Source organism: Pseudomonas sp. Q11, assembly GCF_024494355.1.
Taxonomy (GTDB): Bacteria; Pseudomonadota; Gammaproteobacteria; order Pseudomonadales; family Pseudomonadaceae; genus Aquipseudomonas; species Aquipseudomonas hefeiensis.
The window spans coordinates 115,344-171,299 of the sequence record NZ_JAKNQY010000010.1 but is presented as its reverse complement, the minus strand read 5'-3'; the positions used below and the strand labels follow the sequence as shown (position 1 = coordinate 171,299).

Sequence of the window (55,956 nt, the reverse complement as noted above, 5' to 3'; positions counted from 1 at the left end):
TCGAGGTTGAAGAGCGTCGGGTGACGAGGGTGCTGTTGCGTAAAAGCTAACGTGGAAGAGATGGGGCCGCATTCGCGGCCTCGTTTGTTTGAAACGTATGGCGACCCTCTATCACCGGTGAAAATCCCAAGACGAAAAAAATCCCCGTATCAGCAATGATTACGGGGATTTTTTCGTCTAGGGACGTCCGTGTGACTCCACTGGCTCCATTAAACGTTGAAGCGGAAGTGCATCACGTCGCCATCTTTGACGATGTATTCCTTGCCTTCCAGGCGCCATTTACCGGCTTCCTTGGCGCCGGCTTCACCTTTGTACTGGATGAAGTCTGCGTAGGCGATGACTTCGGCGCGGATGAAGCCTTTTTCGAAGTCGGTGTGGATCACGCCGGCGGCTTGCGGGGCGGTGGCGCCGACGCGTACGGTCCAGGCGCGGACCTCTTCGACACCGGCAGTGAAGTAGGTCTGCAGGTGGAGCATTTCATAACCGGCGCGGATCACGCGGTTCAGGCCGGGCTCTTCCAGGCCCAGGGCCTCGAGGAACATGTCTTTCTCTTCACCATCGTCCAGCTCGGCGATTTCCGCTTCGATCTTGTTGCAGACCGGAACGACCATGGCGCCTTCTTCTTCGGCAATGGCCTTGACCACGTCCAGCAGCGGGTTGTTCTCGAAACCGTCTTCAGCGACGTTGGCGATGTACATGACCGGCTTGGTGGTCAACAGGTGGAAGCCACGAATCACCGCTTTTTCGTCGGCATTCATGCTCTTCATCAGGGTGCGCGCAGGCTTGCCGAGGGTGAAGTGAGCAATCAATTGCTCCAGCATGGCTTTCTGGACCACTGCGTCCTTGTCACCGCCCTTGGCGTTGCGGGTGACTTTCTGCAGTTGCTTCTCGCAGCTGTCGAGGTCGGCGAAGATCAGCTCAAGGTCGATGATCTCGATGTCACGCTTGGGGTCTACGCTGTTGGAGACGTGAATCACGTTCTCGTCTTCAAAGCAGCGCACCACGTGAGCGATGGCATCGGTCTCGCGGATGTTGGCCAAAAATTTGTTACCCAGGCCTTCACCTTTCGAGGCGCCAGCCACCAGGCCTGCGATGTCGACGAATTCCATTGTGGTCGGCAGGATACGCTTGGGATTGACGATGGCCGCCAGGGCTTCCAGGCGCGCATCCGGCATTGGCACGATACCGGTGTTCGGCTCGATGGTGCAGAAGGGGAAGTTCTCGGCCGCGATACCGGATTTGGTCAGGGCGTTGAACAGGGTGGACTTGCCGACGTTAGGCAGGCCGACGATGCCGCAATTGAATCCCATGGTGTTTCCCCTCGGAGTAGAGTCAGGCCTTCTGGCTGTGCAGGTTTTTCATCGCGCGGTTCCATTCACCGGCGAGGATATCCGGCAGCACGCCGAGGGCAAAGTCGATGCTGGCATCGAGTTTTTCCTGTTCGGCGCGAGGCGCACGACCCAGGACAAAATTTGAAACCATACTGGCAACGCCCGGGTGGCCGATGCCGAGCCGCAGGCGGTGAAAGGTATTCTGATTACCCAGTTGCGCGATGATGTCGCGTAACCCGTTGTGACCGCCATGGCCGCCGCCCTGCTTGAGCTTGGCGACGCCCGGAGGCAGGTCGAGTTCGTCGTGGGCCACCAGGATTTCTTCAGGCTTGATGCGAAAGAAACCGGCCAATGCCGCCACGGCCTGGCCGCTGCGGTTCATGTAGGTGGTGGGAATCAACAGACGAACATCCTGACCCTGATGCGAGAAGCGCCCGGTCAGGCCGAAATATTTGCGATCGGCCGCCAGGCTGACGCCTTGTGCGTGCGCGATGCGCTCAACAAAAAGGGCCCCTGCGTTATGCCGGGTCTGTTCGTATTCGGCGCCTGGATTTCCCAGGCCAACGATCAGTTTAATGGCAGTCACGATAGGGGCCCTTCCTGGAGTGTGGATAACAACGTCGCGCTCAAACGGTATTGCGACAGTGGGACGAAAATGGCAGATCTACCGTTAAGTAAACTTCGCATTCTCGCCCGCTGTCTCGCTACGTTCCAGTCCGCGATGTTTCCGGTCACTCCGGCGACAGAGTGAAATTACTCTGCAGCTTCTTCTTCAGTCGCTTCTGGAGCAACACGTGGAGCGTGGACGTTGGCAACAGCCTTGTCATCGCCGTGCGCCAGGGCAACAAACTCAACGCCTTTAGGAGCCTTGAGGTCGGACAGGTGAATGATCGTGCCGATTTCGGCGTCAGCCAGGTCGACTTCGATGAATTCAGGCAGGTCTTTTGGCAGGCAGGAAACTTCCAGCTCGGAGGTCACGTGCGAGATTTCGCCGCCTTTCTTGACCGGAGCAGCTTCGTTGATGAAGTGCACTGGAACAACAGCAGTCAGCTTCTGACCGGCAATAACGCGTACGAAGTCAGCGTGCATCACGTGGCCTTTGGCCGGGTGACGCTGCAGGGCTTTGATCACGACGTTTTGCTTGGTGCCGCCAACGTTCAGTTCGATGATGTGGCTGTAGGCCGCTTCGTTTTCGAGCAGTTTGGCAACTTCTTTGGCCAGCATGCTGATGGACTCAGGGGCTTTGTCGCCACCGTAGACTACAGCTGGTACCAGGCTTGCGAGACGACGCAGGCGGCGGCTCGCACCTTTCCCCAGGTCGGAACGCACTTCAGCATTCAGGGTAAAATCGTTCATGTTGTATCTCCAAAATAACCACATTCGCCCCAGCGTTTGCGACCAGCGCTAAAGGCGATATGGGCAAAAAAGCCCCGCCCCGGCAGTTAATGTCGGGGCGGGGCGCTTTTCGTCAACGAGATGTTATGGAAAGGGCAGGGCCCTTAACGGAACATCGCACTGATCGATTCTTCATTGCTGATGCGGCGAACCGCCTCGGCAACAACCGGTGCGATATCCAGTTGACGGATACGCGCACAGGCTTGTGCTGCAGCGGACAGCGGGATGGTGTTAGTGACCACCAGCTCGTCCAGCACGGAATTTTCAATGTTTTCGATCGCTCGACCCGACAGCACAGGGTGTGTGCAGTAGGCAAAGACCTTGGCAGCGCCATGCTCTTTCAGGGCCTTGGCCGCGTGGCACAGGGTGCCGGCGGTATCGACCATGTCGTCAACCAGAATACAGGTACGCCCTTCAACGTCGCCGATGATATGCATCACTTCGGAGTGATTGGCTTTCTCACGGCGTTTGTCGATGATACCCAGATCAACGCCCAGGGATTTGGCAACGGCCCGTGCACGCACGACGCCGCCAATGTCCGGGGAAACGATCATCAGGTTTTCGAAGCGCTGATCTTCAATGTCATCCACCAGAACCGGGGAGCCGTAGATGTTATCCACGGGAATATCGAAGAAGCCCTGGATCTGGTCAGCATGCAGATCGACCGTGAGCACACGATCGATGCCGACTACGGTAAGCATGTCAGCCACGACTTTCGCGCTGATTGCCACACGTGCGGAACGCGGACGGCGATCCTGACGGGCATAACCAAAGTAAGGAATAACAGCAGTAATACGAGTAGCCGAGGAGCGGCGGAAGGCATCAGCCATCACGACGAGTTCCATCAGGTTATCGTTGGTCGGAGCGCAAGTCGGCTGAATAATGAAGACGTCTTTACCGCGAACGTTTTCATTGATCTCGGCAGTGATTTCGCCGTCGGAGAATTTACCGACAGAGATGTCACCGAGAGGGATATGCAGCTGACGTACAACACGCCGAGCCAGATCGGGGTTAGCGTTCCCCGTAAAGACCATCATCTTGGACACGCGCAGTACCTGAAGGCTGAGGGTATACCTGGATGAGTATAGGAAAATGGCAGGGGCGGCTGGATTCGAACCAACGCATGGCAGGATCAAAACCTGCTGCCTTACCGCTTGGCGACGCCCCTGTATCTGTTGCTGCGAGTGCCCAGCACTCGATTCCTTTAGAGCAGACTTTGCAGCTTGCGATGCAACATCGAAACGTTGCTTCCTTTTGCTACAAACCCTGTAAGGGTCTCTGTCAGAAGGGCCGAGACTTTATCAGCTTCAGCTTTGCTTGGGAAGCCCCCAAACACACAACTTCCAGTTCCGGTGAGTTTTGCTTCGGTAAATTTACCTAACAAATTCAAAGCGTTACGAACATCTGGATAACGCCTTGCTACCACCGGTAAGCAGTCATTTCGACTGTTTCCCTTGGGAACGGGGCGCACTTTAATGGGCGGAGAGTTACGTGTCAACAGTGGATCTGAAAAAATTTCTGCTGTACTTACAGATACTTGCGGCACCAGCACCAAGTACCAGGGTTCCTCGGGCTCTACCGGTGTGAGTTTTTCCCCGACGCCCTCGGCAAAAGCGGCGTGGCCCCGTACGAAAACCGGCACGTCGGCGCCCAGCGTCAGGCCCAATGCGGCCAGGCGATCGGCGTCCCAACCCAGCTGCCACAGGTGGTTGAGCCCCAGCAAAGTCGTCGCCGCGTTTGAGCTGCCGCCGCCGATGCCGCCGCCCATGGGCAGGATTTTTTCGATCCAGATATCAATGCCCAGCGAGCAACCGGATTGCTCCTGAAGTTTTCTCGCGGCTTTGACGATCAGGTTGCTGTCGTGAGGAACGCCTTGGAATTCGGTGTGCAGGTGAATCACGCCGTCGTCACGCACGGCAAAGGTGATTTCATCGCCGTAGTCGAGAAACTGAAAGATCGTCTGCAACTCGTGATAGCCGTCCGGGCGACGGCCCAGGATGTGCAGCATCAGGTTGAGCTTGGCCGGGGAGGGCAGGGTCAGGCGTGCAGCGGTCATGTCATTGCCCCAGCTTGCGCGGCTGCCATCGCTTGATCACCAGCGTGACGTCCAGGTTACTGCCATGCAGTTTGATGCGTTCGGGCAACCAGTAGCCGTTTTGCTCGGCGTAGCTTAAGTATTCGATTTGCCAGTCATCCTGTTCAAGATTGGACAGGCGGCTGTCGGCGTCGAGGGTCAGGCGGCTTTTGCTGTCCGGTGCCGGCAGGCCGCGAACCCACCAGGTCAGGTGGGATACGGGCAGCTTCCAGCCCAGTTGCTCTTCCAGCAAGGCTTCCGGGGAGGGGGACTCGTAGCGACCCTGATTGGCCACTTCCAGCGAAACCTGGCCGGGCCGGCCGGTCAGGCGCGCCGCGCCGCGCCCCAGCGGGCCGGACAGGCGAATGTCGTAGTAGTCCTGGCGTTGCAGCCAGAACAGCGTGCCGCTGCCCGAGTCTTTCGGTGCGCGTATGCCGATCTTGCCGTCGATCTGCCAGCCGTCGAGACCGCTCAGTTGTTGTTTGTGTTCACGCCATTGGGTCGTGTTGCCGTGGCCCTGGACGGATTCTCGGGCGCCGAAGCCGGCGCAACCGGCGAGCAGGGCGATAAAGCTGAAAACGATGAAGTGGCGCAAAAACATAATTTTAAAGGGTCTCTGATCCGGTCAGGCGTTTGATGGTGCTGCGCAAGATCGGGCTGTCGGGCTGTTCCTTGAGGAACTTGCTCCAGATCTGCCGGGCTTCGCGCTGTTTGCCGTTGGCCCACAGGACTTCGCCCAGGTGAGCGGCGACTTCCTGGTCGGGAAAACGCTCCAGGGCCTGGCGCAGCAGGCGTTCGGCCTCGTCGAGGTTACCCAGGCGGAAATGCACCCAGCCAAGACTGTCGAGCACGGCGGGGTCTTCCGGGTTGAGCTGGTGGGCCTGTTCGATCAGCACCTTGGCTTCGGCGTATCGGGTGGTGCGATCAGACAAGGTGTAACCCAGGGCATTGAGGGCCATGGCATTGTTGGGGTCGCGCTGGATGATCAGGCGCAGGTCTGTCTCCATCTGGGCCAGGTCATTGCGTTTTTCCGCCAGCATGGCGCGGGTGTACAACAGGTTCAGGTCGTCCGGGTACTGCTTCAGCGCCTGATCGAGCACGGTCCAGGCTTTGTCGCCCTGATTATTGGCCGACAGGGTTTCGGCCTCGATCAAGTACAACTGGATGCCATAGTCCGGCTGGGTGTCTCGTTGCACGGCGAGGCGGCTCTGGGCCTCGGCCGTTTTGCCGTTGCTCATCAGGATGTCGGCCTGGCGCAACTGGGCCGGCAGGTAGTCGTTGCCTGGGCCGACCTGGGCGTACTCGAGCAGCGCACTCTCGGGGTCGTTGCGTTCTTCAGCGATGCGACCCAGGTTCAGGTGGGCCGAGTCGACATGGGTTCCCCGTGCAATCAGGTCTTGCAGGTGAACCTTGGCTTCCTCCCAGGCCTTGGCTTCCAGGCAAACCAATGCCAGGGAATAGCGCAATTCATCGTCTTCAGGGTACTGCTGAACCAGGCTGGAAAACTCTACCTTGGCGTCGTCCATGCGGTTGTTTTCCACCAGCATGCGCGCGTAAGTGAGGCGCAGGCGCTTGTCGTCCGGGTATTGCCGGATGCTTTTTTCCAGCAGCGGCAGGGCTTCGTCGCCGCGGTTCGAGCCTTGCAGCAAGCGTGCGCGAAGCAGGATCGGCGCCACTTCACCTGCTTGCGGCGGATTGTCTTCCAGCAGGGTAAGGGCACCTTGGGTGTCGCCATCCTGTTGCAGCAGCAGGGCCTTGCCGAAAATCAGTTGGCCGTTGTTGGGGTGACGCTGCAGCAACCGATCGAAGCTTTTGGTCAGGCCGTCGCGGGTTTCCTGGTCGGTATCGGCCGCTGACAGCGCAAGAAAATCGAAATGGGTGTCGCCCTTGCCCAGCAGGACTTTTTCCATATACACCATGGAGTCGTCGTAGCGTCCGGCCCGCGCCAGTTGCACGGCGGCGGCGCGTTGCGCTTCGAGGTCTTGCGGTGCGTTTTTGGCCCAGATCAGCGCGGTGTCCAGGGCGGGCTGATCGGCACCCAGGTATTCGGCAATGCGAAACGCCCGCTCGGAGATGCCCGGGTCCTGTGTATTGATGGCCTGGGTGACGTAGTTGTCCAGCGCAATATCGAAACGATTGCGCTGGCCGGCCAGTTCTGCGCTCAACAGGCTGAAAATGGTTTCTTCGCTGAACGAGCCATAGACCTTGGGCTTTTCAGGGGCCTGGGTGCTGTCTTCGACCGGCGACGTACCGTCTGTCGACACGGGGGCCATGGACTGGCAGCCGCTGAGCAAGGCAAAAGCGAGGAGCAACGCGGAAGATCTATTCATATAGGAAAAGGACGACTAACCTGCGGTCGGATCATCATGACACAAGCCTTCGGTCAAACATAACCGGCCCGTCGATTTACGGCGCGCAGCAGGGCGATAGATATCGAGTGGTTGTTCTGAATCTGGCGAAGTAGGACAATTGCCGGCTTCACGTCACTATCAGCGACCTTGAATGGCCTTCCTTGCACTTGGTATTAACCACAAGACTGCTTCCGTAGACGTCCGCGAGCGCGTGGCCTTTACGCCTGAGCAACTGGTTGAGGCCCTGCAGCAGCTTTGCCGACTCACCGAGAGCCGCGAGGCTGCCATCCTCTCCACCTGCAATCGCAGCGAGCTTTATATAGAGCAGGATCACATTTCGGCCGATACCGTGCTGCGCTGGCTGGCTGAATATCACGATCTGAGTCTTGAAGAGCTGCGCGCCAGTGCCTATGTATATGAGGACGATGCGGCCGTTCGTCACATGATGCGCGTCGCCTCCGGGCTCGATTCGCTGGTGCTGGGCGAACCGCAGATTCTCGGCCAGATGAAGTCGGCCTACGCCGTGGCCCGCGAGGCGGGCACGGTCGGGCCTCTGCTGGGGCGCCTGTTCCAGGCCACGTTCAATGCGGCCAAACAGGTGCGCACCGACACGGCCATCGGTGAAAACCCGGTGTCCGTGGCGTTTGCCGCGGTCAGCCTGGCGAAACAGATTTTCAGCGATTTGCAACGCAGCCAGGCACTGCTGATCGGTGCAGGGGAGACCATCACCCTGGTCGCCCGCCATCTGCACGACCTGGGGGTCAAGCGTATCGTCGTCGCCAACCGCACACTGGAGCGCGCCAGTACCCTGGCCGAGCAGTTCGGCGCCCACGCCGTGCTGCTCTCGGACATCCCGGCCGAACTGGTGCACAGCGACATCGTCATCAGCTCCACCGCCAGCCAGTTGCCGATCCTGGGCAAAGGCGCGGTGGAAAGCGCCTTGAAGCTGCGCAAGCACAAGCCGATTTTCATGGTGGACATTGCCGTTCCCCGGGACATCGAGCCGGAAGTCGGCGAGCTGGACGACGTTTATCTCTACAGTGTCGACGACCTGCACGAAGTGGTCGCCGAGAATCTCAAGAGCCGGCAAGGCGCGGCTCAGGCGGCCGAAGAAATGATCACCGTCGGCGCCGAGGATTTCATGGTGCGCCTGCGCGAGCTTGCGGCGGTGGATGTGCTCAAGGCTTATCGTCAGCAGAGCGAACGCCTGCGCGACGAAGAACTGCAGAAGGCCCAGCGCCTGCTGGCAAATGGTGGCAGCGCTGAAGAGGTGCTGGTACAGCTGGCTCGCGGCCTGACCAATAAATTGCTCCACGCGCCCAGTGTCCAACTCAAGAAGCTGACTGCCGAAGGCCGCCTCGATGCGTTGGCCATGGCCCAGGAACTCTTTGCCCTCGGTGAGGGTTCACCGGATAGCTTTTCGGATAAAAAATCGCAATGAAAGCGTCACTGCTCAATAAGCTGGACATCCTCCAGGACCGTTTCGAAGAACTGACCGCCTTGCTGGGCGATGGCGAAGTCATTTCCGACCAGAACAAATTCCGCACGTACTCCAAGGAATACGCCGAAGTCGAGCCGATTGTCGCCACCTATAAACAGTTGCTCAAAGTCCAGGGCGACCTTGAAGGCGCCCAGGCGTTGCTCAAGGACAGCGATCCGGATATGCGCGAAATGGCGGTCGAGGAAGTTCGTGAGGCCAAGGAGCAGTTGGTCGAACTGGAAAGCAATCTGCAACGCATGCTGTTGCCCAAGGACCCTAATGACGGTCGCAATGTGTTTCTCGAGATCCGTGCCGGGACCGGCGGCGACGAGGCGGCGATATTCTCCGGTGACCTGTTCCGCATGTATTCGCGTTACGCCGAGCGTCGCGGCTGGCGGGTGGAAATCCTCTCGGAGAACGAAGGCGAACACGGTGGCTATAAAGAAGTCATCGCCCGGGTCGAGGGTGACAACGTCTACGGCAAGCTGAAATTCGAATCCGGTGCCCACCGCGTCCAGCGTGTACCGGCCACTGAATCTCAGGGACGCATTCACACTTCGGCCTGCACCGTGGCGGTTTTGCCCGAGCCGGACGAGCAGGAAGCCATCGAGATCAACCCGGCGGACCTGCGGGTCGACACCTACCGCTCCTCGGGCGCGGGTGGCCAGCACGTCAACAAGACCGATTCGGCGATCCGCATCACTCACCTGCCTTCGGGCATCGTGGTCGAGTGCCAGGAAGAACGTTCCCAGCACAAGAACCGTGCGCGTGCGATGTCCTGGCTGTCGGCCAAGCTCAACGACCAGCAGACCAGCGCCGCGGCCAACGCCATCGCCAGCGAACGCAAGCTGCTGGTGGGCTCGGGGGATCGTTCGGAGCGGATCCGTACCTACAACTTCGCCCAGGGCCGGGTCACCGACCATCGAGTCAACCTGACGTTGTATTCGCTCGACGAAATTCTCGCCGGCGGCGTCGATGCGGTGATCGAACCGTTGCTGGCTGAATACCAGGCCGACCAGTTGGCTGCGATTGGCGAGTAAGCACAGGTGAATATATGACCATCATCGCCAGTTTGTTACGCGCCGCCGAGCTGCCGGATTCGCCCACGCCCCGGCTGGATGCCGAATTGTTGCTGGCCGCTGCATTGGGCAAGTCTCGCAGCTTCCTGCACACCTGGCCCGAGCGAATCGTGCCAAGCGAAGCGGCGTTGCTGTTCTCTGAATACCTGCGCCGCCGCCGTGGCGGTGAGCCAGTGGCTTATATCCTCGGACAGCAAGGCTTCTGGAAGCTCGACCTGGAAGTGGCGCCCCACACATTGATTCCGCGTCCCGACACCGAACTGCTGGTGGAAACCGCGTTGGCCTTGCTGCCGGCCACACCGGCCAGGGTTCTGGATTTGGGCACCGGCAGCGGCGCGATTGCCCTGGCCTTGGCCAGCGAGCGCCCGGCCTGGAACGTTACCGCGCTCGACCGTGTGCTGGAAGCCGTGGCCTTGGCCGAACGCAATCGCCAGCGCCTGGACCTGCGCAACGTCACCGTGCTGAGCAGCCACTGGTTCAGCGCTTTGGGCGGCGAGCGTTTTGAGCTGATCATCAGCAACCCGCCTTATATAGCCGCCACTGATCCTCACCTGGCTGAGGGCGACGTACGTTTCGAGCCGGCCAGTGCCCTGGTAGCAGGCCACGACGGGCTTGACGATTTGCGCACAATCATCGCCCAGGCCCCCGAACATCTTGAAGCGGGCGGTTGGCTGATGCTCGAGCACGGTTACGATCAGGCCGACGCGGTGCGTGATCTGCTGCAAACCCAAGGGTTTGCTGAAGTCCACAGCCGCAAGGACCTGGGCGGGCATGAGCGTATCAGCCTGGGGCGCCTGCCGTGCTGAACGATCAGGAGCTGTTGCGTTATAGCCGGCAGATTCTGTTGCAGCACGTCGACATCGACGGGCAACTGCGACTCAAGCATAGCCGCGTATTGATCATCGGCCTCGGCGGCCTCGGTGCTCCGGTGGCGCTGTACCTGGCCGCTGCCGGCGTCGGTGAATTGCACCTGGCGGATTTCGACACGGTCGACCTGACCAACCTGCAACGCCAGATCATCCACGACACCGACAGTGTGGGCCTGAGCAAGGTCGATTCGGCGATGCGCCGCCTGACGGCGCTCAACCCCGAAGTCAGGCTGGTGCCTCACCCGCAGGCGATGGACGAAGACAGCCTGTCTGCTGCCGTCGCCGCGGTGGATGTGGTGCTGGACTGTTCCGACAATTTCTCCACCCGCGAAGCGGTGAACGCCGCGTGTGTCACGGCGGGCAAACCGCTGGTCAGCGGTGCGGCGATTCGCCTGGAAGGGCAGTTGTCGGTGTTTGATCCGCGCCGTCCCGAAAGCCCCTGCTATCACTGCCTCTACGGCCATGGCAGTGAGGCCGAGTTGACCTGCAGCGAAGCCGGGGTGCTCGGGCCGCTGGTGGGGCTGGTGGGCAGCCTGCAAGCGCTTGAAGCCTTGAAGCTGTTGGCCGGCTTTGGCGAGCCATTGGTCGGACGCCTGCTGTTGATCGACGCCCTGGGTTGCCGTTTTCGTGAACTGAGGGTCAAGCGTGATCCGGGGTGCAGCGTCTGTGGTGGCAGCCAGCATGAGTGAAGCGCCGGTCGGTGTGTTCGACTCGGGTGTCGGCGGGCTGTCGGTGCTGGGGGAGATCCGTCGGTTGTTACCCAATGAGTCACTGCTCTACGTTGCAGACTGTGGGCACATTCCCTACGGCGAGAAAACCCCGGAATTCATCCGGCAGCGGTGCGCGATCATCGCCGACTTTCTCCATCAGCAGGGCGCCAAGGCGCTGGTAGTGGCTTGCAATACCGCAACGGTCGCCGGGGTCGCCGATTTGCGTCGCGATTATCCCCACTGGCCCATCGTCGGCATGGAGCCAGCGGTCAAACCGGCGGCGGCGGCCACCCGAAGTGGCATCGTCGGCGTGTTGGCCACCACCGGCACATTGCAGAGCGCCAAATTTGCCGCATTGCTCGATCGTTTCGCCATCGATGTACGGGTGGTCACCCAGCCGTGCCCGGGGCTGGTCGAGCTGATTGAGGCGGGCGATCTTCACAGCCCGGCCCTGCGTCAATTGCTGCAGGGCTACGTCGAACCGTTGCTGGCCGCCGGCTGCGACACGTTGATCCTGGGTTGTACGCACTATCCGTTCCTCAAACCGTTGCTCAAACAAATGGTCCCCGAGTGCATCAGCCTGATCGACACCGGGGCCGCCGTGGCACGGCAACTGCAGCGCCTGCTGGCCGAGCGCGGGCTCCTGGCCGCCGGTCCCGTCAGCGAAACTCAATTCTGGAGTAGCGCTGATCCGATACATTTAAGAAAAATCCTACCGGCACTATGGAATTCGTCTGGCATTGTGCGAAGCTTCGGTCTGTAAAAAAATATGAAAAATACGTGAATCGGGCTGAACTTCTGTTTTAACGGGGATTTCTATAGCTTTGTCTGTTTGTAACAAAACTAACTAAGTCTGTTCGGAAAAGGATGTTTCTAATGAAGCGTTTATTCTGCTTGGCTGCACTTGCAGCTGCATTGTTGGGGCACACTTACACCGCACAAGCGGCCGGTGTGGAGTTTGGGGTGGGCCAGACCGGCGAATCGACCATGACCTATCGCTTGGGCATGCAGTTCGACTGGGACAAGAGTTGGCTACAGAGTGATGTCGGTCGCCTGACCGGCTACTGGAGCGGCGCCTACACGTACTGGGAGGGGGATGAGGCTTCCAGCAATCATAGCCTGTCGTTCTCGCCGGTATTTGTGTATGAATTTGCCGGTCAGAACGTAAAACCCTACATCGAAGCAGGTATCGGTGTGGCGTTATTCGAGAACACCCAAGTGGAAAACAATCAACTGGGTACGGCTTTCCAGTTCGAGGACCGCATAGGTCTGGGGCTGCGCTTCAATGGCGGACATGAAGTGGGTATTCGCGCCACTCATTACTCCAATGCCGGCATCAAGTCGACCAACGACGGTGTCGAAAGTTACGCGCTGCACTACACGATGCCGCTGTAACACTCAAACCCTGTGGGAGCGAGCCTGCTCGCGATAGCGAAGTATCAGACAACCTCACATTGACTGATCTACCGCTATCGCGAGCAGGCTCGCTCCCACAGGCTACCGATACGCCGTCGCAATCCCTTTGCGTTCTTCAATGCATTCCGGTGCGCCCATCTCGAACTCGCGGCAGATCAACGGGCGTTTTTCGTAGATCGTGCACATCATGCTGTCGCGATCCAGCGCCGCGCACCAGCCATCGTCGAGCCGCAACATCACTTCCCCACCCCATTCGTCCGTGTCGATAAAGCGTTCAGGCACACCAGTGTCAGTGATCAACATCACTTCCAACTGGCAACAGCACGCTGCGCACGTCGAACAAGTGACGGCAGGCTGGGGGATTTGATGCACAGGGATGGTTTTCATGGCGCGCAGTGTAAGGCAACCGGGCCCCTCAGGGTTGGCCCTTGATCGGGCACCCGTTACCCGCTTTATTAGAGTTGACGTCAGTGAGCATCGACTCGGTCGATGAGGGTAGCGGCCAGAGTGCGGTCATGGACGAAACGGGGAGCGCCACTTCAGGGGGGCGTTCGGCCAGTTGTGTCAGCACGTGATGTGCCGCCGATTCGGCCGTCCAGCGGACCGGGGCTGGAAAACAATCGTCGAGGCTGCGCGAAGGATTGTCGGAGCCTGGATGAACCAGTGTCACGGCGATGCCCTCGGCCGCCAAGTCGAGGCGAGCAGACTCGAACAGATGACGCATCCCGTTGCCACCGGCCTCGTTATGCGACGGCGGCAGGTAAGTCGCCGGGCTGGCGATACCCACCAGATGGGACATGTTGCCGGTGCGCAACAGCGGCAGGGCGGCGCGAATGCAGAAGCTGGCCGCCATTAGATTGCTGCGCACGATGTGTTCGATGATTGTGTGGTCCAAGGGTTGGCCGTCGACGTATTCGGCTGTACCGGCGTTGAGAATAACGATGTCCAGCGAGCCCCACTGCCGGGCAATTTGTTCGCCGATCTCGCGTACGGTCTGGCTGTCGGCCAAGTTGCCCGGCACCGCCAGTACTTGTCCCGGATAACGCGCCGCAAGGTCTTCACACGAGCGCGACGAACGCGAACTGACGGCCAGGTGCGCACCCGTTTTGAGGATCGCTTCGGCCAGCGACGCGCCGACACCGTTGCCGGCACCGGTCAACCAATAACGTTTTCGAGTTTCCAAGCCCATTCCACACTCCTTCCGACCGGCAACGCGCAAGTCTGATTCAGACTGTATGGCTGCATGGTTGAAATTGCATCCTACGGCCAGCAATTTTCTGTTCGCTGACCGCCCACCTGTTCAACTTCACGCTTGTCGCATTGGCAGGTTTCTGAACGCTTGCAGTGCGCGCGCCCTGGACTCACTCAAATTGACAATCGCAGGAGGGTAATCCGTTACGCCAAACAATTCGCCCTGCATGTTTGGGTTATGGACCTGTTGCTTGTCGAGATCGTTCAGTTCAGGTAACCAGCGTTTTATGAACAATCCTTCGCGGTCGAATTTTTCCGATTGACTCAAGGGGTTGAAGATCCGGAACCAGGGTGCCGCATCCGTCCCGGTCGAGGCGCTCCACTGCCAGCCGCCGTTGTTGGCGGCCAGGTCGCCGTCGATCAGGTGTTGCATGAAAAAGCGCTCACCCTCGCGCCAGTCGATCAGCAGGTTCTTGGTCAGAAACATCGCCACCACCATGCGCAAACGGTTGTGCATCCAGCCGGTTTCCAGCAGTTGGCGCATGGCCGCGTCGATGATTGGCAGGCCAGTGCGTGCCTGCTTCCAGGCCGCCAGTTCTTCGGGGGCATTGCGCCAAGCCAGTGCTTCGGTTTCCGGGCGGAAAGCGCGATGACGGGAGACGCGTGGATAGCCCACCAAAATGTGTTTATAGAACTCGCGCCAGAGCAATTCATTGATCCATGTCACAGCTCCGACGCTTCCGCTCTCGAATTCACCCTGGTTGGCCTGCAGCGCCGCGTGCAGGCATTGGCGCGGCGAGATCACGCCGGCCACCAGGTAGGCCGAGAGCTGACTGGTGCCTGGCCTGGCAGGAAAGTCCCGCTCGCTCTGGTAATAATCGAGGTGTTGCTCAGCAAAGGTGTCCAGGCGCCGTCGGGCTTCGTTTTCCCCGGCTGGCCAGAGGGCTCGCAGCGTTTCGCTCGCAGGCGAGAAGCCTTCGACTTGGGTGGGCACCGGGTCGCTGACAATACCGGTGGGCGCCTGCCGGGGAGGCGTGGCGACCAGGCTCGGCAGCGAAAAGTGCAGGCGGCTGTAACAGACCTTGCGAAACTGACTGAACACTTGAAAATAGGTGCCGGTTTTGGTCAGCACACTGCCGGGTTTGAACAGCAACTGGTCGAGGTGGCTGTGAAATTCGATGCCCTGGCCCTGCAACGTCCGGGCAACTTCGGCATCGCGGCGGGTTTCGTTCAAGCCGTATTCTTCATTGACATGGACGGCGTCAATTTCCAGCTCGTGGCACAGCGAGAGCAGAATCTGCGGTGCCTGATCCCAGCGTGGCGCGTGGCGGATCAGCAGTGGGATGTTCAACTCCCCCAAGGCAGTGCTCAACGAGGCGAGGTTACGCAGCCAAAAGTCGATTTTGCACGGCGCATCGTCATGCGCGCGCCATTGTTCCGGGCTCGGCAGGTACACCGCCACGCAAGGTCCCCGGGCAGCTGCGGTGGCGAGGGCGGTATTGTCGTGCAGGCGCAGGTCGCTGCGCAGCCAGATCAGTTGCGTGCGGTTTCTCATTTGAAAAGTTCTCTGCGGCTCAGTTCGCGGTAAGCCGATAGCGGATCTTCGGCCCAGGTAACGTTGTCGGCCGATAACCCTGTGGATAACCGAGCGTGATGGATCGACGCGGCCGGGCCGGCGATGATGATCGGGCAATCAACCCCACTGAGCAGTTTCGGCAGTTGGGACAGGTTCAGTGCGTTACTGGAATACAGCAGCACCCCGCGGGCCTCGAGGCGTTCGACCGCCAGGCCCAGTTCACCCGCGGGTATCGGCCCATCGAACACTTCCACCGGGCAATCGGCGCTGCTGGCCAGCCAGGCGCTCAGCCACAAGTGGGGTTCCAGGGGCAGGTCCGAATGGTTGACCAGCAGCAACGGCGCACCGCGCAATTGGCGATTGTTGTGGTAGATCCGGCTGCCGAATTTGCTGCGCAACCAGGAGTACAGGAACACCCGCTCCAACTGCGCACCGAACTGGCCTTGCCAGCGCAATTGCAGCTCGGCCAGCAAAGGTAGCAACAACTGTTCGCACACGGTCCAGGGCGGATAAAGCGCCATAGCCTGATTGACCAAGTCATCGACCTGACGCTCGGCCAGTTGCGTGACCGCCAGCACCAGGGCGTGGCGCTGGCGCTGCCAATCATTTTCCAGCGGTTCGCTGGGCGGCTGCGGCGTGTCGAGCAGCGGTTTTATCTTGCTTACCGCCACCCCGCGATCAATCCAGGTGAGGATGCTCAAAATACGTTGCACATGTTCGGCATTGAACAGTCGGTGACCCTTGGGGGTGCGGTGCGGCACGATCAGGCCGTAACGGCGCTCCCAGGCTCTTAGCGTGACGGCATTGACGCCGGTTTGCCGGGCGACTTCGCGTATGGGCAGCCAGCCCTGCGCCAGGGCTTTGGCGAAGTCGGCCCCCAGGTCTTCGCTGGCGCTGGAGTCAGGTGCGCTTTTCATCAAATGGCGTTTCGCAGACTGAGGTTTTCCGGATGCGGTTGCAGGTAGACCTGCTGCGCCAAATAAGGATCGGGATGCAGGCGCAAGTGATGCTTGAGCAAGGTCAGTGGAACCACCAACGGTACGATGCCGAGGCGGTATTGCCCGATGAGGTGTTGCACTTCCTGCTTGTCCTCGGCGTTGATGGCGCGTTTGAGGTAACCACTCAGGTGTTGCAGCACATTAGTGTGAGTGCGGCGGGTGGCGCATTTTTTCAAGGCAGCCATCAAGGCGCTGAAATAGCGTGCGCCCAGCTCGTCAGGGTCGGCCTTGCCCATGTTCCCCAGCAGATTGCCCAAGACTTTGTATTGCACCGGGTTATGGGCCATCAACAGATACTTGTAGCGCGAGTGGAAGTGGATCAGGTCATGGCGTGTCAGGCCTTGGCGGCGCAACGGTTGCCAGGCCGCGTAGGCAAATACCCGGGTCAGGAAATTTTCCCGCAGCACCGGGTCGTTCAGGCGACCGTCTTCTTCTACCGGCAAGTCGGGGTGGCGCTCGCAAAACGCCCGGGCATAGATACCGCGACCGCCGCCGTCCTGTGGCACGCTGTTGTGATCGTAGACCTTGACCCGCTCCAGTCCGCAGGACGGCGATTTCTGCATGAAGATGTAGCCGCAGATATCATCCAGCTCCTCTGCCATCTGCTGTCCATAATCGGCCAATGGCCGGGTCACAGTGAGGTCATGCCGGACCGTGCCAACCGCGTCGGGTCGTTCGGGGTTGCCCACCAGCCGGATCGGCTCGCGAGGGATGCCCAGGCCAATGGCGACTTCAGGGCAGACCGGCACGAAGTCGAAGTAATCAACCAAAGTGCGGCTGCATAGCTGCGATTGCTTGTGTCCGCCGTTGAAGCGAACTTCAGCGCCCATCAGGCAGGCGCTGATGGCGATTTTCGGTTTGATGAGCGCTTCGTGGGGCATGGCGACCTCTGAGTGCTAAAACTTGTACATAAAACTATTCGTGTACAATATTTTTATAATAGGTCCGAACGAGCGCAAGTCAACCGGTTTTGTGTGGGGGCTATGTCGTTTTATCGCAGGTGGGCTGCTGTCTGTTTCGACAGCAGCGGATAGCGCAGGATGAAGCGGTTTTATTGCAGGCTGGCGTGCAGACGGCGGGCGGCTTCTTGGCCACTGAGCCACGCGCCTTCGACGCGGCCGGACAGGCACCAGTCGCCGCAGACATACATACCCAGGTCGGCATCTGCGAGGGCGGCCCACTCGTGGTTGCCAGCGGGACGGGCGTAAAGCCAGCGATGGGCCACGCTGAAGCTGGGAGCAGGCATTGCACTGTGCAGCAGCTCTGCGAACGCGCCGTGCAGGTGTTCGATCACCGCCTCCTTGGCCATGTCGATGTGTTGCCGGCTCCAGTCGCTGGTGGCGTGCAGCACCCAAGTGTCGAGTGCGCTGTCGCGTCCCGGTTTGCTGCGGTTGCGAGCCAGCCAATCGAGTGCGCTGTCTTGGACGAAGCAACCTTCCATGGACGTATCCAGCGGTGTTTCGAAGGCCAGGGCTACGGCCCAGGTCGGGTCCATCTTCACACCCGCCGCCACTGCGGCCAGCTTGGGCACGGCTGCCAGCAGTGCAGTGGCCTGGGGCGCGGGCGTAGCGATCACCACCTGACCGAAGGGGCCGTGGGTGAAGCCTTCCGCGTCCTGCAAGTGCCAATGTTCCTGGCCACGGTACACCTCGGTAATACGGCAAGAGAACTGGACCTGCAACTCGCCAAGCAGGGCACGGGTGATGGCGCTCATGCGCGGAGTGCCGACCCAGCGGGTCTGTTCGTCCGGCGATGGGCTCAGTTGCCCATCCTTGAAGTGATAAAGCTGAGGGGTCCATTCCGCTGCCCAGCCCTTGGCTTGCCAACGCTGGACCTCCATGACGAAGCGGCGATCGCGAGCGGTGAAGTACTGCGCGCCCATGTCCAGTGCGCCGGCATCACTGCGTTTGCTGGACATGCGTCCGCCACTGCCATGGCTTTTATCGAAGAGTTGAACGACATGCCCGGCCTCCGTCAGGGCCTGAGCGGCTGAAAGTCCGGCGACGCCGGTGCCGATGATTGCGATAGGTACAGTCATGAGGGCCTCGTTTACCTTTCTGTACAGACTACGCCTTCGTTTTAAACCTGTACAATTTGGGTTTTTGGTATAAGTTTTACCGTTCGCGTTTTGACAGGTTGTCCTATTGTTAAACACAGACCCTGCCTGATACGAAAAATCCCTGCTTATAAAAATAGACTAATGGGCCGGGTAAAACGCGATGCGAGGAACACCTCATGCACATATTGCTGACCGGCGGTACTGGTTTGATCGGACGTCAGCTCTGCCACCACTGGTTGGAGCAGGGCCATCGCTTGACGGTGTGGAGTCGTCGACCCGAAGAAGTGGCAAAAATCTGCGGCGCGCAGGTACGGGGCGTCGCCAGGCTCGACGAAATTACCGAGCCGGTGGACGCGGTGGTCAACCTCGCGGGGGCGCCGATTGCGGATCGACCCTGGAGCCACAAACGCAAGATGTTGTTGTGGAGCAGTCGCATCACCCTGACAGAAGTATTACTGGCATGGCTGGAGCGTTGCGAACAAAAACCTGGGCTGTTGATTTCCGGTTCCGCGGTGGGGTGGTACGGCGACGGTGGCGAGCGTGAGCTGACCGAGGACTTGGGACCGGTGAGCGAGGACTTCGCCAGCCAATTGTGCATCGCCTGGGAGGAAACCGCGCAGCGGGCCGAGGCCTTGGGCATACGTGTGGTACTGGTTCGCACCGGCCTGGTCCTGTCGGCCGAGGGCGGCTTTTTGTCGCGCCTGCTGCTGCCGTTCAAACTGGGGCTGGGCGGGCGTATTGGCAATGGTCGGCAGTGGATGCCGTGGATTCACATTGCCGATCAAATCGCTCTGATTGATTTTCTTCTGCACCGCGATGAGGCCAGCGGTCCTTATAATGCCTGCGCGCCGAACCCGGTGCGCAACCGCGATTTTGCCAAGGTACTGGGGCGCGTGTTGCATCGGCCGGCCGTGGTGCCGATGCCGGAGCTGGTGCTGAAGGTTGCACTGGGAGAATTGTCATTGCTGTTGCTGGGCGGCCAGCGCGCAACGCCGGCCCGATTGCAGGCGGCGGGTTTCACTTTCCGGTTCACTGATTTGCATGCGGCTCTCGACGACTTGTCGGACCGCCTTTGAAATAGGACGTTGCATGACCGATCACGCGTTGCTTCTGGTGAATTTGGGTTCGCCTGCCTCCACTTCGGTGGCCGATGTGCGCCGCTACCTCAATCAATTTCTGATGGACCCTTACGTCATCGACCTGCCATGGCCGGTGCGGCGCCTGCTGGTGTCGCTGATCCTGATCAAGCGCCCCGAGCAATCGGCCCACGCCTATGCGTCGATCTGGTGGGAGGAAGGCTCGCCGCTGGTGGTGCTCAGCCGTCGTTTGCAGCAAGCCATGACTGCGCAATGGACCCAGGGGCCGGTTGAGTTGGCGATGCGTTATGGCGAGCCGTCCATTGAATCGACGCTGGTGCGCCTGGCTAGCCAGGGCCACAAGAAGATCACGTTGGCGCCTTTGTATCCGCAATTTGCCGACAGCACGGTCACCACGGTGATCGAAGAAGCCAAGCGGGTGGTGCGCGAGAAGAAGCTCAATGTGCAGTTTTCGATTCTCCAGCCGTTTTACGATCAGCCGGAATACCTCGACGCCCTGGTGGCCAGTGCCAAGCCGTATCTGATGCAGGATTACGACCATCTGCTGTTGAGCTTCCATGGTTTGCCGGAGCGGCACCTGACCAAGCTCGATCCCACGGGTTTTCATTGCTTCAAGGACGCCGATTGCTGCAAAAACGCGCCGCCTGAAGTCATGGCTACGTGTTACCGCGCGCAATGCATTCGCACCGCCGACCTGTTCGCCCAGCGTATGGGGCTCAAGGATGGCCAATGGTCAGTGTCATTCCAGTCGCGACTGGGGCGCGCCAAGTGGATCGAGCCCTACACCGAAGCGCGCCTGGATGAGCTGGCCAAAAGCGGCGTGAAAAAAGTGCTGGTGATGTGTCCGGCGTTCGTGGCCGACTGCATCGAAACCCTGGAAGAAATCGGTGATCGCGGACGCGAGCAGTTCCGTGAGGCGGGAGGGGAGGAGTTAGTGCTGGTGCCGTGTCTCAATGATGATCCGCAATGGGTGCAGGCGTTGAGCACCCTGTGCGAGCGGGCGCCCATCGCGCTGTAATACAAACCTGTGGCGAGGGAGCTTGCTCCCGCTGGGTTGCGCAGCGACCCCAAACTTTGCGAGCGCTTCGCACTCGAGCGGGAGCAAGCTCCCTCGCCACAGGTACAGGCTTATTTACAGCAGCGGTTCCTCCGCCTTCTTGTGCTTCCAGCTGTCATTGCCCGGCAGGATCAGGTTCAGGGCGATTGCCACCACCGCGCACAGCGCGATGCCTTTGAGGCCGAAATCGTCCGGGCCGGTGCCGGTGCCTACCAGCACACCGCCGATACCAAACACCAGCGTCACCGAAACGATCACCAGGTTGCGCGCTTCGCCCAAGTCGATCTTGTGGCGGATCAGCGTGTTCATGCCCACCGCCGCGATCGAACCGAACAACAGGCACAGGATCCCGCCCATCACGGGCACTGGGATGCTTTGCAGCAGCGCGCCGAATTTGCCGATGAACGCCAGGCTGATGGCGAAGATCGCCGCCCAGGTCATGATTTTCGGGTTGTAGTTTTTGGTCAGCATCACCGCGCCAGTGACCTCGGCGTAGGTGGTGTTGGGCGGGCCGCCGAACAGGCCGGCGGCGGTGGTGGCGATGCCATCGCCGAGCAGAGTGCGGTGCAGGCCGGGTTTTTTCAGGTAGTCGCGACCGGTCACGCTACCCACGGCGATGACCCCGCCGATGTGCTCGATGGCCGGCGCCAGAGCCACCGGCAAGATGAACAGGATTGCCTGCCAGTTGAACTCCGGCGCGGTGAAGTTCGGCAAGGCGAACCATGGCGCGGCGGCGATTTTGGCGGTGTCCACCACGCCAAAATAAAACGCCATGGCAAAGCCCACCAGCACGCCGGAAATGATCGGTACCAGGCGGAAAATGCCTTTACCGAACACCGCGACGATCAGGGTGGTGAGCAGCGCCGGCATCGAGATCAGCATCGCCGTCTGGTAGGCAATCAGTTCGGTGCCGTCGCCGGCCTTGCCCATGGCCATGTTGGCGGCAATCGGTGCCATGGCCAGGCCAATGGAAATGATCACCGGTCCAATCACCACCGGTGGCAGCAAGCGGTCGATAAATCCAGTGCCCTTGACCTTCACCGCCAGGCCCAGAAAGGTGTACACGAAACCGGCCGCCATCACACCGCCCATGGTCGCCGCCAGGCCGAACTGGCCCTTGGCGAGAATGATCGGCGTGATAAAGGCAAAGCTCGATGCCAGGAACACCGGCACCTGACGCCCGGTGACGATCTGGAACAGAATCGTCCCCAGGCCCGCCGTGAACAGCGCTACGTTCGGGTCCAGCCCGGTGATCAATGGCATCAGTACCAGCGCGCCGAAGGCGACGAACAGCATCTGCGCGCCGGATAACACCTGGCGCCAGAGCGGATCGTTGAACTCATCCTGCATGCTCAAGCGTCCTTCTGCTTGGTGCCGAAGATCTTGTCGCCGGCATCGCCCAGGCCCGGGATGATATAGCCGTGCTCGTTGAGTTTCTGGTCGATCGAAGCGGTGTAGATGGTGACGTCGGGGTGGGCGTCTTCCACCGCCTTGATGCCTTCGGGGGCGGCGACCAGCACCATGGCGCGGATGTCCCGGCAACCGGCTTTTTTCAGCAGGTCGATGGTGGCGACCATGGAACTGCCGGTGGCGAGCATCGGATCGATGATCATTGCCAGGCGCTCGTCGATTTCCGGCACCAGTTTTTCCAGGTAGGTGTGAGCCTGCAGGGTCTGCTCGTTGCGGGCCACGCCCACGGCGCTGACCTTGGCGCCCGGGATCAGGCTCAGCACGCCTTCGAGCATGCCGATGCCAGCACGCAGGATCGGCACCACGGTGATTTTCTTGCCGGCGATTTTTTCCACCTGGACCGTGCCAGCCCAGCCGTCGATTTCATAGGACTCCAGCGGCAGGTCCTTGGTGGCTTCGTAGGTGAGCAGTGCACCGACTTCCTGGGCAAGTTCGCGGAAGTTCTTCGTGCTAATGTCGGCGCGGCGCATCAGGCCGAGTTTATGTCTGATCAGCGGGTGGCGGATCTCGAGGATGGGCATGGGGAAGGCTCCGGCGGCGGGCAAAAAAACCGGCCTAGATTAATCTATCCGAGGGTGTTGTCCTATAGACAATACAGAACGTTAGTCCACAAACGCTTGATCTGGCCGGGCGGGATGCGTACCTTTGCCCGCTTTTCCGAACCCGTCCCTGCCCCCACCCCCCTGGAGAGCGCCATGTCCGCTGATCTCGAGCATATCCGTCAAATCATGCGAGAGGCTGACTGCCTGTACACCGAAGCCGAAGTCGAAGCGGCCATCGCCCGTGTCGGTGCGCAAATCAACGATCAATTGGCCGACTCCAATCCGGTGGTGTTCTGCGTCATGAACGGCGGGCTGATTTTCTCCGGCAAGTTGCTGACCTACCTGAACTTCCCGCTGGAAGCGTCCTACCTGCACGCCACCCGTTATCGCAACGAAACCAGCGGCGGCGACCTGTTCTGGAAAGCCAAGCCGGAAGTTTCGTTCATCGACCGTGATGTGCTGATCATCGACGACATCCTCGACGAAGGTCACACCCTGGGCGCCATCATCGACTTCTGCAAACACGCTGGTGCCCGCGCCGTGCACACCGCCGTGCTGATCGACAAGGACCACGACCGCAAAGCCCGTCCGGACCTGAAAGCCGATTTCGTTGGCCTGCCGTGCATTGACCGTTACATCTTTGGCTACGGCATGGATTACAAAGGTTACTGGCGCAACGCCAACGGTATTTTCGCCGTCAAAGGAATGTAATCGATGAACCGACCGGGCTTTCTGGACCAAGCGCTGTTCAACGAATTGGCCGAGAAAGCCACGGCCAGTCCTCGCGGGCGGCAACACCATAATTTTCATCAGATGGACGAGCCTTGCCATCGCATGGCGGTGGGCTTGCAACCATCGACCTACATCCCGCCTCATCGCCATCTGAGTGCCGACAAGGCTGAAACCTTGTTGGTACTCAAGGGTCGACTCGGTGTGTTGATCTTTGATGAAGCCGGGACGGTGGTGGACAAGCGCATCCTGCAGGCCGGTGGCGATTGTCTGGGTGTCGACCTGCCGGCCGGCGTGTACCACGGTTTAGTGGTACTGGACGCCGACAGCATGATGTTCGAGTGCAAGGCCGGGCCTTACCGCCCGGTAGGCGACGGTGAATTGGCCCACTGGGCGCCGCGCGAAGGCGAGAGCGGCGTGGCGCAGTACCAGGCCTGGATGCGCGCTCAGTTCGACTGACGTTGCGTTAACGAGGTTTCTGTGGCGAGGGAGCTTGCTCCCGCTGGGTTGCGCAGCAGCCCCAGTTGCAGGTGGATGCTACGCACCCAAGCGGGAGCAAGCTCCCTCGCCACAAAAGCTCCGTGGCCACAGATCAATCAGGCCAGCCTCGAGTGAGCCGCGTTACCGGCCAGCCACTGCGCGCTTTTGATCCGTGCCTGCTCCAGGGTCCGCACATATGCCAGTTGGCGCTGCTCGCGATGGATGCCGGCGCGGCGCAACTTCAGGCGTACCCGTGGCGCGGTTGCCACCAGAATCAGGCCGATGCCCTGTTTGCGGTAGTCCTTGAGGATACTTTCAAAAGCCGCCAGCGCAGTCATGTCCAGCATCGGCACGGCGCTCATTTCCACCACCACCACTCGAACGCCCGGATCGAATTTGCGCAGCACATCCAGGGCTTTTTCTGCCGCACCGAAGAACAGCGGTCCGCGGATTGCGTAGCAGCGAACGTGCTCGGGCATTTCCAGCAAGGCCTGATGGAAATGGCGTGGCAGTTCGGCGGTGTCCGTCAGTTCGCTCATGCGTTTGATGAACAGCCCGGCCGCCAGCAGCAGGCCGACGGCGACGGCCAGGACCATGTCGAACAGTACGGTCAGGCTCAGACAGGTGATTAGCACCAGCACGTCACTGCGGGGGGCGATACGTAAGGTGTGTAGCACGTGTCCGGCTTCGCTCATGTTCCAGGCCACCATCACCAGCAACGCCGCCAGCGCTGCCATGGGCAGATAGCTGAACAACGGCGCCAACAGCACAATCGCCACCAGCACCACGAGGCTGTGAATGATCGCCGCCAGGGGTGAAGACGCACCGCTGCGCACATTAGTGGCGCTGCGGGCAATCGCCGCCGTGGCGGTAATGCCGCCGAACAGGGGCGCCACCAGATTGCCCAGGCCTTGGCCGATCAGTTCGGCGTTGGGGTCGTGTTTGCTGCCGGTCATGCCGTCGGCCACCACCGCGCACAACAGCGACTCAATGGCACCGAGCATGGCGATGGCGAAGGCAGGCGCCAGCAATTGGCGGATCAGCTCGTAGGACAGTCCCAAGGGCCGGCCCTGACTGTCCGCCAGATTCCAAGGCCAGTCGAAACTCGGCAAAAATGGCGGGATGCCGGGGTAACTGATGCCGTCGACCACGTAGCTGAAACGTTCGCCCAGTGTCGCGATCTGCCATCCACCGCTTTCCAGCGCCAGCCCCAGCAGGGCACCCACCAACAGAGCTACCAGATGTCCCGGAATGCGGGGCACCCAGCGCGGCCAGACAATCAATACTGCCAGGCAGATGAGGCCGATAAGACCGTCGCCGAGCCGAGCGCTGGGCAACGCCGTGATCAAGGCGCCCAGTTGCCCGATGTAATGCTCGGCGTTGCCGACAGTGGTCAGGCCCAGCAGGTCTTTGAGCTGCAAAGTGGCAATGACCACGCCGATTCCCGCGGTAAAGCCGAGAATGACCGGATAAGGAATGTACTGGATCAGCCGTCCGGCCCGCATCAGGCCGAGCGCGACCAGAATCATGCCCGCCAGCATCGTACACAGCAGCAGGCCGCCCAGGCCGTATTGCTGGGTGATGGGCAGCAGGATCACCACGAACGCCGCTGTCGGCCCGCTCACGTTGAAACGCGAGCCGCCGGTGAGGGCGATCAGGGGGGCTGCCACCAGTACCGTGTACAAGCCGTGTTGCGGCGGGACACCGACGGCGATTGCCAGGGCCATGGCCAAGGGGATGGCAATAATGCCAACGGTCAGGCCGGCCACAAGGTCGCCACGCAGGCGCTCAAGGGTGTAACCGGCGCGCCAGGTCTGGCGCCAAGCGGCGAATATGGGTGGGGCGGAGAAGGACATGGGTACTCCACGCACGAAAGAAAGGGATACATCCTGAACGTTGCCAAACACAAAACCCGTGGCGAGGGAGCTTGCTCCCGCTCGAGTGCGTAGCGCTCGCAAAATCTTGGGGCCGCTGCGCAACCCAGCGGGAGCAAGCTCCCTCGCCACAAAGGCATACACCGGCATGCCGGGGCTGATGGCTCCTTGAGTATGCCGTGCTCGTCGCGCGGATGTATTGACCTGGATCGTTATTTTTACCGCCTGGGCTCATGCTAGAGTGCCCGGCCAAGATCCTGGAGCCTGTCATGAGTGTCCTGACCCGCCGCTGCGCCGCTCTGCTGTTGATGTCCAGCCTGTCGTGGGCGGCCGTTGGCGCGCCGATGCACAGTCAATTTCTGCCTCCCGATGATCTGGCGGTGCGTCAGGAGCAACCCGAACACCAGCAATTACTCCAAGTCACCGAGTATTCGGTGGTGCTGGGCAATCAGCGTCAGTCCAACCAGCAGCCGATACCGGTCACATCGCCGTTGCTGGTACGCCTCAAAGGCAAGCCTTTGAATAAAGACGCTACCCTCAACCAGGTGATCCTGAACTTCGACGGCGAAAGCAAAAGCCTGAAGAAGCCTGCCTTCGACGAGGCGAGCAAGACCCTGACCCTGTCTTATCCACAGGCCCAGTATCAGGTGGTGATCGATCTGCTGCGCAGCGATACGGTGTACGTGCAGTTCCTCAGCTACGCCAACGGCCATATCTGGGCCGACCTGCACACTGGGGCTGTACGCCCGCGTTGAGCCCCGAGGCCTGCCGGGGGTAAACTGCCCGCCCCGTGAACTGTGCGAGCTGGAGCCCGGCAATGCGTAAAGACAAGAAACAAGTGATTGGTGACGAGATTGGCGATGAGCAGATCAAGCTGTTCCTCAATTTCGATCCGGTCGATGCCACTTCGCCGTCACTGCACAAACTGATCAAGGCCTACCGTGGCCTGCGGATCGACGACTTCGAGCGGTTCCTGGCGTTTTTCGTCGAGGCTGGCTATGACCTCAATGGCAAGGATGAGCACGGCAACGATTTCGTGGCGCTGATCCAGGATCAGCGCCACGCTGAGGAGTATGTCGAGTTGATCAACAAGGCTCGTGGCTGATTTTTTTGGGGCCTGCTTCGCAGGCCAGCGGGAGCAAGCTCCCTCGCCACGAAAGCTCCCATAAAAAACGCCCCGCTCTCAGAGAGAACGGGGCGTTTTTTATGCGGGACAATCAAGCGAAGCTTGGCGTCTCGCTGCTTTCTTCAACCAGTTCCAGCGCGATGTTGTTCTGCGCATTGACCTTGCGATACAGCGCCGCATCGGTTTCCAGCACTTTTTCCCGGGCCGGGAAGATCTCCGCGAGCTTGCTCGCCCACTCTCCCTTGGTTTTGTCCGGGAAGCAGCGCTCGATCAGGTCAAGCATGATCGAGACGGTCACCGAAGCACCTGGCGATGCGCCGAGCAGGGCGGCGAGGGTGCCGTCCTTGGCCGCCACCAGTTCGGTGCCGAACTGCAGGACGCCGCCTTTCTTCGGGTCTTTCTTGATGATCTGGACCCGTTGGCCGGCCACTTCCAGGCGCCAGTCCTCGGCTTTCGCCTCGGGGTAGAAGCGGCGCAGGGATTCCAGGCGCTGCTCCATGGACTGCATCACTTCGCTGATCAGGTACTTGGTCAAGTCCATGTTGTCCCGGGCCACGGCCAGCATCGGGCCGATGTTGCCGGCGCGTACCGACAGCGGCAGGTCCATGATCGAACCGTGCTTGAGGAACTTGGTGGTAAAACCGGCGTATGGCCCGAACAGCAGCGATTTCTTGCCATCGACCACGCGGGTGTCCAGGTGTGGCACGGACATCGGTGGCGAGCCCACGGCGGCCTGGCTGTAGACCTTGGCCTGGTGGTGCTTGACCACTTCCGGGTTGTCGCAACGCAGCCACTGGCCGCTGACCGGGAAGCCGCCGAAGCCCTTGCTTTCTTCGATGCCCGAGGCTTGCAGCAGCGGCAATGCCGCGCCACCGGCGCCCAGGAAGACGAATTTGGCGTCGACTTCGCGGCTGCTGCCGGAATTGACGTCCTTGATGCTGACGGTCCAGCCAGTGCCATTGCGCTTGAGGTCGGTGACGCGCTTGCAATACTTGACCTGGGTGTCCGGTGCGCTGGTCAGGTGCTTGAGCAACTGATTGGTCAGGGCGCCGAAGTTGACGTCGGTGCCATTCATGACACGGGTGGCGGCGATGACTTCGTCAGTTGGCCGGCCCGGCATCATCAGCGGCATCCACTCGGCCATCAGGGCCTTGTCCTCGGTGTATTCCATGTCAGCGAAGGCATGATGCCGATGCATCAGTTCAAAGCGCTTTTTCAGGAACGACACGCCTTTTTCACCCTGCACGAAGCTCAGGTGCGGGACGGGGGCAATGAAGGATTTGGATGAGCCGAACGTGCCTTTTTTGGTCAGGTACGTCCAGAACTGCTTCGACACCTCGAACTGGGTGTTGATGTGCACGGCTTTCTTGATGTCGACACTGCCATCGTCTGCCTGGGGCGTGTAGTTCAGCTCACACAGCCCGGCGTGGCCGGTGCCGGCGTTGTTCCACGGGTTGGAACTCTCCGCGGCACCGGAATCCATCAACTCGACGACTTCCAGCGAGATCGCGGGGTCGAGTTCCTTGAGCAGCACGGCCAGGGTGGCACTCATGATGCCGGCCCCTACCAGAACTACGTCGACTGCTTCGTTATGCGCCATTTAACGCGTCTCCAAAATCTGCAGCACCAAATTGTCGGCATGGCGGCCAGGAGTGGCGGGGCAGGTCAGTTGCGCCCCAGGTACCCATGGCCAGGATCGCCATGTCCGAATCTTCGCAATTTTTCGCAACTACTGCGGATGCATGCAGCCTGGCCTCAGAGTCCCATGAACTCATTTAAGCGCCGGGCAGGCAATTCGACTTATGGCCGAGACATCCGTTCGTGCAACCAAATCCGTAGCGGACAGGCTTCAGGCGCCGGTTCTTGAACGATAGGCGGTCCTGTGTCGTTGGGCTGTTTCAGACGCTAATGGTGCTTGTTCAGACGCAAAACTATTCATTTGCTCGCCACACTCTCGTGAAGTTGTGAAAACCCGTTTTTTCACGCTCTTTTGAAGACGTGAACCTCAAAAAAGGGCTGTCCCAGCCTGGCACCGCGCCCGGTTTGGTTTGCCCCCATGTAATACATGACAGGCAAAACGGGCAGACAGCTCAGTGACCGAGCGTAATGACAGCTCTGCAGATTCGCGAAAAGCGGTGGTTTGCTTGAAGAACAGCAAGCGCGCCAGCTTCACTCGATCTGTGTGGGCGGCTCTCTGTGGGCGGTGCGAGGTGCCAATACAAGCGCATTAGCGGTGTTGCGAGGCCCGATCAGGAGACGTCCTTATAATCGGGGGCAGATTGTATCGAAGAAACGCAGGGAAATGGTCGTGTTTAATGACTTTTATTAGCCTTCCGGTCAGACGGCCAACAGTTGACGGTTGCGTGGGCGAGGGCCAAGGGTTTGCACGCGGGCGCTGGCGGGCAATGGCTGGTGCAGCCAGTTCAGACGGATCTCTTCGATTTCCACCCAACCTTCGCCCATGGGCTGCAGGCTGCATTGCTTGAATGCCTGGCAACGACCGTCGCGGTCCAGCAAGGCGAAGCAGCGGTGCTGTGGGCGCGGGGTGAACAGGGAAATGAGAAAACGCATGGTCGGACACCGTGTCGGAGAGCTTGTGACAAGGCTGACAGGGGGCCATGACACGCCGGTGTAAGGATCATGACAATGCCATGACAAGAGCCGGTTTTCCCACGCCGTGTCAGACATTTGAGTATTCATCGTGCAGCGCTAGTTCAGCGCCATGGCGCACCGCTATACTGCGGGCCTGTTTGTGCCCGATTCTGGAGAGAAGAGCATGTTGCAACGCCTGTTGTTCGGTTTGATCGCTGTGACCAGTCTGGCCCTCGTCGGCTGCGCCCACAGCCCGCAACAACTTAACCCGGAGCCCAAGCTCAACGCCCAGCTGGCGCCTGTAGGACGCGGTCAGCCGGTGGTGGTGCGGGTGGTGGACGGTCGCCCGTCGCCGACCCTCGGCACTCGCGGCGGGCTGTACCCGGAAACCAGCGTGATCACGGTGCAGGGTGAGCAGATCCTGCCCAAGCTGCAGGCCCAGGCCGAAGCGGCGGTGCGTTTGCTGGGCTTCACCCCCACTGCCAACGCGATGAATGCACCGCAACTGACCGTTACCCTGGCCGAGCTCAAGTACCAGTCGCCCAAGGAAGGCATGTATGTGACCGAAGCCACCATCGGCGCGACCTTCCGTTCCGAGGTGCAGAACGCCAATCGTCGCTACAGCGGTCGTTATGGTGCTTCGCTGGACCAGCGTTTCGGTATGGCGCCTAACCAGGACACCAACACCAAGCTGGTCAGCGACGTGTTGAGCGACGCCCTGACACGCCTGTTCAAGGACCCGAGCATCGGTCAGGTGCTGGCTGAGTAAGTAATACGTCCCGTGCCCCCTGTGGGAGCGAGCCTGCTCGCGATGGCGGATCAGTCAATATTGAGGTGACTGACACTCCGCTATCGCGAGCAGGCTCGCTCCCACAGGTTTTTTTGCAAGCAAGAAACCTTCATGCAGCCTCTGAATACAACTCCAGCACACTGATTCCGGTCAACAGGTCTGCCTCGGGCAGGTCGGCGTGTTGGTGGCCGCCGAGGGCGCAATACACCAGCCAATGCCGGTCCTGCACGTTGAAAGACAGGCTGCCGACGAGGTTCTGTTGCTCGTCGCTCGGGTTGATGAGATAGAGACGATCCTGGTTTTCGGCGTGGAGCATGGTGGGTTCCGGGCAGGTTTGAAGGGCGACAGGGTGGCCTATCCAGATGACGGAACCGTGACGTGAAAAATTAACCCGAGGCTTGCTGGCGGATCCTGTGGCGAGGGAGCTTGCTCCCGCTGGGCTGCACAGCAGCCCCAAACGTGTCGCTGCGGTGTCTCAGGTTGATTGCCTCAGCTTCATTGGGGGCGCTTCGCACCCCAGCGGGAGCAAGCTCCCTCGCCACAAAGGAACATGGCATTGCAGGGCAAGTGCATCGTTATTGGTCGGAAAAAGTGCAGTAGGCGAGGGAGCTTTCGGTAGAATTCGCACCGTTCGTAGGTTTCGGGCGCGTCCTGTCCGTCTATTGCTTGAGGTTTGTGATGTCGCTGCATTTGTTTTCGTTATTCGCTGCTCACCCCGCCAAACTGATCAACCTGCTCGCCTTGTTGTTTGCCTGCCCCGGCGGCTGGGTGCTGCATGCCACGCGCCGCCGTGAACAACGGGCGCGGGCCTGTCTTGAGGCGCGTAAAGGTGACGGTGAGGAGCGATTCGAAGCCTTGCTCGACCTGGCGACCCAGCGCATGAACCGGTTTTTCTACCGTTTCGGTTTTGCCTGCCTGGGACTGGCACTGCTGGTGTCGTGGGTCAGCACACAGTTCTGATGGATAAAAAAGATCGCAGCCTTCGGCAGCTCCAAGATGAACATCGATCCATGGAACCGCCGAAGGCTTCGATCTTTTTGACTGGTGGCGCTTAAAGCGCCAACCCTGCCTTGACCCGATACTGATTGCGCACCGGCGTCGCATATTGCAGCACCAGGAACGGCCGGTGCTCAGGCGGGCAAGCGTCCAGCCGGCGTTGCCATTCTTCCTGGGCCTTGGCCAGTTCGTCGGCGCCGAATACCTGGGCCGCTGTCGGCACCTGCAACTGCGGGTCGGCGTCGGCCCATTGGGCGTAAGCCAGGTAATGCACCGGGAACAGGCGGTAGCCGCCGAGAATCTGCCGGTCCATTTCCTGGGCCAGTTGCTTGGTGTCCTCGAACAGCTCGGTGATCGGCGCGGCGAAGTTCACGTGGACCCGGCCCTTGTAGCCGGTTATGCCCTTGGCGATGCTCACGTCGTCCTCGCCCGGTACCTTGGTGTAGGTGCCGGTGGTGGCGCGGATGTACAGCTCGCGGGCCTTGGCCTGGTCGCACGGGTCGTATTCGTAGCTGATGGACACTGGTGTGAGGTTCAGCGACTGGATGACCTCGCCGAACGGTTCGTCCTTGCGGCTCATGTGGAACATCTTGAGGATCGCCGATTCGGTGCGGTCGTCACCGTCCTTGGCCCGGCCCTCGGCCTGGGCAATCCAGATCGAGGCGCAGTCGTTGCGGATCGAGTGATTGATGTACGCCGAGAGCAACTGGTACGCGGCCATTTTTTCCCGTCGCCCCGTGATGGACCGGTGCACGATAAAGCTTTTGTTCAGGCGCATCAGATCGCTGACAAAGGGCTTTTGCAGCAAGTTATCACCGATGGCGATGCGCGGGGTCGGCAGCCCTGCGTGGTACACGGCGTAGTTGACGAACGCGGGATCCATCACGATGTCGCGGTGGTTGGCGATGAACAGGTACGCGCTGCCGGATTTGAATTGCTCCACCCCGGTGTAGGTCACACCATCGGTGGCGCGCTCAATCGTGTGGTCGACATAGAACTCCACCTTGTCCTGCAAAGTGGCGACCGATGTCACACCGGCGAACTCACGACGCAACCTTTGCGCTATAAGAGGCTTGAGCATCCAGCCGAAAGCCCCGGCCAGGCGTGGGAAGCGGAAGTGGGTGAGGATATCTAGAAACGCCTTGTCGCCGAGCAGCCGCGCCAGCACCGCTGGGACTTCGCTGTCGTCATAAGGTCGGATGGCATCGAATTCGCCCATCATGCTCTCTTGTAGGAAACGGCTAGGGTAAGTAAAGGTTCGATCGAAAAACCGACAGGGCACGGCCTGGAAGATAAGCCAGACAAAAATAGCCCTGCAAACAGACCGGCGATTATACGCACAAGTCACCTGGGAGACCGCGATGCTGGAAACCGCTCCGTATGAATGTCCGTATTGTGGTGAGGAAGTGGAAACGTTGGTGGACCTGTCCGGCGGCGATCAGACCTATATCGAGGACTGTCAGGTCTGTTGCCGACCGATAACGTTTGTCCTGCAGGTGCACGATGAAGAATGGCATCTGGAAGTCTTCAGTGAAAACGAATGATGGGGGACGTCCATGCAGCGAATCTACGAGCTGGAAAACCTGATGGAAGGTGAGCTGCTCCAGGGCATGCTCGCCAGCGAAGGCATCACGGCGCACCTGGTGGGCCGTGATCTGGTGGGCGGTGCTGGCGAGTTGCCGATGTACGGCCTGCTGGGGCTGGCGGTGGAGGACGACCAGGCGCAATACGCCAGGGAACTGATCGCCGCCTACAATGCCGCGCTGCCATTGCCCGGCGATGAACCGGACAGTTACCCCGGCACATTGGTCTGTTAGGCTGACGACCGTTTGATCAAGAGTCGTGTTGCCCCATGTGTGGACGTTATGCCCTGTTTCGCTGGAACCCTGCCTTTGCGGCCTTGCCCGGCTTTCCCGCCGACCAGAAGGCCCAATGGAATATTTCGCCCAACGATTCGGTATTGATGCTGCGCGCCGGTGCTGAGGGGCAGCGCGAACTGGCCCGGGCCCGCTGGGGCCTTACGCCGCCATGGCTGACCGACCTGTCCCGTACGCCTGCCCACGCCCGGGCCGAAACCGTGGCCGAGCAACCCATGTTCCGTGAAGCCCTGCGCCTGCGCCGCTGTCTGCTGCCGGCCAACGGCTTCTATGAATGGCGCGGCGGCACGCGCAAGCGTCCGTACTGGCTGACGCCGGGGGAGGGCTCGTCGCTGTTTTTCGCGGCGATCTGGGAAGCTTATCCGGTGCAGGAGCAGGTGTGGTTGAGCACCGCGGTCATCACCCAGCCGGCGGCAGGGCAGCGCCGGCCGTTGATTCTGGATGAAGAGGGCCAGCGCCTGTGGCTCGATCCCGAGACGCCCTTGCATGTATTGCAAGGCTTGCTGGCCAGTGAGCCGGCGGCATTGCGCGAGCGGGTGTTGGCGAACATGGTCAATGATCCGAAGCTCAACGGGCCGGAGTGCCTGACCCCGGCTTGAGTGTTGAGGCGCCTGTGCTGGCCTCATCGCGAGCAGGCTCGCTCCCACAGAGGATTGACGGTGAACACAACGTCTGTGAACACCCACACCCCCCTGTGGGAGCGAGCCTGCTCGCGATGGGGCCCTTGGATCAAACCTTGAACTGATTGATCAACCGCCGCTGCTGCTCCGCCAGTTTGGTCAGATCCGCGCTGGCCGCGCTGGACTCGTCCGCGCCACCTGCCACTTCGTTTGCCACTTGTCCGATGTTGATCACGTTTCGGTTGATGTCATCGGCCACGGCGCTTTGTTCCTCGGCGGCGCTGGCGATCTGGGTGTTCATGTCGTTGATCACCGATACGGCCTGTGTGATGGTCTCCAGGGCCTGGGCCGCTTTCGCCGCGTGTTGCACGCTTTCGTCAGTGCGGTGCTGGCTGTCTTCCATCACCCGCACCACGTCCCGGGTGCCTTGTTGCAACTGCTGGATCATCGTCTGGATTTCTTCAGTGGCCTGCTGCGTTTTCTGCGCCAGGTTGCGCACCTCATCGGCTACCACCGCAAACCCGCGCCCCTGCTCACCGGCGCGAGCCGCTTCGATGGCCGCGTTGAGGGCCAGCAGGTTGGTCTGTTCGGCGATTCCGCGGATGGCGGTAAGAATCGCGTTGATGTTCTCGCTGTCCTTGGCCAGAGCCTGCACCACTCCCACGGCCTTGCCGATTTCCACCGCCAGGGCGCCGATGGAGCTGGAAGTATCCCGCACGATCTGCATGCCCTGGCTGGCAGCCTGGTCTGCGTGACCAGCGGCTTGGGCGGCCTGGGTCGCGTTGCGGGCCACGTCTTGGGCGGTGGCGGTCATCTCGTGCACGGCGGTGGCGACCTGATCGATCTCCACCATTTGCTTGTGTACGCCCTGGTTGGTGCGGATGGCGATGTCGGCCGTGTGCTCCGAGGAATCGCTGACACTCTGCACCGAGGTGACGACTTGGGTGATCATCCCTTGCAACTTGCTCAGGAAGGTATTGAAGCCCTTGGCGATCGCACCCAGTTCATCCGCGCGGTCGCTCACCAGGCGACGGGTCAGGTCGCCTTCGCCCTGGGCGATGTCATCGAGCATCGCCACCATTTGCTTGAGGGGACGGGCAATGCCGTGGGCTACCAGCCAGATCACCAGCAGGCCGATGCCGGCAATCACCAAGCCCACCATGGTCATGCCGAAGATGTCGGTCTGGCGCTGCGCGTCCAGGTCTTTCTGCAACGCTTGCAGTTCGGCCATCACCGCATCCAGTGGCAGTTGCAGCATCAGCGTCCAGCGGGCCTCGGTTTCACCGATGCCGAACGGCATGTACACCTCGATATGCCCATGGGCTTCATCGACGTCGTAACGCACTTCGCCGACGCTGAGCTTGGACAGGTTATCCAGTTCATTGGCGTCCAGCAGGTCGCTGGCCTTCTCTCCCAGTTTGGACGGGTCCTTCGTGAAGGCCACCAAGCGGTTATTGCTGGAGAGCAATGCCATTTCCCCGGCGCCCTCATACAGCTTGCGGTCGGCGGCGACGAGCATGTCCTGGATGAAGTTCACCGACAGGTCGGCGCCGACGATGCCCTGGAACTTGCCATCGACCATGATCGGCTCGATGAACGAGGCGAGCATGGTCATGGTATCGCCCACGCGATAGGGCGCCGGGTCGATCACGCAGGCTTTCTGGCTGTCCCGGGAACACAGGTAGTACTCACTGGCGCGAATGCCGGTGGACAGCAGTTTCTGGTCCGTCACATCGGCGAGCTTTTCCAGGCCCAGGGTGCCGTCCTGGTTGCGAAACCACCAAGGCAGGAAGCGCCCGTCGGTTTCCATGCCCAGCACCGGGCTGTTCACGTAATTGGCGTCGTCGTGGTCAATGGCGTTCGGTTCCCAGCCGATGTAGGCGCCGAGAATCTTGGGGTTACGCACCACGGTTTCGCGCAGCAGGCTGATCATCTGCTCGCGGGGCACCTTCAGTTGCGCGTTGCCGTCCGTGCCGTTCATGCCCATCAAGGCGTTGGTGGTCGCAAGGCCCCGGGCAAGCAGCAGCGGCGCCTCCAGTTCCCGCTGGATCAGGCTGGCCTGGGTGCGGGCCAGCGCGTCGAGGCGTTGTTCGATCAGATGCTCGAACTGCGCCTTGGTCCGCTGTTGCACCATTTCCTGGGTGCGGGCACCGGCAAACAGCGCGTACAGCACCAGGGCACCAACCACACTGAGGATGATGGCGCCGGCCAGAGCGGCCACGGAAAACTGGATCGATTTGAATTTCATAAAGGCTCCGGACGCGGGAATGACGTCTGAAGCTTGTATCGGCGTTTCGGTGGCCCGGCATGAGACGCTGTTCGTCGGATGACTGTTTTGGCTTCGTGGGTGTCGCAAATGGACTGGGATAGGATCTGTCTGAAAAAACTGTAATCCACGCTGTGTATCTGGCGCCGATACAAATCAGCGCCTAGGATACGCCCACGTTTCCAGGGAGCTTCTTACATGAACAAGATATTGATGGTGAGTGCACTGAGCGTGGGCCTGCTGCTTGCCGGTTGCCAGTCGGTCAACACCACCAGCGGCGGAGCCGTGGGCGTGGAGCGCAAGCAATACATGTTCAGTATGCTGTCCACCGACCAGGTCAACCAGATGTATGCCCAGTCCTACCAAAAGACCATGGGCGAAGCGAGCGCCAAGGGTGTACTGGACAAGACGAGTAGCGATGCCAAGCGCGTCCAGGCCATCTCCAGTCGGCTGATCGCTCAGGCACCTGTGTTCCGCCCGGATTCGGCGCAATGGAACTGGGAAGTGAACCTGATCAAGAGTGATGAACTCAACGCCAGTTGCGGCCCCGGCGGCAAAATCATTTTCTATACCGGGTTGATCAACAAACTCAAGCTCACTGACGATGAAATCGCCGCGATCATCGGCCATGAAATCGCCCACGCCTTGCGCGAGCACGGCCGCGAAGCGATGTCCAAGGCTTACGGCATCGAAATGGCCAAGCAGGGCGCCGGTGCGTTGTTCGGCCTGGGCCAGGACAGCCTGGCGCTGGCCGATACCGTGGCCAACTATGGCATGACCCTGCCCAACAGCCGCGGCAATGAGAACGAAGCCGACCTGATCGGCCTGGAACTGGCCGCTCGTGCCGGCTACGACCCGAATGCCGCGATCACGTTGTGGAACAAAATGGCCAAGGCTTCGGAAGGCGCACCACCGGAATTCATGAGCACCCACCCGTCGTCCAGCAGCCGGATCGCGTCGCTGCAGGCGGCGATTCCGAAGGTAATGCCGCTTTATCAGCAGGCCCGCAAGTAACCATCGATATGCAATGAAACTGTTCTTGTGGCGAGGGAGCTTGCTCCCGCTCGGTCGCGCAGCGGCCGCAAAGGCTTAGGGCTGCTTCGCACCCCAGCGGGAGCAAACTCCCTCGCCACAAGAGCGTGCATCAGTCCCAATCAAACCCAACCACTGCTCTGCATCGCCTTGTACACCGCCACGATCGCCAGGACGAAGAACGCCGAGGCGGCCAGCCGGCGGATCAGCGTCAGGGGGAGCTTTTCAGCCGCGAAGTTACCGGCCAATACCACCGGCACGTTGGCAATCAACATGCCCACGGTGGTGCCGATGATCACCAGCCACAGCTCCGGGTATTGCGCGGCGAGCATCACCGTGGCGATCTGTGTCTTGTCACCGATTTCCGCCAGGAAGAACGCGATCAGCGTGGTCAGGAAAGGGCCGAACTTGCGGGCCGTACTGGCTTCGTCATCGTCCAGTTTGTCCGGCACCAACGTCCACAGTGCCGTAGCGGCAAAGCTCACCGCCAGGATCCAGTGCAGGACCGCGTCCGAGAAAATACTACCGACCCAGGCCCCCACTGCCCCGGCCGCCGCATGGTTGGCCAGCGTCGCGGCGACGATGCCGGCAATGATTGGCCAGGGTTTGCGAAAGCGAGCCGCAAGAATAAGCGCGAGCAATTGCGTCTTGTCGCCGATTTCGGCGAGCGCAACGATAGCGGTAGGTACGAGGAAAGAGTCCAGCATCAGGTGATTCCTAGAGGGGCGGGTCGACACGGCTATGACACGTACAGCCTTCCCGCCCCGGGTAAGGTGTGCGTGTCATAGGTCTTGTCAAACCCAGCGACCATCTGCGTGGACGCTTGGGCCGCATACGCCATGGTCTGCTGACCAAGTATGTTGACGTATGCCGGGCGAGCATGGCGCTCGCGGGAGACTACTCCCCTAGGACGGAGCGGATTCTGCCTAGGCAAATCCGATTGGGCAAGTGCTGTTTCTTAAAATTGCTTCAGCCGCGCTTGGCCCGGTAGATGCGAAAACCCTGGCCTTCGGCCTTGATCGCGCACACGCCCAGATGCTCTTCGATCAGTGGCTGATATTTGAGGAAACTGTTCGCCACCAAGCGCAGTTCGCCGCCGTTTTTCAGATGTTTTGCCGCTTTTCGCAGCAGGTTTTCCGTGGCGTGGTAGTCGGTGTGCACGCCGACATGGAACGGCGGGTTGCTCAGAATCGCGCTTAATCCCATCGGCGCGGCATCGATACCGTCGCCGGTCAGCACCTCGGCCTCCAGGCCGTTGGCGGCCAGGGTCAGGCGGCTGCTGGCCGCGGCGAAGGCGTCCACGTCCAGCAGCGTGACCGTGTTGTGCGGATAGCGACGCTTGACCGCGGCCCCCAGTACACCGGCGCCACAACCGAAGTCCAGCAGGTGGCCGCTGGGGAGTTTATCCAGGTGTTCCAGCAACAGCGCACTGCCGCGATCCAGGCGACCGTGGCTGAACACCCCCGGCAGGCTGATGACCGTCAGCGCGCCTTCGGCCAGGGGCAGCTCGTAGGTCTGGGCCAGGCTTTCCAAAGGCTTGGCTTCGGGCGCATCGGCCACGGTGACTTGCCACAACTGGCAATGGCGTGCGCTGTCGAGCTTGCGCGGCTTGCCAAAGGCGTTGAGCTGCTTGGACGCGCCTTCGATGCCGCTGCGCTTTTCGCCCACCAGATACACCTCGCGACCGGCCAGGCGTGAGGCCACGGCGTTGAGGATGTAATCGGTCAGGTCCTTGGCCTTGGGCAGGAACACCACGGCGGTGTCGAACTCACGGGCCGGCACGTTCACGCCAAAGTGGCTGCGCTCGGGAAAACGGGCATCCAGCGCGGCTTGGTCTCCGGCGTGCCAGCACCAGCCATGGGCTTGGGGCAAGCGGCCGAGCAGATCGTCGGCGGGCAGGCCGGCCAGCAGGACTGAACCCTGGAATAACTCGGCCTGACGAAGCAGTACTTCACTGCGCGGGTCCATGGTCTGCTCCTTGAAAAAAAGTGCGGCAGTTTATCAACTGACGACTCGCTGCGCTGTACCGCTGAAAAAGCCCTCGGCGTTTTCCGTCAGTTGACCGACGATCCGCTGCCGCGCCTCGCGGCTGCCCCAGGCGTTGTGGGGCGTGACGATCAAGCGAGGAATGTCGGCGGCCAGCAGCGGGTTGCCTTGGGTCGGCGGTTCCACGCTCAGTACATCGGTGGCCGCGCCGCCCAAATGGCCGCTGCGCAAGGCATCGGCCAGGGCCTGTTCGTCGATCAGACCGCCGCGGGCGGTGTTGAGCACAAAGGCACCGGGTTTGAGCTGCGCCAGTTGCCGGGCACCGATGAAATTGCGCGTGTGCTCGTTGAGTGGACAGTGCAGGGTCAGCGCGTCGATTTGCGGCAACAATTGATCCAATGACAAGCGGTCGGGGCGGGCAGGGCGCCCGGGGATCTGCCCCAGCAGCACGCGCATGCCAAAGGCTTCGGCCAGTCGCCCGACGGCGCTGCCCAGTTCGCCATGGCCCAGCAAGCCGAGGGTTTTGCCTTCCAATTCGACAATGGGATAGTCCAGCAGACAGAACTGCGAAGCCTGTTGCCAGCGACCTTCGCCCACCGCTTTTTGGTAATCACCCAGGCGTGTCGCCAGATTCAATAGCAGCATGATCGTGTGCTGGGCCACCGACGGCGTGCCATAGCCCTGACAATTGCACACGGTGATGCCGTGTTGGCGGGCGGCGACCAGGTCGACGTTATTGGTGCCGGTGGCGCTGATCAGGATCAGCTTCAGTTCGGGGTTGGCGGCCATGGCAGTCGCATCGATTACGACCTTGTTGGTAATCGCCACCGTGGCGCCCTTGAGCCGCTCGCTCACTTCATCCCGGGTCGTGCGGGCGAACAGTTGCAGCTCGCTGAAGCAGTTGCGCAGCGGTCCCAGGTCCAGATCGCCGAGGTCCAGGGAAGGGTGATCGAGGAAAACTGCGCGGCCGTTGTTCGTCATCAGCTGTACCTTTTATCTCAGGAATCGAAGGCGTAATGTGGCGAGCCTATCAGATGTCTGTGGGAGCAAAGCTTGCTCGCGACACCGACGATGCGGTCTTCCAGGAATCGAGTCGCCTGTTTCGCGAGCAAGCTTTGCACCCACACAGCCCCCCTCACTACACCGTTGATGTTTGTTTTGAGATTGAGCTAGCCAAGGAGCGCCCATGTACCTCACTGAATTCCTCACCGTCGCTCTGATCCACTTACTGGCCGTGGCCAGCCCCGGGCCGGATTTTGCCGTGGTGGTGCGCGAGAGCGTGACCCATGGTCGCCGCGCCGGAACCTGGACGGCCTTGGGTGTGGGCACGGCGATTTTCCTGCATGTGGGGTATTCGCTGCTGGGCATTGGCCTGATCGTGTCGCAATCGATCGTGTTGTTCAACGCGCTGAAATGGGCCGCCGCCGCCTACCTGCTGTACATCGGCTTCAAGGCGCTGCGGGCGCAACCGGTCAAGCCGACGGCGGACAACCTGCACAAGGAAGCCGGCGAACGTACTGCCCGTGGCGCATTCACTTCGGGCTTCGTCACCAATGGCCTGAACCCCAAGGCGACGCTGTTTTTCCTGTCGCTGTTTACCGTGGTGATCAACCCTCATACGCCCCTGGCAATCCAGGCCGGCTACGGCGTGTACCTGGCGGTGGCGACGGCAGTGTGGTTCTGCCTGGTGGCCATGCTGTTCAGCCAACAGCGAGTGCGCGCCGGGTTTGCCCGCATGGGCCATTGGTTCGACCGGACCATGGGCGCGGTACTCATTGCTATCGGGGTGAAGCTGGCGTTTACCGAGGCGCACTGATCCAGCTCTGTGTAGGAGCTGCCGAAGGCTGCGATCTTTTGATCTTTAGCTCTGGACTCTATTGGCTGGGGAAAGATCGCAGCCTCGTTGCACTCGGCAGCTCCTACAGTCCGGTATATGGCTCAAGGCTAGTATTTGCGGGCCGATCAAATCATTCCTTTGGCTGATTTGATTGAAACATAAGGGTTCTAAAGTGCTTACCTCCAGCCAAGACCGTGCAGTCAGAAAAGGGACTCTTATGTTGCAGACTCGCGTTATTCCTCCAGCCGAAGGCGCTTATCAATACCCGCTGCTGATCAAGCGGCTGCTGATGTCCGGTGCGCGTTACGAGAAAACCCGCGAGATCATTTACCGCGACCAGTTGCGCTACAGCTATCCAACCCTGATCGAACGCGTCGCGCGGCTGGCCAATGTGCTGACCGAGGCCGGGGTCAAGGCCGGTGATACCGTGGCGGTGATGGACTGGGACAGCCATCGTTACCTGGAATGCATGTTTGCGATCCCGATGATCGGCGCGGTGATCCACACCATCAACGTGCGCCTGTCACCGGAACAGATCCTTTACACCATGAACCACGCCGAGGACCGCTTCGTGCTGGTCAATAGCGAGTTCGTCGGTTTGTACCAAGCGATTGCCGGGCACCTGACGACCGTAGAAAAAACCCTCCTGCTGACCGACCTGCCTGAAAAAACCGCTGACCTGCCGAACCTGGTGGGCGAATACGAACAACTGCTCGCCGCCGCCAGCCCCGCCTACGACTTCCAGGATTTCGACGAAAATTCGGTCGCCACCACGTTCTATACCACCGGCACCACCGGCAACCCCAAGGGTGTGTATTTCACCCATCGGCAACTGGTGCTGCACACCATGGGCGTGTCGACCATCATGGGTGCCATCGACAGCGTGCGGCTGTTGGGCACCAACGACGTGTACATGCCGATTACGCCGATGTTCCATGTCCATGCCTGGGGCCTGCCATACGTGGCGACCATGCTCGGACTCAAGCAGGTCTACCCCGGCCGTTACGACCCCGAGTTCCTGATCCAGTTGTGGCGCAAGGAGAAAGTCACCTTTTCCCACTGCGTGCCGACCATCCTGCAAATGGTCCTCAATGCCAAGGGCGCCCAGGACACCGATTTCGCTGGCTGGAAAATCGTCATCGGCGGCAGTGCCCTGAACCGCAGTTTGTATGAAGCGGCCAAGGCCCGGGGCATCCAGCTCACCGCCGCCTATGGCATGTCCGAAACCGGCCCGCTGGTGTCCTGCGCCCACCTCAACGACGAGCTGATGGCCGGCAGCGAAGACGAACGCATCACCTACCGGATCAAGGCCGGCGTACCAGGGCCATTGGTGGAAGCGGCGATTGTCGACACCGAGGGCCGTTTCCTGCCCGCCGACGGCGAGACCCAGGGCGAACTGGTGCTGCGCGCGCCGTGGCTCACCGAGGGTTATTTCAACGAACCACAGAAGGGCGCCGAGCTCTGGGCTGGTGGCTGGCTGCACACCGGCGACGTTGCGACGCTGGACGGCATGGGCGTGATCGATATTCGCGATCGCATCAAGGACGTGATCAAGACCGGCGGTGAATGGATATCGTCCCTGGACCTGGAAGATCTCATCAGCCGTCACGTGGCGGTACGCGAAGTAGCAGTGGTGGGTATTCCCGATCCGCAGTGGGGCGAGCGCCCATTTGCCTTGCTGGTCATCCGCGAAGGGCATCAGATCGGGGCCCGCGAGCTCAAGGAACATCTCAAACCGTTCGTCGAATTGGGGCACCTGAGCAAATGGGCGATCCCGAGCCAGATCGCCCTTGTTACGGAAATTCCCAAGACCAGCGTCGGCAAGCTCGACAAGAAGCGTATCCGCATCGACATCACCGAATGGCAGAGCAATAACAGCACCTTCCTGTCGACGCTTTAAGCGTTTTTGCCGTGTCCAAAAGGGCACGGCAGCCCCACCAAGCAAGCGCTTGCCTTGTCAAACCGAAAATTTCAGCCATCCTTGCCGTGCCGACATCTGTCGGCCTGGCGAAAGGACTGTTCCAGAGTGGTCGCGGGCTGCAAATCACACTTTAGAGGGATCAAGCCGTACTACCTGCTGGCTATAGTCCGTTTAAGGATTTTCAAGAACGGGGCGCACGCACTAAACGGGCGATGCGACTTTGAACGGGGCGGAACAGCCGTTGAAAGTGTTCTTGGAAAATACTGACTGCCATAAAAATAAAAGCACATGGAGTAGCGTCGATGACCTCAGCAAACACGTTCTGGCGCCGGGCAAAATTGCCTCTGGCGGTCAGTCTCGCCTCTTCGCTCGCCGGGCCAGCATTCGGCGTCAGTTTCAACATCGGTGAAATCGAGGGCCAGTTCGACTCGGCCCTGTCGGTTGGTGCAAGCTGGTCCACGGCCAAGGCCAACAGGGACCTGATCGGCGTCAACAACGGCGGCAAGGGCTTGTCCCAGACCTCCGACGACGGTCACCTGAACTTCAAGCGCGGGGAAACCTTCTCGAAGATCTTCAAGGGTATCCACGACCTGGAACTGAAGTACGGCGATACCGGCGTGTTTGTGCGCGGCAAGTACTGGTACGACTTCGAACTCAAGGACGAACATCGCCTGTACAAGGACATCAGCGACAGCAACCGCAAGGAAGGCGCCCAGTCTTCCGGCGGGCAGATCCTCGATGCGTTCATCTACCACAACTACGCTATTGACGATCAGCCGGGTTCGGTTCGCCTGGGCAAACAGGTGGTCAGTTGGGGTGAAAGCACCTTCATCCAGGGCGGGATCAACTCGATCAACCCGGTCGATGTGTCGGCGTTCCGTCGTCCAGGTGCCGAGGTCAAGGAAGGTCTGATCCCGGTCAACATGTTCTATGTGTCCCAGAGCCTGACCGACAATCTGTCGGCCGAAGCGTTCTACCAGCTGGAATGGGACCAGACGGTCATCGATAACTGCGGCACGTTCTTCTCGCAGCCGGACGTGGTTGCCGATGGTTGCAACGATAACCTGCGAGTGCTGAACAAGCGCTCTACGCTCCCGGCGGCCGCACTCGGTCCAGCGGAAGCGCTCGGAGTCAACGTCAACGAAGAGGGCGTGCTGGTGCGTCGCGGTGCGGATCGCGATGCTCGCGACAGTGGCCAGTGGGGCGTGTCGTTCAAGTACATGTTCGAGCCGCTGGACACCGAGTTCGGTGCTTACTTCATGAACTACCACAGCCGTGCGCCGATTTTCAGTGCCACCGGTGCTCCGCAGTCCGTTTTTGACCTGGCAGCAGGATTGCCGCCTGCGTTCGCCGCGCTGGCGCCTTTGCTGGTTGCGGGTAACTCGAACTATTTCATCGAGTACCCTGAAGACATCCGTCTCTACGGTTTGAGTTTCTCCACAACCTTGCCTACCGGCACGGCGTGGAGCGGCGAGGTGAGCTATCGCCCGAACGCCCCGGTGCAACTGAGCACCACGGACATTCTTTTCGCCGGTGTGACGCCACTTCCCGGTCTTGGCAATGCTTCGATACTCCCTGGCTCGCCGGGGCAGGACCTGCATGGCTATAACCGTAAGGAAATCACTCAGTTCCAGACCACGTTCACTCACTTCCTGGATCAGGTCATGGGCGCCAGCCGTCTGACCCTGGTGGGCGAAGTCGGCGTGACCTACGTGGGCGGCCTGGAAAGCAAATCCGACGCTCGTTATGGCCGTGACCCGGTGTTCGGTCCGGGCGAACTGCCCAGCGGTTTCTGTAACGTGCTCAATGGCTCGACCGCAGCCGGTGGTGGCCAGACCAGTGCCGATGTGAACAGCAACTGCAACAACGACGGCTTCACCACCTCCACCTCCTGGGGCTACCGTGCCCGCGCCATCTGGGAGTACCCGGACGTGTTCGCCGGTGTGAACCTCAAGCCCAACGTGGCCTGGTCCCATGACGTCAAAGGCTACTCGCCAGGCCCGGGCGCCAACTTTGAAGAAGGCCGCAAAGCCGTCAGTCTCGGCCTGGATGCCGAGTACCAGAACACCTACAACGCGAGCCTGGCCTACACCAACTTCTTTGGTGGCGACTTCAGCACCGTGGACGATCGCGATTTCCTGGCGCTCAGCGTCGGCGTGACCTTCTAAGCACAGTATTTCAGGACGACACACTATGAAAATAACAAAGAGTCTGTTGCAGGTCGGTGTTCTGGGGCTATCCCTGCTGGCCGCCAGCGTCATGGCGGCGGTGCCTGCCGCCGAAGCCGACAAACTGGGCAAAAGCCTGACACCGATGGGCGCCGAAATGGCCGGCAATGCCGACGGTTCGATTCCGGCCTGGAAACCCATGGCCCAGAACGCCGGGAGCGTGGACAGCAAGGGTTTCCTATCCGACCCGTACGCCAGTGAAAAACCGCTGTTCACCATCACCGCGCAGAACGTCGACCAGTACAAAGACAAGCTCGCGCCGGGCCAGTACGCGATGTTCAAGCGCTACCCGGAATCCTTCAAGATGCCGGTCTACCCATCCCATCGCGGTGCCACCGTGCCGGATGATGTGTTTGCCTCCATCAAGAAAAACGCGGTCAACACCAAACTGGTGTCTGGCGGCAACGGTCTGGAGAACTTCGAGACGGCTGTGCCGTTCCCGATTCCCCAGAGCGGTGTGGAAGTGATCTGGAACCACATCACCCGTTATCGCGGCGGCAGCGTAACCCGCCTGGTAACCCAGGCCACGCCGCAGCCCAACGGCTCCTACAGCCTGGTGTACTTCAGGGACCAGTTCGTGTTCCGCGACAAGATGAAGGATTTCGATCCGGCCAACCCTGGCAACATCCTGTTCTACTTCAAGCAGCAAGTCACCGCGCCGGCGCGTCTGGCCGGTGGTGTACTGCTGGTGCACGAAACCCTCGACCAGGTTAAGGAACCGCGTTCTGCGTGGGTCTACAACGCCGGTCAGCGTCGCGTGCGTCGTGCGCCGCAAGTGTCCTACGACGGTCCGGGCACCGCCGCCGACGGCCTGCGTACCTCCGACAACCTGGACATGTACAACGGTGCGCCGGATCGCTATGACTGGAAACTGGTGGGCAAGAAAGAACTGTATATCGCCTCCAACAGTTACAAGATCGATTCGCCCCAGCTCAAGTACGCCGACATCATCAAGGCCGGCCATATCAACCAGGACCTGACTCGCTACGAGCTGCGTCGTGTCTGGCAAGTGACCGCGACCCTGAAGGAAGGCCAACGCCACATCTACGCCAAGCGTGACTTCTACATCGACGAAGACACCTGGCAAGCCGCGGTGATCGACCATTACGACGGTCGTGGCCAACTGTGGCGCGTGGCCGAGGCCCATGCCGAGAACTACTACGACAAGCAAGTGCCGTGGTACGCCCTGGAAACCCTCTACGACCTGCAGTCCGGCCGTTATCTGGCCTTGGGCATGAAGAACGAAGAGAAATCGGCTTACGACTTCGGCTTCACCGCCAGCACCGCCGAGTTCACTCCCAACGCACTGCGCCAGCAGGGTATCCGCTAAACAGCTTCACCCGAGGCCGCACCCTCAAAAAAACGCCCCGACTGGTTCGGGGCGTTTTTTTTGACCAACACAAAACCCCTGTGGCGAGGGAGCTTGCTCCCGCTGAATGCGCCTTCTAGGAGCTGTGTAGGAGCTGTGTAGGAGCTGTCGAGTGCAACGAGGCTGCGATCTTTTCCCAGACGCTTGAATCCCAAGCGAAAGATCAAAAGATCGCAGGCTTCGCCAGCTCCTACAAAGCTCGGCGGAGCAAGCTCCCTCGCCACAAGAGCGGTGGCTGTCTGAATTTTTTTCAAGTCGGTCGGTTTGTGGCCTTTTTGTAGCCATTTGTAGCAACTCCCTTCAATACCTCCTCGTTTACCGCTAGTCTGCGGACATCTGCAACGCCGCCACCCGCATTTCAACAAGAGCCGGCCATGACTGATCTGTCTTCACTCCCGGGTTCTGCCCGCACCGCCGTCGCGGGACAGGACGGGCGCTTCTACCGCCCGCCCTTGCCTGACGGCCATGTGGTGCGGCCGCGGTTGTGCGAGCGCTTGAGTGCGGGGCTTGGAGGTCGGTTGCTGTTGGTGAGCGCCCCGGCGGGGTTCGGCAAAAGTTCACTGGCAGTGGAGTTCTGCCAGAGTCTGCCGGTTCATTGGCAAAGCCTCTGGCTGGGGCTCAGTGCCCGGGACAACGACCCGGGACGCTTTCTGGAGCGGCTGCTCGAAGGGCTGCAGGCATTCTTCCCGCAGTTGGGAGGCCGGGCGTTGGGGCTGCTGAAAATGCGCCAGCGCCACCAACCCTTCGCCTTCGAAGAATGGCTCGACGGCCTGCTGGATGAACTGTCCGCGCATCTGTCGCCGGATAAACCCTTGCTGCTGGTGCTCGACGACTACCACTTGGCCCAAAGCCCGGTGCTGGACCGTTGCCTGCAATTTTTCCTTAATCACCTGCCCGAGGGTTTGCTGGTGCTGGTCACCAGTCGACAGCGCCCGGACTGGCATCTGGCACGCCTGCGTCTGTCGCGCCAATTGCTCGAACTGAATGAGCAGGACCTGCGCCTGACCCATGAAGAATCCCTGACCTTGCTGCAGCACCACAGCAGCTCGCTGCGTGGAGAAGCCCTGGAGAGCCTGATCCAGCGCAGTGAAGGCTGGGTGGCCGGGCTGCGTTTCTGGTTGCTGGCCGCTTCCGAGGCCGGTACTGAGGGCCGGATGCCGCAGGCTCTGCATGGCGGCGAAGGGCTGATCCGCGATTATCTGCTTGAGGAGGTCATCGACTGTTTGCCCGCCGAGGTGCAGGCGTTTCTCTACGACACTGCGTCCCAGGAGCGTTTCTGCAGCGAACTGTGCGATGCCGTGCGCGAAGCCCATGACAGCGGCGAAATCCTCGGGTATCTGGCGGCCCACCAGGTGTTCCTGGTGCCGCTGGACGAGCATGGCCACTGGTACCGTTACCACCATCTGTTTTCCGACTTGCTGCGCAGCCGTCCCAGTGCGCCGGCCATGGTGCCGGCCGCGACCCTGCATCTGCGGGCCTGCCGCTGGTTCAATGCCCAGGGCCTGATCGACGAGGCCGTGGAGCAGGCGCTGCGAGCCGGGCATCTGGATGTGGCGGCGAACCTGGTGCAAAACCTCTCTGAGGAGCAATTGCTGGCCGAACAGAACGTCGGCATGTTGCTGCGCTGGAAAATGGACTTGCCCGACAGCCTGCTTATCAGCACTCCGCGGTTGATCGTGCTGTACAGCTGGGCGCTGGGGCTGGCCTGCCAGCTGGACGCCGCTGAAGAACTGGCCGCCCACCTGCGTCGCTTCTTGCCGGCGCCTTCGGCCACCGCGCAAAAATCCATGCTCGCCCAATGGCTGGCCCTGAGCGGAATCATTGCCCGTGGCCGTGGGGATCGCGAGGCCACTGTGCGTTACTGCACCGAAGCCTTGGAGAGCCTGCCGCAAAAGCGTTATGGCCAACGTCTGATGTGCCTGTCCACGCTGTCGAACCTGGCGATTGCCGACGGTGACCTGTGGCGCGCCCGGGCCTTGAACCGTGACTCCCTGGAGTTGGCGCAGCGCGTCGGTAACCCGTTGTTCGAGGCATTGGCCCATTACGACCGCGCCCGGGTGTTGCAGGCGCGAGGGGAGATCCTGCGGGCGCTCGATGAAGTGCACCAGGGCCTGCAGCGCCTGCACGCACTCTCGCCGCAACGGCTATATGCCGTGCGGGCGCGGTTGATTCTGTACGAGGGGTTCCTGCTGACCTTGCGCATGCAACCCCAGGCCGGGTTGGCGCGGTTGCAGGCCGGCCTCACCGAAGCGCGGGCGTGCCGCGACATCAGCGTGTTGATCGGCCACTGCGTGATCGCGCGGGTTGAAGGTCATGCTCGCGAATTCGCCCGGGCCTTTGCCGAACTGGCCGAAGCCGAGCGCCTGATGCATATCTGGGACGTTCCGCCGATTTACTACCTGGCGATGATCACCCTGGTCAAATGCGAACTCTGGCTGGCCCAGGGCCGTACGGACCTGGCCGAAGCCTGGCTGGCGCGTCTGGGGCAGACCTACACCGGTGAACGGGCCGCCGCGCCGCCGGAATTCCACCCGCAACTGCCGTTGCATGTCGAGCTGCAACAGGCGGTGCTGGAGTCCATCCGGGGCCAGCCCATGTTGGCCGAAGGGCGGCTCAATGCCCTGCTTGAACACGGCCAGCAAACCGGCCGGCAGATGCTCAGTGTGATGGCGCTTAACCAGAAGGTCGCCTTGTTGCTGAGCGTTGGCCGTGAACCCGAAGCCCGCATTACCCTGGCCCAAGCCCTCGAAGCCGCCTCGGGTGGTGTGCTGCAGCCGTTCGAATGGTTGCTGGGCGAACATCGCGAGTGGCTGCGCGAGCAACTGCTGCACACACCGCCCAGCCCGTTGCGCGAGAACCTGCTCGAGCGCCTGCCGTCGATGACGGCGCAAACTGCCGAACCATCGGTCCCCGTAGAAAACCTCAGCAGCCGTGAGCGGGCGGTGCTGCAATTGATTGCCCAAGGCTGTTCGAACCAGGAAATCAGCGAGCAGTTGTTCATCTCGCTGCACACGGTCAAGACCCACGCCAGCCACATCAACAGCAAACTCGGCGTGGAGCGCCGCACCCAGGCCGTGGCGCGGGCGAAGGTGTTGGGGTTGTTGGGCTAGGACTGGTTACTCGTGCCAATGAGCTTTTGTGGCGAGGGAGCTTGCTCCCGCTGGGGCGCGAAGCAACCCTGAAACCTGCCGCTGCGGTGTGTCAGGCTATATTGGGGGCTGCTTCGCAGCCCAGCGGGAGCAAGCTCCCTCGCCACAAAAGCGGTTGGCCAGCGATAAGGAATGCTTGATGTTACCCCTGTACAAAACCATCCCATCCCCCGTTGGCCAACTGATCCTCGTTGCCCGGGATACCAAACTGGCGGCCATTCTTTGGGAAAACGAGCGCCTCAACCGCGTGCGCCTGGGGCCTTTGGAAGAGGACAGCCAGCACCCGGTCCTCAACGAAACCGAGCGCCAGCTCATGGAGTATTTCGCCGGCCAGCGCCGCCGTTTCGAGCTGGAGCTGGACTTTGCCGGCACCGACTTCCAGGTCCGGGTCTGGCAAGCGCTGCTGACGATTCCGTTCGGTGAAACCCGCAGTTACCGCGACATCGCCATCCAGATCGGCCAACCCTCGGCTGTGCGGGCGGTAGGCGCCGCCAACGGCCGCAACCCCATCTCCATCATCGCCCCCTGCCACCGCGTCATCGGCACCGGTGGCAGCCTCACCGGCTTCGCGGGCGGCCTTGCGGCCAAACAGTTCCTGCTGAGCCTGGAAGGTCAGCAGACGCTGCAGTTGGTGTTTTGAGCTATTTCATTTGACCGCGAACTCATAACACTGCAAATCCCTTGTGGGAGCGAGCCTGCTCGCGATAGCGCAAGGTCAGCTTGCAAGGATGTTGGAGGTGCCTGCGCCATCGCGAGCAGGCTCGCTCCCACAAATCGTGTGCAGTGCCCACTCGGCTCAGGTCGAAGGTTCTTTCGGCGCCAGCATGCGCGTCGGCGGTTTGCCGTTGGCGTTGTGCTGGAAAATCTGCGCCGGCTGCCCCAGTTCATTGAAGAACACCTGCCCGATCCCCGCCGAGTTCCACAACCGCTCTCCAGCCTCGGCGTGTTCGGGGGTGTGAGGAATGATGCGCATGCTGCGGCGCTTGGTGAACCAGTTCAGGGGCGAGCGGGGCGAGTAGAGCCAACGGTTCAGGCGATCGAACCATTCCAGCAGCGCCGGTGGGAACTCATTCTTGATGCCGCTGCTGGTGATCTGCCAGATGCGTGGACCGCCCTTGCGGTGCGGGATCAACACCTCATAGACGAAGGAATAATGCACATCCCCTGACAGCACCACGTAATTACCGGGTGTGCGCGAGTGCCGGAAAATGTTCAGGATCACTTGGGCCGCACCGCGATGAGCCATCCAGTTTTCCGCGTCCACCAGCAACGGATAACCGCACCAACTGAACACCCGCTGCACGGTTTCGATCAGCTTCACACCGAAGATCGGCGCCGGTGAAACAATGATCGCCGAGGGGTGATCCAGCAGTTCCTGCTGAAGTTCGCTCAGGGCTTCCCAATCGAGCAATCCCGAAGGCTGCTTGAGGTTGCGCTCGCTGCGCCAGCGGCGGGTGCGGGTGTCGAGCACCACCAGGGCCGGGGTGGTCGGCAATACGTAGTGCCATTGCTGGAAACCCAGCAGCGTGTCGATCAATTTGTCCTGCGGGCCGCTGTCCAGATACCGGTCCTGGGCGGTGTCGCTCAGGGCCACGGTTTGTTGGACTACGTCATCAAACGCGTCCGGGTTGTTGCCCCAGCCCTGGCAGAGCATGTAGGCGATCAGCGCGTTGCCGATGATGCGCTTTGAGAATGGGTGGCCGTAGGCCGTTTCTTCCCACTGCGCCGATAGATTCCAGTCATCGGTGATGTCGTGATCGTCGAAAATCATCAGGCACGACAGGTGCGCAAACACCCGCGCCGCGCCCCCAAGACCGGTCTTGAAGCCATTGATGCGCTGCTGTTCCAGCGCGTAGCGCTGGCGCCGCTCGGCGGTCAATTCCGGCGGTTGCGGGTCGATCAGCGTCCACGGCACGGGTGACCACACCAGCAAGTACATCGCCATGACTTCAGCGAAGGTCACCAGATGATTGTCGGCGCTGCTGCTGGTGAATATCGGCTTACGGGCCCCGCCGAAAAAACGCTCGCGCAGGGTTTCGTTGCTCTCCAGCGCCGGTAATAAATCGGCGCGGTGGTAGTAGCTGGCCGGGTGTTCATAGAGCTTGGCACTGTCTTCTACCACCGCGCCGTCCAGGCATTCCTCGAACAGCCCAAGCCGCTCGATCAAGGCATGAATCGCCCGCAGCATCGGCCCGGCGACGTCATCGGCATAGACCTGATCACCGCTCATCATCAACAACGCCGGACGCTGCTGCGGCGTTTGTGCCAACAGCCGGTCGACGCAGAGCAAGCCGTCGTTGGTCGGGTAGTGGGGTTTGCGGCAGGAGCCATGGACCAACTGATCGATACGCGAATGCAGGACGAAGTTCGGGCACTGCGCCTGGCCATACAACAGATGGGGCGCCCATTCGGCAATGGGGGCGCCGTCCACCAGCAGGTCATAGTCAATCGCCACGTCCAGGGGCAGGGCGGTGTCGGTGTCCAGTCGTATATCGATCAGGTGCACAAAAGCCTGCTGCCCCACGGGCACGACGGTGCAGTGTGTGGCATCCAGGGGGAGATCGCCGACACCGTCCACACGCAGCGTCAGCGTCAAGGAACGTGTGCCCACCAGCCACATCACCAGCCGCGTGGGTTCCAGCCGCCGCAATAGCGGGCCGACCAGGACGGGGGGCAGGGCAGGGGAGATGTCAGAGGAGGACGGCAACATTCGCGGGTAAAGCTCTGGTTCCGATGGAGGCGGGGATCATAACGCAATGCGCTGGGTAGCTGGGGCTCGGTGAAAAGGCGTAGTGCTCCGGCTTTTGTGGTGAGGGAGCACTGGGCTTTGTTGCATCACTGCACCTGGTTGGATGCTTGCGCGGCCTTGATCAGATCCGGCCCAATTTCTTTTTCAAACTTGGCCCACACCGGTTTCATCCTGTCGCGCCAGGCGTTGCGCTGCTGGGGCGTGAGGCTAATGATCTCGGTGGTCCCGGCGTCGAGGATGAACTGCTTGTCCTGCTGGTTCAGTCGATCCGCCTCACTGTTTGCATAGGCGGTGGCCTCGGCCACGATCTTGTCCAGTTCGCTGCGGATATCCGGCGGCAGGCCGTTCCAGAAGTCGGACGAGGCGATCAGCATGTAGTCGAGGATGCCGTGGTTGGATTCGGTGATGTACTTCTGTACTTGATGCTGTTTCTGGTTGTAGAAGTTTGAGTAGGTGTTTTCCGTGCCGTTGACCAAACCGGTGCGCAGGCCCTGGTACACCACGGAGAAAATCATCGGTTGGGGCCTGGCGTCCACCGCCCTGAATTGTTCTTCCAGCACGGCCGAACTCTGGACCCGGAACTTCAAGCCACGGGCATCCTCGGGTACACGCAAGGGTTTGTTGGCCGACAACTGCTTCATGCCGTTGTGCCAGTAAGCCAGGCCCGTGATGTTCTTGCTTTCCATGGACTTGAGCAGTTTCTGCCCTTGCGGGCTCTGCTGGAAGCGGTCCACCGCCGCAATGTCGTTGAATAGAAACGGCAAGTCGAACAACTGCACTGATCGGGTGTACTGGTCGAACTTGGCCAGCGAGCGCGCAATGATCTGCACGTCACCCAGCAGCAGCGCTTCCATCTCCTTGTCATCGCCAAACAGCGTGGAGTTGGGATACACCTCGACCTTCACGCGGCCCGGCAATCGTTCATCCACCAGTTTCTTGAACATCAACGCGCCCTGGCCCTTGGGCGTTTGCTCGGCCACTACGTGGGAAAACTTGATCACGATCGGTTCAGCCGCCATGGCTGAGCCCAATAGACTGAAACTCAAGGTAAAGGCGAGCGCTTTGCGAAGAGGTTTTAGCATGGAGAGGCTTCCCTTTTATTGGTCGACGGTGCGACACACAGGCTTAGCCCGACAGCGCGGTGGCGAGGGAGCAAACTCCCCCCGCCACCGCGCGTGTCTTCAGTCGGGGCTAGTTCATCCCAAGCCAGTTCGGCAAGGCCAGCGAGATCCATGGCACATAGGTAATCAGCATCAGGAACGTCAGCAGGATCATCAGCCATGGCATGGCTGCGCGGATGGTGGCGGGCAGGGACATGCCGGTCACTGCCGAGGTGACAAACAGGTTCAACCCCACCGGAGGCGTGATCAAGCCGATCTCCAGGTTCACCACCATGATGATGCCCAGGTGGATCGGGTCGATGCCCAGTTGCATGGCGATAGGGAACAGGATCGGCGCCAGGATCAGGATGATCGCCGAAGGCTCCATGAACGCACCGGCAATCAGCAGCACGATGTTGACCACCAGCAGGAAGGTCACCGGCGTCAGCCCGGCCTCGATCACCCACGCGGTGATTTGTTGCGGCAGTTGCTCGGTGGTCAGCACATGGGCGAAGAGCATGGCGTTGGCGATGATGAACATCAGCATGATGGTCAGCTTGGCCGATTCGAGCAGCACCTTCGGGGTTTCGCGAATTGTCAGGTCCTTATAGACGAACAATGCGATAAACGCCGAGTACACCGCCGCCACCGCAGCCGCTTCGGTCGGCGTGAACATCCCGGAATAAATCCCACCGAGGATGATCACCATCAACAACAGGCCCCAGGCCGCCTTGCGCGCTGTGGACAACCATTCGCGCAACGTCGCACGGGGCAGGGCGGGCAGGTTCTTTTTCACCGCGACGATGTAAATCGCCACCATCAACGATAACCCCAGCAGCACACCGGGAATCACGCCGGCCATGAACAGCTTGCCCACGGAGGTTTCCGTCGCCGCGGCGTAGACCACCATCACGATCGAGGGTGGAATCAGGATACCCAAGGTGCCGGCGTTGCAGACGATGCCGGCGCCAAACGATTGTGGATAACCCGAGCGCACCATACCGGCAATGGCGATGGAACCGACCGCCGCTACGGTCGCAGGGCTTGAGCCCGATAATGCCGCAAACAGCATGCACGCCAGCACCGCCGCAATCGCCAGACCGCCACGGATATGCCCGACGCAGGCGTTGGCAAAGTCGATCAGGCGTCGCGCCACGCCACCGGTGGTCATGAACGCACCGGCCAGCAGGAAGAACGGAATCGCCAGCAGTGTGTAGTGTTCAGATGTTTCGAACAGCTTGATCGCCAGGGACCGCACTGAGTCCGGGCTGAAGAAAATGATGGTCAGGGAACCGGCCAGCCCCAACGAAATGGCGATGGGCACGCCGATAAACATCAGCACGAACAGCGCCACGAACAGGAAGGCAATGGTCATGGCTTGTCTTCCTCGTGTTCAGTCAATTTGATGGCTTCCGCCGCTTCATCGGCCAGGCCCAGGCCTGTCTGACGATTCATCAGGATGCGCACGAGAATTTCCGCGAAACGGATAAACACCAACGCAAAACCCACCGGCACGATCAGGCCGATGTGCCATTGCATGATGCCGAAGTGGCCCAGGTCCTCTGCGCCGATCTGCGCGATCATCAGGGTGTTGATCCACTCGAAACTGGCGACGGCCAGCAGCCCGGCGTAAGTCAGGCAGCACAGGCAGGCGATCACGCCGATAAAGCGTTGTATTGGTTTGCTCGCCAGTTTCACCAGCGCATCCACGCCGATATGCCCGGCCGTGCGCACGCCGTAGGACAATCCGAAAAAGATCAGCCAGCCAAACAGTGCCTTGGTCAGCGAGCTGCTCCAGGTCATGGCCTGGGCCATGCCCATGATGCTGTCGCCAATGGCGAACGCCGGCTCGCTGGCGGCAGGCCAGTTATCGCCGAGGCTATAAAAAACGGTGTAGAGGTTGTTGAGCACCACATAGACGAAAGTAACCAGCGTCATGGTGGCCAGAAGAAAGGCAATGAAACCTTCCTCGAAGTGTTCCCAGATGCGCCGAAGGGCGTTCATGGATGACATCTCCTGCAGGGGGGACGACAGGCCGGCGCTGCCAGGGTGGCAGCACCGGCCAACCCATTACTGAGCCTTGTTGGAGGCTTCGGCGGCTTTGATCAGATCAGCACCGATGTCACCTTCAAACTTCTTCCATACCGGCTTCATCTTGTCGCGCCACTCGCCGCGTTCTTGCGGCGTGAGGGTGATGATTTCGGTGGTCTTGGCGTCCAGGATGCGCTGTTTGTCTTTCTGGTTCAGTTGCGCCGCTTCGTTGTTCACGTGGGTGGTGACTTCAACCAGAATCTTGTCCAGTTCGGTACGGATGTCGGGTGGCAGGCCGTTCCAGAACTTGGTGTTGGTGATCAGCATGTAGTCGAGTACACCGTGGTTGGACTCGGTGATGTACTTCTGCACTTCATGCATTTTCTGGCTGTAGATGTTCGAGTACGGGTTTTCCGCACCGTTGACCACGCCAGTCTGCAGGCCTTGATACACCTCGGCGAAACTCATTTTGCGCGGGTTGGCGTTCACTGCCTTGAACTGCTCTTCCA

General features: G+C 60.6%; 54 protein-coding genes, 1 tRNA gene, 1 pseudogene and 1 riboswitch (2 of these 57 running past the window's edge). Of the genes and pseudogenes, 25 read left to right on the top strand and 31 right to left on the bottom strand.

Annotation, left to right across the window (positions count from 1 at the left end; genetic code table 11):
* A protein-coding gene (locus MA884_RS13300) for a TerC family protein (RefSeq protein ID WP_256230954.1) crosses the window boundary here: on the top strand, positions 1–50 show its 3' end. Its footprint begins 1,498 nt before the window's first position; 50 of the gene's 1,548 nt are visible here — the last part of the coding sequence; its start codon lies off the left edge, out of view; it ends in the stop codon at positions 48–50.
* Between the two features lie 159 nt (positions 51–209).
* On the opposite strand, the gene ychF is transcribed toward MA884_RS13300, so the two are convergent.
* The 8 genes from ychF to MA884_RS13260 all read right to left on the bottom strand — a co-directional run bounded on the left by ychF (position 210) and on the right by MA884_RS13260 (position 7,130).
* Complete coding sequence (gene ychF / locus MA884_RS13295) at positions 210–1,310, bottom strand: redox-regulated ATPase YchF (protein WP_256230953.1); 1,101 nt, start codon at positions 1,308–1,310, stop codon at positions 210–212.
* Positions 1,311–1,332: 22 nt separating this feature from the next.
* The gene (gene pth, locus MA884_RS13290) at positions 1,333–1,917 is read right to left on the bottom strand and encodes an aminoacyl-tRNA hydrolase (protein WP_003185374.1); all 585 of its coding nucleotides are present in this window, start codon (positions 1,915–1,917) and stop codon (positions 1,333–1,335) included.
* A gap of 167 nt (positions 1,918–2,084) precedes the next feature.
* Positions 2,085–2,687 (bottom strand): 50S ribosomal protein L25/general stress protein Ctc, encoded by a 603-nt coding sequence (locus MA884_RS13285; protein WP_092453932.1) that lies wholly within the window; start codon positions 2,685–2,687, stop codon positions 2,085–2,087.
* Between the two features lie 143 nt (positions 2,688–2,830).
* On the bottom strand, positions 2,831–3,772 hold the full coding sequence (locus MA884_RS13280) for a ribose-phosphate pyrophosphokinase (RefSeq protein WP_003171603.1): 942 nt from the start codon (positions 3,770–3,772) through the stop codon (positions 2,831–2,833).
* 47 nt (positions 3,773–3,819) lie between these two features.
* Positions 3,820–3,894: transfer RNA gene (locus MA884_RS13275), tRNA-Gln, on the bottom strand.
* Positions 3,895–3,930: 36 nt separating this feature from the next.
* A complete protein-coding gene (gene ispE, locus MA884_RS13270; RefSeq protein WP_256230952.1) occupies positions 3,931–4,782 on the bottom strand; it encodes a 4-(cytidine 5'-diphospho)-2-C-methyl-D-erythritol kinase in 852 nt (283 codons plus the stop codon).
* A 1-nt stretch (position 4,783) separates the two neighbouring features.
* On the bottom strand, positions 4,784–5,401 hold the full coding sequence (gene lolB, locus MA884_RS13265) for a lipoprotein insertase outer membrane protein LolB (protein ID WP_256230951.1): 618 nt from the start codon (positions 5,399–5,401) through the stop codon (positions 4,784–4,786).
* A gap of 4 nt (positions 5,402–5,405) precedes the next feature.
* The gene (locus MA884_RS13260; RefSeq protein ID WP_256230950.1) at positions 5,406–7,130 is read right to left on the bottom strand and encodes a tetratricopeptide repeat protein; all 1,725 of its coding nucleotides are present in this window, start codon (positions 7,128–7,130) and stop codon (positions 5,406–5,408) included.
* A gap of 172 nt (positions 7,131–7,302) precedes the next feature.
* Between MA884_RS13260 and hemA the strand changes: the two genes are divergently transcribed.
* The 6 genes from hemA to MA884_RS13230 all read left to right on the top strand — a co-directional run bounded on the left by hemA (position 7,303) and on the right by MA884_RS13230 (position 12,684).
* On the top strand, positions 7,303–8,592 hold the full coding sequence (hemA, locus tag MA884_RS13255) for a glutamyl-tRNA reductase (RefSeq protein ID WP_256230949.1): 1,290 nt from the start codon (positions 7,303–7,305) through the stop codon (positions 8,590–8,592).
* Positions 8,589–9,671: a peptide chain release factor 1 gene (prfA, locus tag MA884_RS13250; RefSeq protein ID WP_198796246.1), complete on the top strand. Its 1,083-nt coding sequence runs from the start codon at positions 8,589–8,591 to the stop codon at positions 9,669–9,671. Before hemA ends, prfA begins: the two co-directional genes overlap by 4 nt.
* 14 nt (positions 9,672–9,685) lie before the next feature.
* Complete coding sequence (gene prmC / locus MA884_RS13245) at positions 9,686–10,516, top strand: peptide chain release factor N(5)-glutamine methyltransferase (protein WP_256230948.1); 831 nt, start codon at positions 9,686–9,688, stop codon at positions 10,514–10,516.
* Complete coding sequence (locus MA884_RS13240; protein ID WP_256230947.1) at positions 10,510–11,268, top strand: molybdopterin-synthase adenylyltransferase MoeB; 759 nt, start codon at positions 10,510–10,512, stop codon at positions 11,266–11,268. Before prmC ends, MA884_RS13240 begins: the two co-directional genes overlap by 7 nt.
* Positions 11,261–12,052: a glutamate racemase gene (murI, locus tag MA884_RS13235; protein ID WP_256230946.1), complete on the top strand. Its 792-nt coding sequence runs from the start codon at positions 11,261–11,263 to the stop codon at positions 12,050–12,052. Before MA884_RS13240 ends, murI begins: the two co-directional genes overlap by 8 nt.
* Before the next feature lie 113 nt (positions 12,053–12,165).
* Positions 12,166–12,684 (top strand): acyloxyacyl hydrolase, encoded by a 519-nt coding sequence (locus MA884_RS13230; RefSeq protein ID WP_256230945.1) that lies wholly within the window; start codon positions 12,166–12,168, stop codon positions 12,682–12,684.
* A gap of 102 nt (positions 12,685–12,786) precedes the next feature.
* On the opposite strand, the gene MA884_RS13225 is transcribed toward MA884_RS13230, so the two are convergent.
* The 6 genes from MA884_RS13225 to MA884_RS13200 all read right to left on the bottom strand — a co-directional run bounded on the left by MA884_RS13225 (position 12,787) and on the right by MA884_RS13200 (position 18,508).
* Positions 12,787–13,092 carry a YkgJ family cysteine cluster protein gene (locus tag MA884_RS13225; protein ID WP_047229403.1) on the bottom strand — a complete coding sequence of 102 codons (306 nt, stop codon included), beginning with the start codon at positions 13,090–13,092 and terminating at the stop codon, positions 12,787–12,789.
* 28 nt (positions 13,093–13,120) lie between these two features.
* Positions 13,121–13,894, bottom strand: a complete 774-nt coding sequence (locus tag MA884_RS13220; protein ID WP_256230944.1) for an SDR family oxidoreductase — start codon at positions 13,892–13,894, stop codon at positions 13,121–13,123.
* A 117-nt stretch (positions 13,895–14,011) separates the two neighbouring features.
* A complete protein-coding gene (gene phrB, locus MA884_RS13215) occupies positions 14,012–15,451 on the bottom strand; it encodes a deoxyribodipyrimidine photo-lyase (protein WP_256230943.1) in 1,440 nt (479 codons plus the stop codon).
* Positions 15,448–16,389 (bottom strand): MerR family transcriptional regulator, encoded by a 942-nt coding sequence (locus MA884_RS13210; RefSeq protein WP_256230942.1) that lies wholly within the window; start codon positions 16,387–16,389, stop codon positions 15,448–15,450. The genes phrB and MA884_RS13210 overlap by 4 nt, the downstream gene beginning before the upstream one ends.
* The gene (locus MA884_RS13205; RefSeq protein WP_256230941.1) at positions 16,389–17,351 is read right to left on the bottom strand and encodes a DUF523 and DUF1722 domain-containing protein; all 963 of its coding nucleotides are present in this window, start codon (positions 17,349–17,351) and stop codon (positions 16,389–16,391) included. Before MA884_RS13205 ends, MA884_RS13210 begins: the two co-directional genes overlap by 1 nt.
* A 170-nt stretch (positions 17,352–17,521) precedes the next feature.
* The gene (locus tag MA884_RS13200) at positions 17,522–18,508 is read right to left on the bottom strand and encodes an NAD(P)/FAD-dependent oxidoreductase (RefSeq protein ID WP_256230940.1); all 987 of its coding nucleotides are present in this window, start codon (positions 18,506–18,508) and stop codon (positions 17,522–17,524) included.
* Between the two features lie 197 nt (positions 18,509–18,705).
* On the opposite strand from MA884_RS13200, the gene MA884_RS13195 reads away from it, so the two are divergent.
* Positions 18,706–19,605, top strand: coding sequence for a TIGR01777 family oxidoreductase (locus tag MA884_RS13195; protein WP_256230939.1), 900 nt, complete (start codon positions 18,706–18,708; stop codon positions 19,603–19,605).
* A 13-nt stretch (positions 19,606–19,618) separates the two neighbouring features.
* Positions 19,619–20,644 carry a ferrochelatase gene (hemH, locus tag MA884_RS13190; protein ID WP_256230938.1) on the top strand — a complete coding sequence of 342 codons (1,026 nt, stop codon included), beginning with the start codon at positions 19,619–19,621 and terminating at the stop codon, positions 20,642–20,644.
* A 114-nt stretch (positions 20,645–20,758) separates the two neighbouring features.
* Here the strand turns inward: hemH and MA884_RS13185 are convergent, their stop codons facing one another.
* On the bottom strand, positions 20,759–22,033 hold the full coding sequence (locus MA884_RS13185; RefSeq protein WP_256230937.1) for a uracil-xanthine permease family protein: 1,275 nt from the start codon (positions 22,031–22,033) through the stop codon (positions 20,759–20,761).
* Between the two features lie 2 nt (positions 22,034–22,035).
* Positions 22,036–22,674 (bottom strand): uracil phosphoribosyltransferase, encoded by a 639-nt coding sequence (upp, locus tag MA884_RS13180; protein ID WP_030138594.1) that lies wholly within the window; start codon positions 22,672–22,674, stop codon positions 22,036–22,038.
* Between the two features lie 174 nt (positions 22,675–22,848).
* On the opposite strand from upp, the gene MA884_RS13175 reads away from it, so the two are divergent.
* Entirely contained in the window at positions 22,849–23,406 is a 558-nt protein-coding gene (locus MA884_RS13175; protein WP_047229412.1) for a hypoxanthine-guanine phosphoribosyltransferase, read from the top strand.
* 3 nt (positions 23,407–23,409) lie between these two features.
* Entirely contained in the window at positions 23,410–23,883 is a 474-nt protein-coding gene (locus tag MA884_RS13170; protein ID WP_256230936.1) for a WbuC family cupin fold metalloprotein, read from the top strand.
* 137 nt (positions 23,884–24,020) lie between these two features.
* On the opposite strand, the gene dauA is transcribed toward MA884_RS13170, so the two are convergent.
* Positions 24,021–25,760 carry a C4-dicarboxylic acid transporter DauA gene (gene dauA, locus MA884_RS13165; RefSeq protein WP_256230935.1) on the bottom strand — a complete coding sequence of 580 codons (1,740 nt, stop codon included), beginning with the start codon at positions 25,758–25,760 and terminating at the stop codon, positions 24,021–24,023.
* 287 nt (positions 25,761–26,047) lie between these two features.
* Here dauA and MA884_RS13160 point away from each other — a divergent pair, with 287 nt between their 5' ends.
* Together MA884_RS13160 and MA884_RS13155 are read left to right on the top strand one after the other, a co-directional pair.
* The gene (locus MA884_RS13160) at positions 26,048–26,533 is read left to right on the top strand and encodes a hypothetical protein (protein WP_256230934.1); all 486 of its coding nucleotides are present in this window, start codon (positions 26,048–26,050) and stop codon (positions 26,531–26,533) included.
* Positions 26,534–26,595: 62 nt separating this feature from the next.
* A complete protein-coding gene (locus tag MA884_RS13155; RefSeq protein WP_256230933.1) occupies positions 26,596–26,883 on the top strand; it encodes a PA4642 family protein in 288 nt (95 codons plus the stop codon).
* Positions 26,884–26,995: 112 nt separating this feature from the next.
* On the opposite strand, the gene mqo is transcribed toward MA884_RS13155, so the two are convergent.
* Together mqo and MA884_RS13145 are read right to left on the bottom strand one after the other, a co-directional pair.
* A complete protein-coding gene (gene mqo, locus MA884_RS13150; RefSeq protein WP_256230932.1) occupies positions 26,996–28,504 on the bottom strand; it encodes a malate dehydrogenase (quinone) in 1,509 nt (502 codons plus the stop codon).
* Between the two features lie 737 nt (positions 28,505–29,241).
* The gene (locus MA884_RS13145; protein WP_256230931.1) at positions 29,242–29,475 is read right to left on the bottom strand and encodes a hypothetical protein; all 234 of its coding nucleotides are present in this window, start codon (positions 29,473–29,475) and stop codon (positions 29,242–29,244) included.
* Positions 29,476–29,680: 205 nt separating this feature from the next.
* Here MA884_RS13145 and MA884_RS13140 point away from each other — a divergent pair, with 205 nt between their 5' ends.
* The gene (locus MA884_RS13140; protein ID WP_256230930.1) at positions 29,681–30,265 is read left to right on the top strand and encodes a YajG family lipoprotein; all 585 of its coding nucleotides are present in this window, start codon (positions 29,681–29,683) and stop codon (positions 30,263–30,265) included.
* Positions 30,266–30,395: 130 nt separating this feature from the next.
* On the opposite strand, the gene MA884_RS13135 is transcribed toward MA884_RS13140, so the two are convergent.
* A complete protein-coding gene (locus MA884_RS13135) occupies positions 30,396–30,602 on the bottom strand; it encodes a hypothetical protein (protein WP_256230929.1) in 207 nt (68 codons plus the stop codon).
* A gap of 362 nt (positions 30,603–30,964) precedes the next feature.
* Between MA884_RS13135 and MA884_RS13130 the strand changes: the two genes are divergently transcribed.
* Positions 30,965–31,246 carry a hypothetical protein gene (locus MA884_RS13130; protein ID WP_256230928.1) on the top strand — a complete coding sequence of 94 codons (282 nt, stop codon included), beginning with the start codon at positions 30,965–30,967 and terminating at the stop codon, positions 31,244–31,246.
* A gap of 91 nt (positions 31,247–31,337) precedes the next feature.
* Here the strand turns inward: MA884_RS13130 and MA884_RS13125 are convergent, their stop codons facing one another.
* Entirely contained in the window at positions 31,338–32,504 is a 1,167-nt protein-coding gene (locus tag MA884_RS13125; RefSeq protein WP_256230927.1) for a 1-acyl-sn-glycerol-3-phosphate acyltransferase, read from the bottom strand.
* 139 nt (positions 32,505–32,643) lie between these two features.
* On the opposite strand from MA884_RS13125, the gene MA884_RS13120 reads away from it, so the two are divergent.
* From MA884_RS13120 to MA884_RS13110, 3 genes are read left to right on the top strand one after another with little or no spacing between them, the layout of a single operon-like run.
* Positions 32,644–32,826, top strand: coding sequence for a CPXCG motif-containing cysteine-rich protein (locus MA884_RS13120; RefSeq protein WP_047229423.1), 183 nt, complete (start codon positions 32,644–32,646; stop codon positions 32,824–32,826).
* A 12-nt stretch (positions 32,827–32,838) separates the two neighbouring features.
* On the top strand, positions 32,839–33,099 hold the full coding sequence (locus MA884_RS13115; protein WP_014340166.1) for a putative signal transducing protein: 261 nt from the start codon (positions 32,839–32,841) through the stop codon (positions 33,097–33,099).
* A gap of 35 nt (positions 33,100–33,134) precedes the next feature.
* Entirely contained in the window at positions 33,135–33,758 is a 624-nt protein-coding gene (locus MA884_RS13110) for an SOS response-associated peptidase (RefSeq protein WP_047229424.1), read from the top strand.
* A gap of 130 nt (positions 33,759–33,888) precedes the next feature.
* Here MA884_RS13110 and MA884_RS28030 read toward each other — a convergent pair whose 3' ends face one another.
* Both MA884_RS28030 and MA884_RS28025 read right to left on the bottom strand, forming a co-directional pair.
* A complete protein-coding gene (locus MA884_RS28030) occupies positions 33,889–34,632 on the bottom strand; it encodes a methyl-accepting chemotaxis protein (protein ID WP_371134774.1) in 744 nt (247 codons plus the stop codon).
* Positions 34,633–34,746: 114 nt separating this feature from the next.
* Positions 34,747–34,941: pseudogene (locus MA884_RS28025) on the bottom strand (HAMP domain-containing protein); the annotation flags it as partial.
* A gap of 1,302 nt (positions 34,942–36,243) precedes the next feature.
* Between MA884_RS28025 and MA884_RS13100 the strand changes: the two are divergent.
* Positions 36,244–37,059 (top strand): M48 family metallopeptidase, encoded by an 816-nt coding sequence (locus tag MA884_RS13100; RefSeq protein WP_047229426.1) that lies wholly within the window; start codon positions 36,244–36,246, stop codon positions 37,057–37,059.
* A 140-nt stretch (positions 37,060–37,199) separates the two neighbouring features.
* On the opposite strand, the gene MA884_RS13095 is transcribed toward MA884_RS13100, so the two are convergent.
* The 3 genes from MA884_RS13095 to MA884_RS13085 form a co-directional block, all read right to left on the bottom strand.
* A complete protein-coding gene (locus MA884_RS13095; protein WP_186657596.1) occupies positions 37,200–37,784 on the bottom strand; it encodes a TMEM165/GDT1 family protein in 585 nt (194 codons plus the stop codon).
* Between the two features lie 90 nt (positions 37,785–37,874).
* Positions 37,875–37,995, bottom strand: a riboswitch (yybP-ykoY riboswitch).
* A gap of 51 nt (positions 37,996–38,046) precedes the next feature.
* On the bottom strand, positions 38,047–39,045 hold the full coding sequence (locus tag MA884_RS13090) for a class I SAM-dependent methyltransferase (protein ID WP_256230925.1): 999 nt from the start codon (positions 39,043–39,045) through the stop codon (positions 38,047–38,049).
* Positions 39,046–39,078: 33 nt separating this feature from the next.
* Positions 39,079–40,044 (bottom strand): 2-hydroxyacid dehydrogenase, encoded by a 966-nt coding sequence (locus tag MA884_RS13085; RefSeq protein ID WP_256230924.1) that lies wholly within the window; start codon positions 40,042–40,044, stop codon positions 39,079–39,081.
* 205 nt (positions 40,045–40,249) lie between these two features.
* Between MA884_RS13085 and MA884_RS13080 the strand changes: the two genes are divergently transcribed.
* The 6 genes from MA884_RS13080 to MA884_RS13055 all read left to right on the top strand — a co-directional run bounded on the left by MA884_RS13080 (position 40,250) and on the right by MA884_RS13055 (position 50,207).
* Positions 40,250–40,879: a LysE family translocator gene (locus MA884_RS13080; protein WP_256230923.1), complete on the top strand. Its 630-nt coding sequence runs from the start codon at positions 40,250–40,252 to the stop codon at positions 40,877–40,879.
* A gap of 238 nt (positions 40,880–41,117) precedes the next feature.
* On the top strand, positions 41,118–42,800 hold the full coding sequence (locus tag MA884_RS13075) for a fatty acid--CoA ligase (protein ID WP_256230922.1): 1,683 nt from the start codon (positions 41,118–41,120) through the stop codon (positions 42,798–42,800).
* 323 nt (positions 42,801–43,123) lie between these two features.
* Positions 43,124–44,989, top strand: coding sequence for a DUF1302 domain-containing protein (locus tag MA884_RS13070; RefSeq protein WP_256230921.1), 1,866 nt, complete (start codon positions 43,124–43,126; stop codon positions 44,987–44,989).
* A 25-nt stretch (positions 44,990–45,014) separates the two neighbouring features.
* Positions 45,015–46,379, top strand: coding sequence for a DUF1329 domain-containing protein (locus tag MA884_RS13065; protein WP_256230920.1), 1,365 nt, complete (start codon positions 45,015–45,017; stop codon positions 46,377–46,379).
* A 413-nt stretch (positions 46,380–46,792) separates the two neighbouring features.
* A complete protein-coding gene (locus MA884_RS13060) occupies positions 46,793–49,528 on the top strand; it encodes a LuxR C-terminal-related transcriptional regulator (protein WP_256230919.1) in 2,736 nt (911 codons plus the stop codon).
* 178 nt (positions 49,529–49,706) lie between these two features.
* Entirely contained in the window at positions 49,707–50,207 is a 501-nt protein-coding gene (locus MA884_RS13055; RefSeq protein ID WP_256230918.1) for a methylated-DNA--[protein]-cysteine S-methyltransferase, read from the top strand.
* Positions 50,208–50,363: 156 nt separating this feature from the next.
* On the opposite strand, the gene MA884_RS13050 is transcribed toward MA884_RS13055, so the two are convergent.
* The 5 genes from MA884_RS13050 to MA884_RS13030 form a co-directional block, all read right to left on the bottom strand.
* Positions 50,364–52,277, bottom strand: coding sequence for an alkaline phosphatase D family protein (locus tag MA884_RS13050; protein WP_256230917.1), 1,914 nt, complete (start codon positions 52,275–52,277; stop codon positions 50,364–50,366).
* Positions 52,278–52,402: 125 nt separating this feature from the next.
* Positions 52,403–53,398, bottom strand: coding sequence for a TRAP transporter substrate-binding protein (locus tag MA884_RS13045; protein ID WP_256230916.1), 996 nt, complete (start codon positions 53,396–53,398; stop codon positions 52,403–52,405).
* Between the two features lie 109 nt (positions 53,399–53,507).
* The gene (gene dctM, locus MA884_RS13040; protein ID WP_256230915.1) at positions 53,508–54,791 is read right to left on the bottom strand and encodes a C4-dicarboxylate TRAP transporter large permease protein DctM; all 1,284 of its coding nucleotides are present in this window, start codon (positions 54,789–54,791) and stop codon (positions 53,508–53,510) included.
* Positions 54,788–55,420 carry a TRAP transporter small permease gene (locus tag MA884_RS13035; protein WP_256230914.1) on the bottom strand — a complete coding sequence of 211 codons (633 nt, stop codon included), beginning with the start codon at positions 55,418–55,420 and terminating at the stop codon, positions 54,788–54,790. Before MA884_RS13035 ends, dctM begins: the two co-directional genes overlap by 4 nt.
* A gap of 66 nt (positions 55,421–55,486) precedes the next feature.
* Positions 55,487–55,956, bottom strand: the final stretch of a protein-coding gene (locus MA884_RS13030) for a TRAP transporter substrate-binding protein (RefSeq protein WP_256230913.1). The gene runs 526 nt beyond the window's last position; the window shows 470 of its 996 coding nt (coding positions 527–996); the start codon falls outside the window, past its right edge; the stop codon is at positions 55,487–55,489.

Coding starts and splice junctions, on each gene's coding strand:
- MA884_RS13200 (WP_256230940.1), bottom strand. CDS start 18,508: ATGACTGTACCTATCGCAATCATCGGCACCGGCGTCGCCGGACTTTCA.
- MA884_RS13210 (WP_256230942.1), bottom strand. CDS start 16,389: ATGAAAAGCGCACCTGACTCCAGCGCCAGCGAAGACCTGGGGGCCGAC.
- MA884_RS13100 (WP_047229426.1), top strand. CDS start 36,244: ATGAACAAGATATTGATGGTGAGTGCACTGAGCGTGGGCCTGCTGCTT.
- MA884_RS13055 (WP_256230918.1), top strand. CDS start 49,707: ATGTTACCCCTGTACAAAACCATCCCATCCCCCGTTGGCCAACTGATC.
- upp (WP_030138594.1), bottom strand. CDS start 22,674: ATGCCCATCCTCGAGATCCGCCACCCGCTGATCAGACATAAACTCGGC.
- MA884_RS13070 (WP_256230921.1), top strand. CDS start 43,124: ATGACCTCAGCAAACACGTTCTGGCGCCGGGCAAAATTGCCTCTGGCG.
- MA884_RS13225 (WP_047229403.1), bottom strand. CDS start 13,092: ATGAAAACCATCCCTGTGCATCAAATCCCCCAGCCTGCCGTCACTTGT.
- ispE (WP_256230952.1), bottom strand. CDS start 4,782: ATGACCGCTGCACGCCTGACCCTGCCCTCCCCGGCCAAGCTCAACCTG.
- MA884_RS13090 (WP_256230925.1), bottom strand. CDS start 39,045: ATGGACCCGCGCAGTGAAGTACTGCTTCGTCAGGCCGAGTTATTCCAG.
- MA884_RS13075 (WP_256230922.1), top strand. CDS start 41,118: ATGTTGCAGACTCGCGTTATTCCTCCAGCCGAAGGCGCTTATCAATAC.
- MA884_RS13035 (WP_256230914.1), bottom strand. CDS start 55,420: ATGAACGCCCTTCGGCGCATCTGGGAACACTTCGAGGAAGGTTTCATT.
- MA884_RS13130 (WP_256230928.1), top strand. CDS start 30,965: ATGTCGCTGCATTTGTTTTCGTTATTCGCTGCTCACCCCGCCAAACTG.
- mqo (WP_256230932.1), bottom strand. CDS start 28,504: ATGGCGCATAACGAAGCAGTCGACGTAGTTCTGGTAGGGGCCGGCATC.
- MA884_RS28030 (WP_371134774.1), bottom strand. CDS start 34,632: ATGGTGGAGATCGATCAGGTCGCCACCGCCGTGCACGAGATGACCGCC.
- MA884_RS13230 (WP_256230945.1), top strand. CDS start 12,166: ATGAAGCGTTTATTCTGCTTGGCTGCACTTGCAGCTGCATTGTTGGGG.
- ychF (WP_256230953.1), bottom strand. CDS start 1,310: ATGGGATTCAATTGCGGCATCGTCGGCCTGCCTAACGTCGGCAAGTCC.
- MA884_RS13085 (WP_256230924.1), bottom strand. CDS start 40,044: ATGACGAACAACGGCCGCGCAGTTTTCCTCGATCACCCTTCCCTGGAC.
- MA884_RS13065 (WP_256230920.1), top strand. CDS start 45,015: ATGAAAATAACAAAGAGTCTGTTGCAGGTCGGTGTTCTGGGGCTATCC.
- MA884_RS13160 (WP_256230934.1), top strand. CDS start 26,048: ATGAGTGTCCTGACCCGCCGCTGCGCCGCTCTGCTGTTGATGTCCAGC.
- dauA (WP_256230935.1), bottom strand. CDS start 25,760: ATGTCCTTCTCCGCCCCACCCATATTCGCCGCTTGGCGCCAGACCTGG.
- MA884_RS13045 (WP_256230916.1), bottom strand. CDS start 53,398: ATGCTAAAACCTCTTCGCAAAGCGCTCGCCTTTACCTTGAGTTTCAGT.
- MA884_RS13260 (WP_256230950.1), bottom strand. CDS start 7,130: ATGAATAGATCTTCCGCGTTGCTCCTCGCTTTTGCCTTGCTCAGCGGC.
- MA884_RS13095 (WP_186657596.1), bottom strand. CDS start 37,784: ATGCTGGACTCTTTCCTCGTACCTACCGCTATCGTTGCGCTCGCCGAA.
- MA884_RS13110 (WP_047229424.1), top strand. CDS start 33,135: ATGTGTGGACGTTATGCCCTGTTTCGCTGGAACCCTGCCTTTGCGGCC.
- lolB (WP_256230951.1), bottom strand. CDS start 5,401: ATGTTTTTGCGCCACTTCATCGTTTTCAGCTTTATCGCCCTGCTCGCC.
- MA884_RS13155 (WP_256230933.1), top strand. CDS start 26,596: ATGCGTAAAGACAAGAAACAAGTGATTGGTGACGAGATTGGCGATGAG.
- hemH (WP_256230938.1), top strand. CDS start 19,619: ATGACCGATCACGCGTTGCTTCTGGTGAATTTGGGTTCGCCTGCCTCC.
- phrB (WP_256230943.1), bottom strand. CDS start 15,451: ATGAGAAACCGCACGCAACTGATCTGGCTGCGCAGCGACCTGCGCCTG.
- MA884_RS13185 (WP_256230937.1), bottom strand. CDS start 22,033: ATGCAGGATGAGTTCAACGATCCGCTCTGGCGCCAGGTGTTATCCGGC.
- MA884_RS13080 (WP_256230923.1), top strand. CDS start 40,250: ATGTACCTCACTGAATTCCTCACCGTCGCTCTGATCCACTTACTGGCC.
- hemA (WP_256230949.1), top strand. CDS start 7,303: ATGGCCTTCCTTGCACTTGGTATTAACCACAAGACTGCTTCCGTAGAC.
- prmC (WP_256230948.1), top strand. CDS start 9,686: ATGACCATCATCGCCAGTTTGTTACGCGCCGCCGAGCTGCCGGATTCG.
- MA884_RS13205 (WP_256230941.1), bottom strand. CDS start 17,351: ATGCCCCACGAAGCGCTCATCAAACCGAAAATCGCCATCAGCGCCTGC.
- MA884_RS13195 (WP_256230939.1), top strand. CDS start 18,706: ATGCACATATTGCTGACCGGCGGTACTGGTTTGATCGGACGTCAGCTC.
- MA884_RS13140 (WP_256230930.1), top strand. CDS start 29,681: ATGTTGCAACGCCTGTTGTTCGGTTTGATCGCTGTGACCAGTCTGGCC.
- dctM (WP_256230915.1), bottom strand. CDS start 54,791: ATGACCATTGCCTTCCTGTTCGTGGCGCTGTTCGTGCTGATGTTTATC.
- MA884_RS13060 (WP_256230919.1), top strand. CDS start 46,793: ATGACTGATCTGTCTTCACTCCCGGGTTCTGCCCGCACCGCCGTCGCG.
- MA884_RS13220 (WP_256230944.1), bottom strand. CDS start 13,894: ATGGGCTTGGAAACTCGAAAACGTTATTGGTTGACCGGTGCCGGCAAC.
- MA884_RS13175 (WP_047229412.1), top strand. CDS start 22,849: ATGTCCGCTGATCTCGAGCATATCCGTCAAATCATGCGAGAGGCTGAC.
- MA884_RS13115 (WP_014340166.1), top strand. CDS start 32,839: ATGCAGCGAATCTACGAGCTGGAAAACCTGATGGAAGGTGAGCTGCTC.
- MA884_RS13120 (WP_047229423.1), top strand. CDS start 32,644: ATGCTGGAAACCGCTCCGTATGAATGTCCGTATTGTGGTGAGGAAGTG.
- MA884_RS13145 (WP_256230931.1), bottom strand. CDS start 29,475: ATGCGTTTTCTCATTTCCCTGTTCACCCCGCGCCCACAGCACCGCTGC.
- prfA (WP_198796246.1), top strand. CDS start 8,589: ATGAAAGCGTCACTGCTCAATAAGCTGGACATCCTCCAGGACCGTTTC.
- MA884_RS13125 (WP_256230927.1), bottom strand. CDS start 32,504: ATGATGGGCGAATTCGATGCCATCCGACCTTATGACGACAGCGAAGTC.
- MA884_RS13050 (WP_256230917.1), bottom strand. CDS start 52,277: ATGTTGCCGTCCTCCTCTGACATCTCCCCTGCCCTGCCCCCCGTCCTG.
- MA884_RS13170 (WP_256230936.1), top strand. CDS start 23,410: ATGAACCGACCGGGCTTTCTGGACCAAGCGCTGTTCAACGAATTGGCC.
- murI (WP_256230946.1), top strand. CDS start 11,261: ATGAGTGAAGCGCCGGTCGGTGTGTTCGACTCGGGTGTCGGCGGGCTG.
- MA884_RS13135 (WP_256230929.1), bottom strand. CDS start 30,602: ATGCTCCACGCCGAAAACCAGGATCGTCTCTATCTCATCAACCCGAGC.
- MA884_RS13285 (WP_092453932.1), bottom strand. CDS start 2,687: ATGAACGATTTTACCCTGAATGCTGAAGTGCGTTCCGACCTGGGGAAA.